Raw genomic sequence first — 56,387 nt, forward strand, 5'->3', positions numbered from 1 at the left:
CGGACGCAGGACGGGCGTCCGGTGGTCAATCTGCGCATCGCCACCAGCGAGTCCTGGCGCGACCGCAACACCAACGAGCGCCGTGAGCGCACCGAATGGCATCGGGTGGTGATCTTCAGCGAGGGCCTGTGCCGGATCGCCGAGCAGTATCTCAAGAAGGGCTCCAAGGTCTATCTGGAAGGCCAGCTTCAGACCCGGGAATGGGAAGACCAGTCGGGCCAGAAGCGCTGGACCACCGAGATCGTGCTGCAGGGCTTCAATTCCACGCTGACGATGCTCGACGGCCGCAGCGGCGGCGGCGGCGACTTCGCCGACAGCGGCTCCGGCGGCTCCGACTTCGGCCGCTCCAGCCCGATGGACCGCGGTGGCGGCAACGCCCCCTCGCGCCCCCAGCGTGACGATTTCGACGACGAAATCCCGTTCTAAAGGCGTTGCCGGCGGACGGGCAGGGGCAGGGGCGCCGTCCGGATAGCTTTCGCACGGTGTGGTCTTGCCACTGCCCCTCCTTTGCTCCCTCAAGAAGACGGCCCGTTTCGCCGCCCTCGGGGCAAGAACACGTTCGCTCGCCAGAAAGAATGCCGTCACCCCGGCCCCGAGCCGGGGCCTATTGCCCGCCTCAACGCGGTATGCCGCCGGCTGGCGGGACTGGCATTGGCGCGGTTCTCGGCCGGATCACGACCCGCGACGGCATACCGTTTCGATGTGGGCAATAGGCCCCGGGTCTCCGCTTCGCTCCGCCCGGGGTGACGCGGAGTGCGTGGGACAAGGGGGGCAAAAGCATCCCGCGTCATGTGTGGGCAAGTGCAGCGAGCGCGGCAAATCGGCCGGATACTCCTTTGGGAGATAGGTCAAGACGCGGATGCGCCGCTGCCCGTCGCGTCGGCATCTTACCCCGCGGCGTTTGATCCGTCTTCTCCGGCCCCGTCATCGCCCTCCGGCGTCCCCAGCGTCATGCCTTCAATGCCGCCCTCGGCCAGTTCCGCGGCGAGCATCTTTTCGTGGTGCTGGCGCGCCTGGACCTCGATGAAGACCCGGCGGATCACCGGGAACGCCTCGCGGATCGCGATCTCCATGGCATAGACCGCTTCCTCCACCTTGCCGACCGTCAGCGTGTTCTCGAAATCGACGGAGAGCGCCAGGAGCACGTCGTTCGGCCCGCGGTGCAGGGTGCGGATCTCGTTGACCTGTTCCACCGTCGGATTGGCCTCCACGATGCGCTCGATGGCGGCGACGGTCTGCGGGTCGGCGGCCTCGCCGATCAGGAGGCCCTTGGTCTCGAAGGCGAGCAGGAAGGCGGTGCCGGCCAGGATGATGCCAATGACGATGGAGGCGGCGCCGTCGAGCCAGAGCCAGCCGGTGTATTGCATGCCGACGAGGCCGAGGAAGGCGACGAGGAGGCCGAGCATCGCCGCGGAATCCTCAAAGAGCACGGTGAAGACCGTCGGGTCCTTGGACTCGTGCACCGCCTCGATATAGCTGCGCTTGCCCTTGGTGGAGCGGAATTCCCTGAGCGCCACCCACCAGGCGACCGCCTCGAAGGCGAAGGCAAGCCCGAGGACGATGAAGTTGACCAGCGGATTGCTGACCGGGTGCGGCTCGAGCACCTTGGAGATGCCCTCGTAGATGGAGACGCCCGAGCCGACCGCGAAGATCAGGATGGCGACGACGAAGGCCCAGAAATAGAGCTCCACGCCATAGCCGAACGGGTGTTCCTCGTCGGCCGGCTGGCTGGCGTTCTTCATGCCGTAGAGCAGAAGCCCCTGGTTGCCGGTGTCGACGAGGGAATGGATGCCCTCCGACAGCATCGCCGAGGAGCCGGTGAAGGCGGCGGCGCCGAACTTGGTGACGGCGATCAGGAAATTGCCGGCAAGGGCCGCATAGATGACTGTCTTCGATCCGTGTGCGGCCATCGGTCCCGTCCTCGCGCGTTCGTGACGATTTGTGCGTTGGCACCGGCGCCTCGCGGCGCCCGTTCCCTGCTACCATTGGTTTGGAGCGTTTCGGCCGGCCGAAACGCACCGTCCTGTTTCTAACGCCCTCCGATTACAAAGGTTCAACGGCGGGCCGCAACGACTTTTCGGAAAAAGCGCCATGACCGAACGGCCAGCCCCGGCATTTTTGAAGCCCAACCGCTGCGCCTCGGCCGTGGCCCTGGCGTTCGGGCTTACAGCGGCAATCCTCCTGTCGCCCAGTGCCGCGGCCGCCGGCGAGGCCGACGTCGTCGCCGCAGAAGCCTCCAGGGATCCGTCCGGCACCTGGACCTTCCGCGTCACCGTCCGCCATGCCGACGAGGGCTGGGACCACTATGCCGACAAATGGCAGGTCCTCGGCCCCAAGGGAACGGTGCTCGCGACACGGACCCTCCACCATCCACACGTGAACGAGCAGCCCTTTACTCGCAGCCTCAGCGGCGTAAAACTGCCGGCCGGCATCGACAGCGTCACGGTCCGGGCCGGCGATTCGGTGCATGGCTTCGGCGGCCGCGAGTTCGTCGTCAAACTCGGCCCTTGAGTTTTCGGGTTCCGGTGCTCTATATAAGAAACAACTAATATGCTGGATTGGCCGCCGCGGCGGCAGCGACAGGTGGATTTCATGAAACGGACAATGCGGTGGGCTCTGGCGGCCGGACTTCTTGCCGTCCCGATGGCGGCCGGCGCGGCCCGGGCCGAAACCGAATTCAACGTCGAGCGGGTCGACGTGGTCGATCTGAAGACGGTTTATGCCGAGGTGCGCCCGATCGACACGGTGCCCGGCCGGGCCCGCATCGGCGGCACGGTGGCGACCCTCAGCGTCGACGAGGGCCAGGCAGTGAAGGCCGGCGAGGTGATCGCCATGGTCGGCGATCCCAAGCTCGCCCTGAGGCTCGATTCGCTCGCCGCCCAGATCAAGGTGGCCGAGGCCGAATACGACAACGCCGAGACCCAGTTGAAGCGCGGCCGGACGCTGATCCAGCGCGGCATCATCTCCCAGGCGAGCCTCGACGAGCTGGAAACGGCGGCCGAGGTCGCGACCCGCAAGCTCGACTCGGCCAAGGCCGAACGCTCCGTCGTGGAACAGCAACTGGCCGAAGGCGCCGTGGAAGCGCCGACCGACGGCCGCGTGCTGACGGTCCCGGTAACCACCGGCGCCGTCATCATGGCTGGCGAGACCGTCGCGACGATTGCCGCCGAAGGCTACATCCTGCGCCTGGAAGTGCCGGAGCGCCACGCCCGCTTCATGGAGGTCGGCGACAAGATCTTCGTCGCACGGCGCCAGCTCGGCGTCGAGGAGGCGGCACCCGCGACCGTCACCGGCACCATCAAGCAGGTCTATCCGGAACTGCAGAACGGCCGCGTCGTCGCCGATGCGACGGTGGAAGATCTCGGCGACTATTTCGTCGGCGAACGGGCCCTGGTGCGCGTCTCCGCCGGCCACCGCTCGACCTATGCTATCCCGGAATCCTTCGTCGAGACGCGCTACGGCATCGATTTCGTCCGGCTGAAGCGGCCGGACGGCGAGGTCGTCGACGTGGTTGTCCAGCTCGGCCGGCGCTTCCGCAAGGACGACGAGACCTTCATTGAGGTCCTGACCGGCGTTTCCGACGGCGACACGCTGGTGATGTCATGAATCTCGGCCTTTCCGGACGCCTGACCCAGGCGTTCATCCAGTCGCCGCTGACGCCGCTGCTGCTGCTCGCGGCGCTGGCCCTCGGCTTCGTTGCGCTGATGTCGGTTCCCCGCGAGGAAGAGCCGCAGATTTCCGTGCCGATGGTCGACATCTTCATCAATGCCGACGGCCTGAAGGCGCCGGACGCGGTCAAGCTCGTCACCGAGCCCCTGGAGACGGTGGTCAAGGCCATCGACGGCGTCGAGCACGTCTATTCCCAGACCTCCGACGACCGGGTGATGGTCACCGCGCGCTTCTATGTCGGCACGGATTCCGACGACGCCATCCTGCGTGTCCACGAAAAGATCCGCGCCAACCGCGACCGCATCCCCCTCGGCATCAACGAGCCGCTGATCGTCGGGCGCGGCATCGACGACGTCGCCATCGTCGTCCTGACGGTGGCGCCGAAGCCGGACTACGCGGAAAACTGGGACGACAACGCGCTCTATAATGTCGCCGAGGAATTGCGCGTCGAGGTCGCCAAGCTGCCCGATGTGGGGCTGACCTATCTCGTCGGCGGCCGCGCCGACCAGATCCGCGTCGAGCCGGATCCGGAAAAGCTGTCGCTGTTCGGCGTCACGCTGGAGCAGCTCGTCGGCAAGGTGAAGCAGGCCAACCGCTCGTTCCTGGCCGGCCGCACGCGCGACCAGAACGCCAGCATCCCGCTCGTCGCCGGCCAGACCCTGCGCGGCATTCCCGATATCGGCCTGTTGCTGATCACCACCCGCGACGGCCGCCCGGTCTATGTCCGCGACGTGGCGAAAGTCGTCGTCGACGCGGTGCCGGAGGAGCACCGGGTCTGGCACATGACCATGGGTGCGGACGGCAAGCTGACCCGCGTTCCGGCCGTCGAGGTCGCCGTCGCCAAGCGCTCCGGCGCCAATGCGGTGGTGATCGCGGAAGAGATCCTGACCCAGGTGGAACAACTGAAGGACCGGCTGGTGCCGGAGGCGCTGACCGTCGACGTCACCCGCGACTATGGCGAGACGGCGAACGAGAAGGCCAACGAACTCCTGTTCCATCTCGGCCTTGCGACCATCTCCATCGTCATCCTCGTCGGCCTCGTCATCGGCTGGCGCGAGGGCATCGTTGTCTTCATCGTCATCCCGACGACGATCCTTCTGACCATGTTCGCGGCCTGGCTGATGAACTACACCATCAACCGGGTGAGCCTCTTCGCGCTGATCTTTTCCATCGGCATCCTCGTCGACGACGCCATCGTCGTCATCGAGAACATCGCCCGCCACTGGGCGATGCGGGACGGGCGAACGCGCGTCAGCGCCGCGATCGAGGCCGTCGCTGAGGTCGGCAACCCGACCATCGTCGCCACACTGACGGTGATCGCGGCGCTGCTGCCGATGCTCTTCGTCTCCGGCCTGATGGGCCCCTATATGAGCCCGATCCCGGCCAACGCCTCGGCCGCGATGATCTTTTCCTTCTTCGTCGCCGTGATCCTGACGCCCTGGCTGATGATGAAGCTCGGCAAGCCGGAACATGCCGGCGCCCATGGCGAGGGCGGCGGCGCGCGGCCCGGCGGGGTGCTCGGCGGCGTCTTCCGCTCGGTCGCAAGGCCGATCATTGCGACCCGGTCCGGCGCCTGGATATTCCTGCTTCTCATCGGCGCGGCGACCATCGCCTCGACCCTGCTGATCTACACCAAGGACGTCACGGTCAAGCTGCTGCCCTTCGACAACAAGTCGGAGATCCAGGTCGTCGTGGACCTGCCGGAAGGGGCGAGCCTTGAGGCCACCGACCGGGTCCTGGAGATGGCCGCCGACCGGGTCGGCGGACTGCCGGAACTGGTCTCCATCCAGTCCCATGTGGGAACGGCGGCGCCCTTCAACTTCAACGGCCTGGTGCGCCACTACTACATCCGCTCCAACCCGGAGATGGGCGACCTGCAGCTCAACCTGACGCCGAAGGACGCGCGCGACCGCACCAGCCACGAGATCGCCCTGGAAGTGCGCGAGCGGCTCGCCGGCCTCGACGTGCCGGACGGCACGTCGGTCAAGGTCGTCGAAGTCCCGCCCGGCCCGCCGGTGCTGTCCACGCTGCTGGCGGAAATCTACGGCCCCGACCCGCAGACGCGGCGCGAGGTCGCCGCCAAGGTGGCGGAGGTCTTCCGCGGCGTGCCGTTCATCGTCGACGTCGACGACTCCTACGGCCGCAAGACGACCCGCCAGCGCATCCGCATCGACCAGGACAATCTGGAATACCATTCGGTCGAGGAGCAGGCCGTCTACGACGCCATCTCCGCGCTGATGGGCGGCGTCACCGTCGGCTACTCCCACCGCGGTTCCGGCCGCCATCCGGCGGAGATCGCCGTCAGGCTGCCGAAGAAGGACCTGCAGATCACCGAGCGGCTGCTGTCGACGCCGGTGCCGGCCAACGCGCTGCCCGGCAACCGATCGATCGTGGAACTCGGCGACGTCGTCGTCGTCGAAGAGGAGGAGACCTCCTACACCGTGTTCCGGCACAACGGCCGGCCGACGGAAATGATCTATGGCGAGCTTGCGGGTGATTTCGAGGCCCCGGTCTACGGCATGATGGCGGTCTCCGACCGGCTCGACGAGGTCGACTGGGGCGATGTCGGCAAGCCCGAGGTGCGGCTGCACGGCCAGCCCGACGACGAGGCGAGCCCTGTGCTCCTGTGGGACGGCGAGTGGGAGGTCACCTGGGTGACGTTCCGCGACATGGGCGCGGCCTTCGCCATCGCCATCCTTGGTATCTACGTGCTGGTCGTCGCCCAGTTCGGCTCGTTCAAGCTGCCGCTGGTCATCCTGACGCCGGTGCCGCTGACCCTGATCGGCATCATGCTCGGCCACTGGCTGTTCCACGCGCCGTTCACGGCAACCTCGATGATCGGCTTCATCGCCCTTGCCGGCATCATCGTCCGCAATTCCATCCTGCTGGTGGATTTCATTATCCATTCCCGCCAGCACGGCGGGAGCCTGCGCGACGTGCTTCTGGAGGCCGGCTCGATCCGCTTCAAGCCGATCCTCCTGACGGCCGTTGCGGCGATGATCGGTGCGGCGGTGATCCTGTTCGACCCGATTTTCCAGGGCCTCGCCATCTCGCTCCTGTTCGGCCTCGTCTCCTCCACGCTGCTGACGGTGCTCGTCATCCCGGCGATCTACATCGCCCTGCGCGACGACCACCGGCCCTTCGGCGATCCGCCGAAGACGGAAGCGGCGGAGGGCGAGGGGGCCTGAGCGATAGCGCAGAGATGCGATTGAGATCGGCCGGTGCTCTTCAGGGTGCCGGCCTTTTTCGTTTTTCGGAGGCCGCGGGAACGCATTGCGTTTCATAATGCTCGGAGCAAGCCGCCCCTGGATTGCCGCGTCGGCCTGTCGGCCTCCTCGCAATGACGTTGAAATGTTTCCGGAATCTCCATTCGCTGTCATTGCGAGCGAAGCGAAGCAATCCAGGGCGGCTTGTTCCTGCGGCCCGGTCTACGCTCGCCCGCCTAAGCAGGCGCGTCCGCCGTCCTACGCACGCGTCCGCACTGCCTAGCCTACGCCGGCATGTTCGCCAGCGACCGCACACCATCGGCGATGAACTGCACGGCCATCGCCGACAGCAGCACGCCGAGGAGCCGGGTCAGCACCATGCGGGCGGTCTCGGAAATGTAGCGGTCGAGCTTTTCGGCGATGCGGAACAGCGCATAGACCATCGCGACGACGAGGAAGATGAGGCCGAGGAGGCCGCCGAGCGCCACGAGGGACTTTGTCTGCGTGGCGAGCAGCACCGAGGCCGAGATCGAGCCCGGACCCGAGATCAGCGGGATCGCCAGCGGGAAGACCGCAAGATTGGCGGATTCGGAATGGTCGAGGACCTTTTCGGCCGTTGCCTCCTTGCGCTGCTGGCGGCGCTCGAACACCATCTCGAACGCCGTCCAGAAGAGCAGCAGCCCGCCCGCGACCCGGAACGCCGGGATCGAGACGCCGAGCAGCCCGAGGATATTGTTGCCGGCAAGCGCAAAGAGCATCAGCACGATGAGGGCAATGAGGCAGGACTGCGCGGCGATGCGGGCGCGGGTCTCTGCCGTCACCCCCGCCGTGACGGCCAGGAAGAGCGGCGCCAGCCCGATCGGATCGACGGTCACGAACAGCGTGGCAAAGGCGTTGAGGAAGAATTCCATGGCGTCCTTTTGAAGCCCGAAGGACCGGGATTGGCCGCCACAATATCAGCCACCTTTTGCGGGACAAGAAGGAGCGGGGCGCCCATGCGCGCCAAATACCCCTCGAAAAGCTTCATTCCCGGTGTCGCAAACTGGTGCGAAGATTTTGAAAATTAAAGCGATTTTACTGAAGACAATCTGCTTGGCGCAATTGCCCCGCGGCCAAGGAATCGGCTATAAACCCGTGTCACCCATCGCATAAGAGACATTTCCTTGCCGGACAGCGAAAACACGCCGCCGAAGGAATCGCTTCCTTCGGCAATCCGCCCCATCTCGATTACCGACGAGATGAAGCGCTCCTATCTCGACTACGCCATGAGCGTGATCGTCTCGCGCGCGCTGCCGGATGTCCGCGACGGCCTGAAGCCGGTGCATCGCCGCATCCTCTATTCGATGCACGAGAACGGCTATGACTGGAACAAGCCCTACCGCAAGTCGTCCCGCGTCATCGGTGACGTCATGGGTAAGTACCACCCGCACGGCGACAGCGCGATCTACGACGCGCTCGTGCGCATGGCGCAGACCTTCTCCCTGCGCCTGCCGCTGATCGACGGCCAGGGCAATTTCGGCTCCATCGACGGCGACCCCGCCGCGGCCATGCGCTACACCGAGTGCCGGCTCGCCAAGGTCTCGCACACGCTGCTCAACGACCTCGACAAGAACACGGTCGACTTCCAGGACAACTACGACAACTCCGAGACCGAGCCGACCGTGCTGCCGGCGCGGTTCCCGAATCTGCTCGTCAACGGCGCCGGCGGCATCGCCGTCGGCATGGCGACCAACATCCCGCCACACAATCTCGGCGAAGTGATCGATGCGACGATCGCAATGATCGAGGATCCGGCGATTACCCTGCCGGAACTCATGGAGATCATGCCGGGACCGGACTTCCCGACCGGTGCGACGATCCTCGGACGGTCCGGAATTCGCTCCGCCTACGAGACCGGCCGCGGCTCGGTCGTGATCCGCTCCAAGGTCGAGGTCGAGACCGTGCGCAAGGAGCGCGAGGCGCTGATCGTCTCGGCGATCCCCTACCAGGTCAACAAGACGACACTCATTGAGAAGATCGCCGAACTGGTGCGCGAGAAGCGCGTCGAGGGCATCTCCGACATCCGCGACGAGTCCGACCGCCAGGGCATGCGCATCGTCATCGAGCTGAAGCGCGACGCCGTCGCCGACGTCGTCCTCAACCAGCTCTACCGCTTCTCCCAGCTTCAAAACTCCTTCGGCGTCAACATGGTGGCGCTGAACGGCGGGCGGCCGGAACAGCTCACCCTGATCGACATCCTTACCTCCTTCATCGCGTTCCGCGAGGAGGTGGTCAGCCGGCGCACCAAATATCTGCTCGCCAAGGCCCGTGACCGCGCCCATGTGCTGGTCGGCCTGGCCATTGCCGTTGCCAATATCGACGAGGTCATCCGCCTGATCCGCAGCGCGCCGGACCCGGCGACCGCGCGGGCGCAGTTGATGGAGCGCCACTGGCCGGCAAGGGACATCGCGCCGCTGATCGAGCTCATCGACGATCCGCGCCACAAGGTCGCCGAGGACGGCACCTACCAGCTCTCCGAGGAGCAGGCCCGGGCGATCCTCGACCTGCGCCTGCAGCGCCTGACAGCGCTCGGCCGCGACGAGATCGGCGACGAGCTGGAAAAGATCGCCGCGGAGATCCGCGACTACCTCGATATCCTGCGCTCGCGGGCGCGCATTCTGGATATTGTGAAGACCGAACTGACCGAAATTCGCGACGAATTCTCCACCCCGCGCAAGACCGAGATCAGCGACGCCGTCGGCGACTTCGAGGACGAGGACCTGATCCAGCGCGAGGATATGGTCGTCACCGTCAGCCATGGCGGCTACATCAAGCGCGTGCCGCTGTCGACCTACCGGGCGCAGAAGCGGGGCGGCAAGGGCCGTTCCGGCATGTCGATGAAGGAGGAGGACTTCGTCTCCCGCCTCTTCGTCGCCAACACCCATACGCCGGTGCTGTTCTTCTCCTCGCGCGGCATCGCCTACCAGATGAAGGTCTGGCGCCTGCCGCTGGCCGCGCCCCAGGCGCGCGGCAAGGCGCTCGTCAACCTGCTGCCGCTGCAGCCGGGCGAGCGGGTGACGACGATCATGCCGCTGCCGGAGGACGAGGAGAGCTGGTCGACCCTCGACGTCGTGTTCGCCACGACCAAGGGAACGGTCCGCCGCAACAAGCTGTCCGACTTCATCGGCGTGCGCCAGAACGGCAAGATTGCCATGAAGCTCGACGAGGGCATGGACATCCTCGGCGTGGAGACCTGCACCGAGCATGACGACGTCATGCTGACGACGGCGAACGGGCGCTGCATCCGCTTCCCCGTGACCGATGTTCGCGTCTTCCAGAGCCGGGATTCCGTCGGCGTGCGCGGCATCAATCTGGGCGACGACGACACCGTCATCTCCATGTCGATCCTGCGCCACTTCGAGGCCTCGCCGGCCGAGCGCAACTCGTACCTCAAGATGCGCCGTGCGGTCGCCGGCGAGATCGGCGAGCCGCCTGAGCTCGACGGCGACGAGCCGGCCGAGGACGTCGAACTCGGTCCGGAACGCTATGCGGAAATGAGCGCCGCGGAAGAGGTCGTCCTGACGATCTCGGAAAACGGCTTCGGCAAGCGATCGTCGTCCTTCGAGTACCGGATCTCCGGGCGCGGTGGCAAGGGCATCATCGCCATGACCGTCAACGACCGCAACGGCCCCCTGGTGGCGTCTTTCGCGGTGGAAGACGGCGACCAGATCATGCTGGTCACCAATGGCGGCCACCTTATCCGCTGCCCGATCGAGGGCATTTCCATGCTCGGCCGCTCGACCCAGGGCGTGCGCGTGTTCCACACCGCCGAAGGCGAACACGTCGTCTCCGTCAGCCGCATCAGCGAGGATGACGAGATGGACGGCGAGGACGAGGACGGTGCCGAAGGCGAGGGCGATCCCGACACAGGTCCTGACGGCGACGATGAGGGCGACACCAATGGTGGCCCGGCGCCCGAAGGCGGGGAGCCGTCGACGGACGACTGAGTCCGGGCATCATTGAACCTGTCAGCGACGGCGCCGGCCCCGAGCCGTTCGACTCGACCGGCGTCGCTGTCACCACGAGCCATTTCTCATCGTCCGGCCTTTGGCGACGATTGACGGGATGTCGGCGCGCCCGAGGCCGATATCCTTGAGCTGGTAGTCGCTCAAGCGCTCCAGCGCACGGATGGCGGCCCGGCGATCGTGCCAGCGGACGACGAGGCCGATGAGGCGCCCTATCCACTTTTCGGGACCGATCTTTGCAGCAACGGCACGGATCCTGGCCTCCTTGCGCCGGATGGGGCCGTTGGCCTGGCGGGAATGGCTGTTTCCAGGGCCCGCCCACTTGGCACCATGCATCCGCGAAACGGTGTCCGCCTCCATATGAAATAGAATTTTTTGATCCAGATACATCTGTTGTTCCTTTCATCGGAGCCTGTAAACTCTGCCTGTTTCCTAAAGCTAGGGACATTTCGGCCTGCCGACAAACGAGAAGAACTGGCGTGATACATTAGATATGCTAAGGTATGAAATATGACCCGTGCCCTTCCGCCCCTGAACGCCCTGCGCGCCTTCGAAGCGGCCGCCCGCCATCTCAGCTTCAAGCTGGCGGCGGATGAGCTGAACGTGACGCCGGCAGCGGTCAGCCACCATGTGAAGGCGCTCGAAGAGGCGCTGGGTGTCGACCTGTTCCATCGGATGACGCGCGCGCTGCGCCTGACCGATGCCGGTCGGGCGGCTCTGCCGGCGCTGACGGAGGGCTTCAACAAATTGGCGGAAGGGGTGGACCAGATGCGTACCTTCCGCGAAAGCGGCCTGTTGACGGTCAGCGTCAGCCCGTCCTTCGGGTCCATGTGGCTGGTGCCGAAGCTCGACCGGTTTCGCAGCCGGCATCCCGACATCGAGATCCGGATCGACGGTACCGACCGCCTGGTCGACGTGGCCGGCGGCGAGGTGGATGTGGCGATCCGCTACGGCCCGGGCGGCTACAAGGGGCTGCAGGTCGACTATCTGTTCAGCCAGCTCAACACGCCCGTCTGCAGTCCGGCCCTCATGGAAGGGGACAACCCGCTATCGCGCCCCGAGGACCTTCGGCATCACACGCTGCTGCATATCGACTGGTCGGATGCGCAGGCGAGCTGGCGCATGTGGCTGCTGGCGGCGGGACTGCACGACATCGATGCGACCCGCGGCTTCCATTTCACGCAGGAGAGCATGGCGATAGAGGCCGCGCTGGACGGCCAGGGCGTCGCCCTCGTCGGAGACAGGCTCGTCGCAGGTCACCTGGCCGCCGGGCGGCTCGTCAGCCCGTTCAAGCCGGACCTCAACACGCCGCTGAATTTTTGCTACTACCTTTTGAGCGGAAGAGACCGCCTCGTGCGGCCGAAGGTGGCCGCATTCCGCGACTGGCTGATGGAAGAGGCCCGCGAGCAGCGCCCGGATGCCGGCGCGGACGCGGGATAGGCGGCATCCGCGGCCCGGCGGACAAGAGCTGCCGTCGCTTCCGGTCTCAGGTGAGGGGCGTCATGACGGCCTTCTGATAGGCCGGACGGTCCGAAAGCCGGACATACCAGCCTTCGAGGCGGGAAAGGCCGGGGCGGTCGATCGGCATGGAGAACCAGGCATAGGCGATGCATCCGAGCGGAATATCGCCGATGCCGAAATCCTCGCCGGAAAACCAGGGGTGCTCCTCCAGCGCCGCATCGGCCATGCCCATGAGCTGCGCGCATTGCTCCCCGCCGCGCTCCATGGCAGCGCTGTCGCGATCTTCCGCGGAGCAGCGCACGAGGTTCCAGAACAGGTCGCGGAACGGCACTGCGAAGGACAGCGATGTCCAGTCCATCCACTTGTCGGCGGCGGCCCATTGGCGCGGGTCGGCAGGCGCGAAGGGCGGCTCGCCATATCGCCGCGCCAGATAGCGGACGATGGCGTTCGATTCCCAAAGCACCAGCCCGTCATCTTCCAGGCACGGCACAAGGCCGTTGGGGTTCAGCGCCCGGTACTCCGGCGAGCCGACGATGCCGAATGCGCCTCCGGCGGGGATGTGTTCGTAGTCGAGGCCGACTTCCTCAGCGCACCACAAGACCTTGCGCACATTGGTCGAGTTCTCGCGTCCCCAGATCTTCATAAGCGATATCCTGCGTAGCGGTTTGTTTCCGACTACCGCCATTTCCGAGCGGTGGCAACGGATCAACGGTCGCCGCGCGAGACACGCTCGCCTGTCACTCGACCGATCTGCGCGTCTCAGAAAAGAAAGGGCCCAGCCAATGAAAATGACTGGGTCCCCTGAAGAAATCGCTTTGGCCGTAGGCCAACACCGCGCCCGCCGATCGCCCGGCAGACGCGGCGCGCATCGTTTTACGCCAGGTGGCTTTCGAAGAAGGACTGCAGCTTGTCGAAGGGGATGATGTCGACCTGGTCGTAGAGGTCGCAGTGGTCGGCCCCGTCGATGATCATCAGTTCCTTCGGCTCGGCCGCGGCGGCATAGGCGTCCTCGCTGAAATAGCGCGAGTGGGCCTCGGAGCCGGCGATGATCAGCGTCGGGCGCGGCGCGATCTCGTCGACATAGGTCAAGAGCGGCATGTTCATGAAGGACAGCGGGTTGGTGACGGTCCAGCCGCCGTTCGAGTTGACCGAGCGCTTGTGGTAGCCGCGCTCCGTCTTGTAGTAGCGGAAATACATCTGGATCATCGGGCTATCGATGCCGTCCAGGCTGTCGGGCAGGCCACCCGCCATCGCCGGCTCGCCGGCTTTCACGTCTTCCCAGCGCTGGCGGCTCATCTTTTCAAGGGCCGCGGCGCGCTCCTCGGCGGTCATCTTGTCGTAATAGCCCTTCGCCATCACGCGGGACATGTCATACATGCTCGCCGTTGCAACGGCCTTCACGCGCTTATCCGCGGCAACGGCGTTGAGCGCCATGCCGCCGAAGCCGCAAATGCCGATGATGCCGATCCGTTCGCGATTGACCGCATCCATGAGGCCGAGACAGTCGACCGCGGCCATGAAATCCTCGGTGTTGATGTCGGGCGAGGCGACGTCGCGCACCTCGCCGCCGCTTTCGCCCACATAGGACGGATCGAAGGCGAGCGTGATGAAGCCGCGCTCCGCCATGGTCTGGGCGTAGAGGCCGGCGGACTGTTCCTTGACCGCGCCGAACGGCCCGGCGACGGCGAGGGCCGGAAGCGGTTCCTCGCCGCGGTCCTTCGGCATGTAGAGATCGCCGACGAGGGGCACGCCATAGCGGTTCGTAAAGGACACCTTCTTGTGGTCGACCGCGTCGCTCTTGGCGAAGGTCTTGTCCCACTCAGTCCCCCAACTGACCGTGGATTGTGCGGCGGCGGGGCCGGCAAAAGAGGCGGTACCCAGCGCAGCGGCGCCGGCGCCCGCCATTTTCAAGAGAGTGCGGCGGTTGCCGTCGGGTGTATCGGTGGCTGTTTCATATCCGGCATGGTCGGTCATTGCATCGTCTCCTGACAGGTGGTGGCAAGTCTCGCACCCAATCTAGGAGCGACGCCGCAACCGGATTAGTCCGCCGCCTCCGCATGCGACCATGAGCGAAATTCATGAATGGCCGATGCGTCGGCCGCGCGGCGGCGGCTCCGCGCACGCTGCGACGGGAGCAGGGGCATGACGGCGCCAGTCGCACCATTGTGCAATTGACGAAAATAATCGCCCGATATTAATTGACCATAGTCATGAAATGCCGTGGTGCCCCGCATGCCGCGCGAAAACATCAACGATCTGAGGGCCTTCATAGCCGTCGCGCGGGAGCGGAACTTCACGCGCGCGGCCGCCAGAATGAACGTGTCGCAATCCGCGCTCAGCCATGCGATCCGCCAGCTTGAAGAGCGGCTGGGCGTGCGCCTGCTGACGCGCACCACCCGCGCCGTCGCCCCGACCGAGGCCGGGCAGCGGCTCCTCGACGGCATTGCCCACCATTTGGAGGAAATCGACGCCCAGGTCGAGGCCCTTGGCGCGCTGCGCGACATGCCGGCAGGCACGGTGCGCCTTGTCTCCTCCGACCTCGGCATCAGCCAGGTGCTGTGGCCGAAGCTGAGCCCGTTCCTGAAGAAAAACCCCGACATCAGGGTCGAGATCACCCTCGACAACGGGTTCAACGACATCGTCTCGGACGGCTTCGATGCCGGCGTGCGGCGCGGCGAGCACCTGGCGCGCGACATGATCTCCACGCGGATCGGGCCGGATCTGCGCTACATCGTCGTCGCCGCGCCCGAGGTCTTCGAGGCTCACCCGCGCCCCGAGCATCCGCGCGACCTTTCCGGGTTGCCCTGCGTCAATTTCCGGCTACCGTCGAGTGGCACGAATTTCGTCTGGGAGTTTCGCGAGGACGGCCGGGACCTGCGCGTCAAGGTCGAGGGGCAACTGGCCTTCAACAATATTTTCTATTGCCTCGATGCCGCGCTCGCAGGCTTCGGCTGTGCCTATATCTCGGTCGACCTCGCCGAGCCGCACCTGAAGGCCGGTCGCCTCGTTCAGGTGCTCGATGACTACTGCCCGTTCTGGGACGGCTTTCACCTCTATTACCCGAACCGGCGCCAGGCATCCCCGGCCTTCCGGGCCGTCCTGGAGGCGCTGCGCCACAGGACGTGAAGCATGTTCCGCCGCCGACACATGCCCGAACCCCTTATTGCCGCGCGAATGCAGAGCGGATGAGGCCGATGCCGGCAACGGCAAACAGTCCGGCGACCAGACCGTCGATCCCCCGCCGGGCCCTGGCGTAGACGCCCATGGCGCCCCGGGTGGAGAAGGCGACCGCATAACCCGCGTAGATCACGCCGCCGAGGACCATGCAGAGACCGGTCGCAAGGACGACCCCGCCGGCGCCACTGCCGTCGCCCAATCCGAGGGAGAGCACGGCCATCCACGCAAAGACCGCCTTCGGGTTGGAGAGGTTCAGAAACAGGCCGCGGAGGAAGGCGCGAGGCCTTTTCGTAATCTCTGGCGTTACTGCCCGTGGCCGCGCGGCAGAGCGCGCCGAGCCGTAGGCCAGCCAGAGGAGATAGGCTCCTCCGAGGAGCTTCATGGCCGTCAGCGCGCCGGTGGACGCCTGCAATATGGCGCCCATGCCGGCCGCGGCGACGAGCCCCCAGAATGCCAGCCCGACGGAAAGCCCCAATCCGAAGACGAGGCCCGCCCGTCGGCCGGCGCTCATCGATTGGGATATGACGGCAATCGTGGCCGGTCCCGGCGATGCCGCGGCAACGAAGAATGCGGCGGCGATGGTTGCCAGGTTTGCGATTTCGGGCATGGGACAGGTTTCTCCGGTGATCTCCGGAGGCTATGCGCAAATGCAGAAAGCGAAAAGGGTCCCATTCGCAGCGGCCGTCCCGCAAAATCGCCACTTACCGATCCACCCCAGGAAATCCGGGCAAAAAAGAACCGGCGTCTTTTTGGGACGCCGGCTGAGTCTGGGAGGTCGATGGAGCCGGACCGGAGGTCCGGCCGGGGTCGTGAGGCCGGGCGCGGGGAGCCCGGTTGGTGTAAACTCTCTAGCGCGAGGCGGTCTGCATGACCGGGACGCGCGTCAGGATCGAGGTGCGGGCGCCTTCGTCGCGCTGTTCCAGGGTGACGGTGCGAACGAACCCGTTGGTCGATTTGCCTTTGCCGGACACCCAGGACAGGCAGGCGGAGGAGACGTTCGGCCAGGTCTGGTTCTCGCAGAAGCCGGCGGTCGCAGTGGCGATCCGGTCGGTCTTCTTGGCGGCAAGCTCCGCCTGCGCGCCGACCGCCCCGGCCGTCAGGCCGCCGGCGATGGCAAACACGAGCGCAAGCACGGAAAGGGCGGCGCCGAGAGAGGCCGGGCTGTGCAGACGCTTGGCAAACATTGTCGTTCTCCCTGTTGATCCGGTAAATCCGTCTCGTCTCAATAACGATGATTGAGATGTACCGGTTCCCGCGTCCTGCCGGTGTGATCCCCGTCACGGTTTTGCCGATCCCGCATTTGGCGGCGGAATTCGGCCGATCAGGGCACCGTCAGAAAGCGCCTATCGAACGGCCACATTGACGTCGGCGATACGCTCCAGCACCGACATCTGCTTGTCCGGGTAGCGGCTCTCAACCGTCAGGAAGACCGGGCGCACGCCCGCCTCGTCGGCGGCGGCAAGGCGCTCCTTGACGACGAGCCGGTCGCCCTTGGAAATGGTCGGGATCGGCCCTGCGGAAAGGTCGCCGGCAAGGGCGACAGTGGCGGTAACGGCAAGGCCGAGAACGGCGGCCGAGCCGGCAGCAATCCGGTGAATAAACATGATGCCTCCTGACGGTCTTTTTGCCGACCGTTACGGGAAGGAGCATAGCGGGGACATCTGAATGGCTTCCTAAACAGGCATTCACCTACCGTTCAAAAACGAATCCTGGCGAAGAGCCGATTAAGCGGATCGATAAAATTCGAGCGATCGGAATGGCCGCCCCAAGCCTTGCAGCGGCGGGCCTGCAAGGGTATTCAGGCGCATGGCACTTACCGCACTTTATCCGGGCTCTTTCGATCCGGTCACCAACGGTCATCTCGACGTCCTCTTCCATGCCGTCCGGCTCGCCGACCGCGTGGTCGTGGCGATCGGCGTGCATCCGGGCAAGAAGCCGCTGTTTTCACCGGAGATCCGCGGCGAGATGATCCTGGAGGCCGCCGCCGAGCTCGGCGTTGCCGGCCGCGTCTCGGTCGTCACCTTCGACGATCTCGTCGTCGATGCGGCAAAGCGCGAGGGCGCCTCGGTCCTGATCCGCGGCCTCAGGGATGGCACCGATCTCGACTACGAAATGCAGATGGCGGGGATGAACGGGACGATGGCGCCGGACGTGCAGACGGTGTTCCTGCCGGCCTCGCCGCCGGTCCGCCACATCACCGCCACGCTTGTGCGCCAGATCGCCGGCATGGGCGGCGACATCTCCGGTTTCGTGCCGGAACAGGTCGCGGTTCGCCTGAGGGCGCGGTTTTCCGGCGCGGCACGCGACTGACGCCGTCCGCACCCTTTCGCAAGGGACGGCAACGAGCGGCCTTCACGCCGCGGGGACAAGGAACGGATTTTTCAATGACGCTTTCAATGAAGATGCTGGCGGCTGCCGCAACGCTCGCCATGGGGCTCACCATCGGCCTTGGCGGTGTGGCGAGCGCCCAGGGTGATCCCGAAAACACCATCTATCTCGACCTCAAGGACGGCCGGGTGACCATCCAGTTGCGGCCGGACCTTGCGCCGCAGCACGCCGAGCGGATCAGGACGCTCGCCCGCCAGGGCTTTTATGACGGCGTCGTCTTCCACCGGGTGATCGACGGTTTCATGGCCCAGACCGGCGATCCGACCGGCACCGGCACCGGCGGCTCCGACCTGCCGGATCTGCGGGCCGAATTCACCGACAAGGCCTCGTTCGAGCGCGGCACGCTCGGCATGGCCCGGGCCCAGGACCCGAACAGCGCCAATTCCCAGTTCTTCATCATGTTCCAGCCGGCCCCGCACCTCGATGGCCAGTACACCATCGTCGGCGAGGTCACCGACGGCATGGACCTCATCGACAACATCAAGAAGGGATCGCGGAGCGCCAACGGCATGGTCTCCGATCCCGACAAGATCGTGAAGATGAGCGTTGCCGCCGACCAGTAGGCGGCACGCCCGATTTCCCCCTATTCAGGACACACGCAAGCACGGAGGGCCGGACTTTTGGCCGATATCAAGGATCCCGAAAACACCCTGCTGATGGAGACCACCAAGGGATCGGTCACCATCGAAATGCGCCCGGATCTGGCGCCGAACCACGTTGCCCGCATCAAGGAGCTGGTCCGCGACGGCTTTTATGACGGCATCGTCTTTCACCGGGTGATCGACGGCTTCATGGCCCAGACCGGCTGCCCGCACGGCACCGGTACCGGCGGCTCGGGCAAGAACCTGAAGGCCGAGTTCAACAAGGAGCCCCATGTGCGCGGCACCTGCTCCATGGCCCGCGCCATGAGCCCGGATTCGGCCGACAGCCAGTTCTTCATCTGCTTTGCCCCGTCCTCCTGGCTCGACGGCGAATACACCGTCTGGGGCCAGGTCGTCGACGGCATGGACAATGTCGACAAGATCAAGCGCGGCGAGCCGGTCTCCAATCCGGACAAGATCGTCAGCGTCAAGGTTGCCGCCGACGCCGCCTGAGGCGCCACCGGGCGAATTTGAGAAAGCATGGTCCGGGGACGCGACGACGCTCCCGGGCCATTTCTGGTGAGCGATCGATGCGGGTCGAGGATTTCGATTTCGAACTGCCGGAAGAGCGGATCGCGCTGCGCCCGGCGCGGCCGCGCGATGCCGCACGCATGCTGGTGGTGCGGCCCGGCGCCAGCCCGGAGCTTGCCGACGCGATCGTGCGCGACTTGGCCGAACTCTTGCGGCCGGGAGATGCGCTCGTCTCCAACGACACGCGGGTCATTCCCGCCCAGCTTGAGGGCAAGCGCATCGGCCGCGGCGACAGCGCCCCGAAGATCGCCGTCACGCTCCACAAGCGCGCCGGCCTTGACGCCTGGTACGGCTTTGCCCGCCCGGCCAAGAAGCTGCAAGCCGGCGACCGCGTCGCCTTCGCTGCCGAATGCACCTTCTGCTATGGCGGCGCGCTGATGGCGAGCGTCGTCGAAAAAGGCGATGGCGGCGAGGTCCTGTTCCGCTTCGACCGCTCCGGCGAGATGCTCGACATCGAGCTTTCCCGCGTCGGCGCCATGCCGCTACCGCCCTATATCGCGTCGAAGCGCAAGATCGACGGGCGCGACGCCCGCGACTACCAGACCCTGTTCGCCAGCCGCGACGGCGCCGTCGCCGCCCCGACCGCCGGCCTCCACTTCACCGACGAGTTGATCGCAGCATTGGACGAGCGGGGCATCTCCCGGCACACCGTGACGCTCCACGTCGGCGCCGGCACCTTCCTGCCGGTCAAGGTCGACAGGCTGGAAGATCACCGCATGCACGCCGAATGGGGCGAGATCGGCAAGGAGACCGCCGACGCGCTCAACGACGTGCGGGCGAGGGGCGGGCGCATCGTCTCGGTCGGCACAACGTCGCTGCGGCTGCTGGAAAGCGCCGCCGATGAGGACGGCACCATAAATCCGTTCTGCGACGACACCTCGATCTTCATTTCCCCCGGCTATCGGTTCAAGGCCGTCGACGTGCTGATGACCAATTTCCACCTGCCGCGCTCGACCCTTTTCATGCTGGTCAGCGCCTTCTGCGGTCTAGACGTCATGCGCCGCGCCTACGCCCACGCCATCGCGGAAAACTACCGCTTCTATTCCTATGGCGATGCCTCGCTGCTGTTCCGGGAAGGCGCCGCATGAGCCGCTACACTTATCGTTTGATGGCGACCGACGGCATGGCCCGGCGCGGCGAACTCACCACCGCCCATGGCGTCGTCAGAACCCCCGCCTTCATGCCGGTCGGCACGCAAGGCACCGTCAAGGCGATGTACACCGACCAGGTGCGCGAGACGGGCGCCGACGTCGTCCTTGGCAACACCTATCACCTGATGCTGCGCCCCGGCGCCGAGCGGGTGGCCCGGCTCGGCGGCCTCCACCACTTCATGAACTGGCCGCACACGATCCTCACCGATTCCGGCGGCTTCCAGGTGATGTCGCTGGCCCAGCTTCGAAAGCTCGACGACATCGGCGTCCGCTTCCGCTCGCACCTCGACGGGGCCGAGCACGTGCTGACGCCGGAGCGCTCCATCGAGATCCAGGGGCTGCTGGGCGCCGACATCCAGATGCAGCTCGACGAGTGCATCCGCCTGCCGGCGAGCGAGGACGAGGTCGCCCGCGCCATGCGCCTGTCGCTGCACTGGGCCGAGCGCTCGAAGGTCGCGTTCGAGGCGATGGGCGGGCCGGACAAGGGGCAGGGGCTGCACGGCATCGTCCAGGGCGGCGACGTGAAGAGTTTGCGCGTGGAATCCGCGCGTGCGCTTTCGGCGATGGATTTCGGCGGCTATTCCATCGGCGGCCTTGCCGTCGGCGAGCCCCAGGACGTCATGCTCGACATGCTGGAAACGACGCTGCCGGAACTGCCCGAGGACAAGCCGCGCTACCTGATGGGCGTCGGCACGCCCGAGGACATTCTGGAATCGGTCGCCCGCGGTATCGACATGTTCGACTGCGTGCTGCCGACCCGGGCCGGGCGCCACGGGCTTGCCTACACCCGCTTCGGCAAGATCAACCTGAAGAACGCCCGCCATGCGGACGACCCGCGACCTCTCGACGCAGACAGCGACTGCCCGGCGGCCCGTGACTATTCCCGCGCGTATCTGCATCACCTGGTGAAGGCCGGCGAGGCGCTTTCCATGATGCTTTTGACGTGGAACAATCTTGCCTATTATCAGTCGCTGATGGCCGGCATGCGCGAGGCGATCTCCACGGGAACGTTCGCCGATTTTCGCGAAGAGACGCTTCAGGGTTGGGCAAAGGGCGATATTGCACCGCACTCCGCGTAACCGGCGTTCGTTTCCCGGCAGGCCCGAGACGAGTGAACTTTCAATATATTGGCGGTACCGGTATTGCGTTCCCGACGCATGCAAACGTCCGCCGGCGGCGCCGGATACCGGTCCGCCAGAGGTGCGCGCAACGGCAATTGCGATCCTTCCTCTGGCCACGTCCCACAATCTCCGCTATAGGCACTAAAAAACATGACCGAATGGTCAAGGAATGGAGACTCGCGGAGGGTTCTGGTGTCCGAAATACTCGCAAGGGTTGAGCATCGCGACGACATTGCTTTGATCGTCGTCGATAATCCGCCGGTCAATGCCCTGTCCCAGGCGGTGCGCGAGGGCCTCAACCGGGCGGTCGTGGAGATTGCCGCTGACGAGAGCGTCAAGGGGGCCGTTCTGGTTTGTGCCGGGCGGACCTTCATTGCCGGTGCCGACATCAAGGAATTCGGCAAGGGGCCGCTGGAGCCGTCGCTGCCGGACACCATCGCGACGATGGAAACGCTGCAAAAGCCGATCGTCGCCGCGCTGCACGGAACGGCGCTCGGCGGCGGGCTGGAGGTGGCGCTCGGCTGCCACTACCGGGTCATCGACCGGGGCGGCCAGGTCGGCCTGCCGGAAGTCACCCTCGGCATCATCCCCGGCGCCGGCGGCACCCAGCGCCTGCCGCGCCTCACCGGCATCGAACAGGCGATCGAGCTCATCACCTCCGGCAAGCGCATCGGGGCGGAGAAGGCACTCGCCTTCGGCATCGCCGACAAGGTCGTCGACGGCGACCTGACGGCGGCGGCCATCGCCTTCCTGAAGGAAAAGCTCAGCGCCGGCGAAGCGGTGGTGCCGGTCTCGGCGCGCCCGGTCGGCAAGGTCGACCAAACCCGCATCGGCGAACAGATCGCCAAGGTGACGAAGAAGGCGCGCGGCCAGCTCTCTCCGGTGAAGGCCGCGGAATCTGTCGCCAACACGGCAACGCTTTCCTTTGCCGACGGCATGGCGCGCGAGCGCGCAATCTTTGAAGAGCTCGTCGCCTCGGACCAGTCGAAGGCGCTGCGCTATGCCTTTTTCGCCGAACGCGCGGTCTCCAAGGTGCCGGGTCTGGAAGACGCCGAAGCCAAGGAGGTCCGGACCGTCGGCATCGTCGGCGCCGGCACGATGGGCTCCGGCATTGCGGTTGCCTTCGCGGATGCCGGGATGCGCGTCATCATGTCGGAGATGTCGGGGGAGGCGGCCGATGCCGGCCGCGACCGCATCGACAGGATCTACGCCGACCAGGTCCAGCGCGGCCGCCTGACCGAGGACATGACGGCCGAGCGACAGATGCGGATCACCATCGCGGTCGGGCTAGAAGCGCTCGCCGGGGCCGATCTGGTCGTGGAGGCCGTGTTCGAAGACCTCGACGTCAAGAAGGACCTCTTTGCCAGGCTCGACGGCATTCTGGCGCCCGGCGCGGTGCTCGCCACCAACACCTCCTATCTCGACATCGACGCCATCGCGGCCGCAACCTCGCGGCCCGATTCCGTCTGCGGCATGCATTTCTTTTCGCCGGCAAACGTCATGAAGCTGCTGGAGGTGGTGCGCGCGGCAAAGACCGACGATAGGACGGTCAAGACGGCGCTGGACCTCGCCCGACGGATCGGCAAGGTCGCGGTCCTCTCCGGCGTCTGCGACGGTTTCATCGGCAACCGGATCTGGGCCGCGTGGCGAAAGCAGGCAGAGTTCCTTGTCGAGGACGGCGCCTACCCGGAGGACATCGATGCGGCGGTGACCGCCTTCGGCTTTCCGATGGGTCCGTTCGCCGTCTACGATCTTTCCGGCCTCGACATTGCCTGGGCCCAGCGCAAGCGCCATGCCGCGACGCGTGACCCGGCCGCGCGCTACGTGGAGATCCCGGACCGCATCTGCGAGCTCGGCCGCTTCGGGCGCAAGACCGGCGCCGGCTGGTACGACTATTCGGGCGGCGGCGCGCCGGCGCCGGACCCGTCGATCCGCCAGATGATCGAGGCGCACCGGGACGAGAAAGGCATCGTCCCGCAGCATTTTACGGCCGAGGACATCCAGCGGCGCATGCGCGCCACCATGGTCAACGAAGGCGCCAACATCCTCGCGGAAAAGATCGCCCACCGGCCGCTCGACGTCGATATGGTCATGCTCTTCGGCTACGGCTATCCGCGCTGGCGCGGCGGGCCGATGTTCGAGGCCGACCTCGTCGGATTGCCGCAGATCCTGGAAGACGTCCGCGAAATGTGCGCCGCCGGCGGCCACGGTTTTGCGCCGTCGCCGCTGCTTGTGGAGCTCGCCGAGTCGGGAAAGAGCTTTGCGGACTGGGCGGAGGATAAATAGTCCGCACTTCGGACCATTCACTCTCCGTCATCGCGAGGAGCCGTAGGCGACGCGGCGATCCAGAACTACTCGCTCGGAGCAAGCGGCCCCTGGATTGCCGCGCTCACTTCGCTCGCTCGCAATGAAAGTAAGTCGTTGGATTCAGATGCAATCTAGAGCCGCCAAAGCGTAACGCCCTCGGGCGTCGTCGCCCGGTCCAGCCGGCCGGACAGGTCGGCGACGAGGCCGCGACCGTCCTTCAGGAGCGGCGCGACGACGTCCCATCCGCCGCCGGAAACGAACGCCCGATGGCCGACCGCCAGCACGACGGCATCGGCCGGCGCCATGTCGTGAAGTTCCTGAAGGTTCAAGCCGTATTCGGCCTGCATGTCCCCCGGATCGGCATTGGGATCGGCGACCGCGACCTCGGCGCCGAACTCGGTGAGCTTTGCGACGAGATCGACAACCTTCGAATTTCGGATATCGCGAATATCGGGCTTGAAGGTCGCGCCGAGGATGATGATCCGCGGCGGCCGTTCGCAGCCGAGGCGCACGCATTCGCGCACGACGGACGTCGCCACGAACTCCGCCATGCCTTCGTTTGTGCCGCGCCCGGCAAGCACGACCTGCGGCTGGTGGCCCACCTCCAGCGCCTTGTGGGTGAGGTAATAGGGATCGATGCCGATGCAGTGGCCGCCGACGAGGCCGGGCTTGAACGGAAGGAAATTCCATTTGGTGCCGGCGGCGGCGAGCACGTCGCCCGTGTCGATGTCGAGCCGGTGGAACAGCACGGCGAGCTCGTTCATGAGCGCGATGTTGAGGTCGCGCTGGGTATTCTCGATGACCTTGGCGGCCTCCGCGACGCGGATCGAAGGCGCCCGGTGGATCGGCGCGGTGATCACCGAGCCGTAGAGCGCGGCGAGGCGGTCGAGGGCGTCGGGCGAGCTGGCGGCGACCACCTTGGAGATCGTCTCGAAGGTGTGTTCCGCATCGCCCGGATTGATCCGCTCCGGCGAATAGCCGACGGCGAAATCGCGGCCGAAGGAAAGCCCGGAGACGGCTTCCAGGATCGGCACGGCGACCTCTTCGGTCGCGCCCGGATAGACGGTGGACTCGTAGACGACGATGGCACCCGGCAGCAGCGCCCCGGCAACGGTCTCCGTCGCGCCCTTCAGCGCCGCAAGGTCCGGCTGGCGGGCAGCGTCGATCGGCGTCGGCACGGCGACGATGTGGATGTCGGCGCGGGAGAGGGCGGCCGGATCGTCGGTGAAATTGAGGCCCGAGGCGGCGAGCCGCGCATCCTCGATGGTCGCGGTGCGGTCATGGCCTGTTGCGAGTTCACCGATGCGATCCTTCTTTATGTCGAAGGCGACGACGTCGTGCCCGCCCTCGGCAAGCGCCACCGCTACCGGCAGGCCCACATAGCCGAGGCCCACGACAGAGACCGTCTCGCGCACGGACGGCCGGGAAGGGTCAGACATTGTAGTAGTCCCGGTACCAGGCGACGAAGGCGGCAACGCCCTCGGTCACCGGCGTCCTCGGCGCAAAGCCGGTGGCGGCCGCAAGGTCGGAGGTGTCGGCATAGGTGGCGGCGACGTCGCCCGGCTGCATCGGCAGGAAGTTCTTCTTGGCCGTGGTGCCGAGCGCCGCTTCCAGCGCCTCGATATAGTCCATCAGTTCCACGGGCCTGGAATTGCCGATGTTGAAGACCCGGTGCGGCGCGCGCCCGCTCGTTGCCGGATCGGGGGCGTCGCCGTTCCAGTCGGGATCGGGTTTCGGCACCACGTCGGCGACCCGGACGATGCCCTCCACAATGTCGTCGACGAAGGTGAAGTCGCGCTGCATCTTGCCGTGGTTGTAGATGTCGATCGGCTCGCCCGCGAGCATCGCCTTGGCGAACTTGAAGAGCGCCATGTCCGGCCGGCCCCAGGGCCCGTAGACGGTGAAGAAGCGCAGCCCCGTTGCGGGGATGGCGAAGAGGTCGCCATAGGCGTGGGCCATCAGCTCGTTGGCGCGCTTGGTGGCGGCATAGAGCGAGATCGGATGGTCGGCAACGTGGTGCTCGGAAAACGGCATCGCCGTGTTGAGGCCGTAGACGGAGGAGCTGGACGCATAGACGAGGTGATCGACGGCGTGGTGCCGGCAGGCCTCCAGCACCGACAGGAAGCCGGTGAGGTTGGATGTCACATAGTCGAACGGCGCGTCAAGGCTGTGGCGGACGCCCGCCTGGGCGGCAAGGTTGATGACGATCTGGGGTCGATGGGTCTCGAAAAGGCCCATCAGCGCCGTGCGGTCTTCGAGTGCGGTGCGCGAGAAGGTGAAATTCGGCTGGTCGGCGAGGCGGGCCAGCCGCGCTTCCTTCAGCGCCGGGTCGTAATAGGCATCGACCCGGTCGACGCCGACGACCTCGTGGCCGTCCCCGAGGAGCCGCAGCGCGACGTGGTTGCCGATGAAGCCGGCAACGCCGGTGACGAGATAGCGGGTCATGGGGCCGGTCCTGACCTGAAACGGAGCCGCCGCGAAAAAGGGTCGAAACGAGAGCGGCGCAGCGCCTTCTTAGGACGCCGCGCCGCCGATCACAACAAAGCTTCGGTCCCGAAGGGCAATGAGGACGGTCGTTTCAATGCCCGTTCGGATGTGCCTTCTCAGCCCGTGCGCTCCAGGATCGCTTCCAGCTCGGGGCGGAACTCCGGCGCGATGTCGCCGCGGGCGAGCGCATAGGCGACGTTTGCGGCCAGGAACCCGACCTTGGAGCCGCAGTCGAAGGTGCGCCCCTCGAACTTCACGCCGGTAAAGGGCTGGGTCTTCATCAGCGCCAGCATGGAGTCGGTGAGCTGGATCTCGCCGCCGGCGCCGGTGTCCTGGCCCTCGATGAACTGGAAGATCTCCGGCTGCAGGATGTAGCGGCCGGTGATGATGAGGTTGGAGGGTGCCGTGCCCGGCTTCGGCTTTTCCACCATGCCGGTGACCGGGAAGACGCTGTCCGTGCCGCCTTCGCCGACTTCCACAACGCCATACTGGAAGGTCTGGTCCTCCGGCACCTCTTCGACCGCGATGATGTTGTCGCCACCGGTCGCATTGAAGGCGTCAATCATCTGGGCAAGGCAGCCCTTCTTGGCCTGCACCAGCACGTCCGGCAGCAGCACGGCAAACGGCTCGTCGCCGATCATGTCCTTGGCGCACCAGATGGCGTGGCCGAGGCCGAGCGGCTCCTGCTGGCGGGTGAAACTGGTGCGTCCGGCGCGCGGGCGGCAGGCCTCGACGATCTCCAGCGCCTCCGTCTTGCCACGCTCGCGCAGCGTGTGCTCCAGCTCGAAAGAGATGTCGAAATGGTCGGCGATGACGCTCTTGTTGCGGCCAGTGACGAAGATCAGGTGCTCGATGCCGGCATCGAGCGCCTCGTCGACGACGTACTGGATGATCGGTCGGTCGACGACCGTCAGCATTTCCTTGGGCATGGCCTTGGTCGCGGGCAGGAATCGCGTTCCGAGACCGGCGACCGGAAACACCGCTTTGCGCAGCTTGTTGGTTGACATGTTCTTTACCGTGGTTGGTGAGTGTTCGGATTATCTTCGAGGAAGGAGCTGTGTGCCCCGCTATTGCGCACGAACTATGACACTTTCTTAGACAATTTGCCGGAAGATGCTCCACGAGTTCGGGAACTTGCCACAGCCGACCGCGGTCAAAACGCGGCAGTCGGCCGGAGGTTCCCGCATACCCGGGTCGGATACTGCCGATTGTCCATTGCAAGAGGCAGCACATCGACCGCGGAAAGGCAACAGGGTGTTTTTCGGGAGGTTCGGGCAATGACGGTTCTGGTCACGGGCGGCGCCGGCTATATCGGCAGCCACATGGTTCTGGCGCTCGTCGACGCGGGCGAGGACGTGGTCGTCCTCGACAATCTGTCCACCGGCTTTCGCGAGGCGATCGCCCCGGAGGCGGTGTTCTACCGCGGCGACGTCGCCGACGAGGCGCTGGTGATGCGCATCGTCGCCCGGCACGATGTCTCGGCCATCATCCACTTCGCCGGCTCGATCGTGGTGCCGGAGTCCGTCGCCGATCCGCTCGGCTACTATCTCAACAACACGGTGAAGTCGCGCAGCCTGATGGCGAGCGCCGTCACCGCGGGCGTCAGGAACTTCCTGTTTTCGTCGACCGCGGCCGTCTACGGCGATCCGGCGGAGGTTCCGGTGAGCGAACAGGCCCCGTTCGCGCCGATGTCGCCCTACGGCACCTCCAAGATGATGACGGAGCTGATGCTCGCCGACGTCGCCGCCGCCCACGACTTCACCTACACGGCGCTGCGCTATTTCAACGTCGCCGGCGCCGATCCGGAAGGCCGCACCGGCCAGTCGACGGCCCGCGCCACCCATCTCATCAAGGTCGCCTGCGAGACCGCGCTCGGCAAGCGCAGCCACCTCGACGTCTACGGCACGGATTACCCGACGCCGGACGGCACCTGCGTGCGCGACTACATCCATGTCTCCGACCTCGCCAAGGCCCATCTCCTTGCCCTCAATGCCATGCGCGACGGCAACGGCAGCGCCGTTTTCAACTGCGGCTACGGCAAGGGATTTTCGGTTCTGGACGTGGTCGACGCGGTCAAGCGCGTCTCCGGTCAGGACTTCCCGGTGAGGCTGGCGCCGCGCCGTCCGGGGGACTCGCCGCAAATCGTCGCATGCGCCGATCGCATCCGCGAAACCCTCGGCTGGACCCCGGATTACGACGATCTCGACACCATCGTCGAACACGCGTTCCGGTGGGAGCGGCACCTCGGACTCGCCAAGGCGAGCTGAAACGCTTTTCCCGAAATCGGCGCATTGGCAAAAAGCGGCTGACTTGCGCCCTCTTTCAGCATGCGCTACACGCCCCGTGACCATAGACATAGGGGCCTTCTTTTGACTGAGGACGCGCTGATCGAGGCGCTCGCCGGCATCGCTTTGGATGCTGGCGCGCTGATCATGGACATCTACCGCACGGACTTCGACGCCAGGGTCAAATCCGACAACTCACCGGTGACCGAGGCCGACGAAAAGGCCGAAGCGCTGATCCTGGAGCGGCTGGCAAGCCTTACGCCGGACATTCCGGTCGTCGCCGAGGAGTCCGTTGCCGCCGGCCGGATCCCGGAACTCAAGGACCGTTTCTTCCTCGTCGACCCGCTCGACGGCACCAAGGAGTTCCTGAACCGCAACGGCGACTTCACCGTCAACATCGCCCTTGTGGAGAACGGGGTGCCGGTTCTCGGCGTCGTCTACGCCCCGGCGCGCAATGTGATCTTCACCGGCGGGCGCGCCTCCGGAGCCCGTGTCGGCAAGGTCGGGGGCGACGGCTCCGTCGCCTATGCCCCGACCGCCGTGCGCGCGGCGCCTGAAGAGGGCATCGTCGCGGTTGCCAGCCGCTCGCACATGACCGACGAGACCAAGCAGTTCGTCGATCGCTTCACGGTCACCGACCTCGTATCGGCCGGTTCGTCGCTGAAATTCTGCCGGGTGGCGAGCGGCGAGGCCGACCTTTATCCCCGGCTCGGCCGCACCATGGAGTGGGACACCGCCGCGGGCGATGCGGTGCTGAGGGCCGCCGGCGGCAAGGTGACGACGGTCGACGGCATGCTTCTCACCTACGGCAAGCGCAACCAGGCCGACGACAGCGATTTCGCCAATCCGTGGTTCGTCGCGGCGGGCGGCTTCGATCCCTTTGCGAAAGGGGAAGGCGCCTGACGATCTGCGGCCGCACGAACCGGCGCCATTGCGCCGGGCGCAACGATGCGGCGGAAAGATGTCCGAAACGGCGGTCTTGCCGAACAAAGACCACAAAGTGCTTCGACAGAAGGCGCCGCAACGAGGCGTCTCGTCACTGAGGAAGGAATTTTTAGCGGTGTCCGTATCACGCACCTCCCACCTGAAGCGGCTGGAAGCGGAGAGCATCCACATCATCCGCGAAGTCGCGGCCGAGTTCCGCAATCCGGTCATGCTCTATTCGATCGGCAAGGACTCCTCGGTGATGCTGCATCTGGCGATGAAGGCGTTCTATCCGTCGAGGCCGCCGTTCCCCCTGATGCACGTGGACACGACCTGGAAGTTCCGCGAGATGATCAAGTTTCGCGACGACACCGTGAAGCGGCTCGGCCTCGACCTGATCGTCCACACCAACCAGGAAGGCAAGGCCCAGAACATCAACCCGTTCGACCACGGCTCGGCCTACTACACCCATGTGATGAAGACCGAGGCGCTGAAGGAGGCGCTGACGCTGCACGGCTTCGATGCGGCCTTCGGCGGCGCCCGGCGCGACGAGGAAAAGTCGCGGGCCAAGGAGCGCGTGTTCTCGTTCCGCAACGCCAATCACGTCTGGGACCCGAAGAACCAGCGCCCGGAACTCTGGAACCTCTACAACGCGCGTATCGCCAAGGGCGAATCCATCCGGGTGTTTCCGCTCTCCAACTGGACCGAGCTCGACATCTGGCAGTACATCATGTCGGAAGAGATCCCGATCGTGCCGCTCTACTATGCCGCCCAGCGCCCGGTCGTGGAGCGCGATGGCATGCTGATCATGGTCGACGACGACCGCATGGAGCTGCGCCCGGACGAAAAGCCCGAGATGAAGCTGGTGCGGTTCCGCACCCTCGGCTGCTATCCGCTGACCGGCGCCATCGAGTCGCCGGCCGACGACCTTGCCGGCATCGTCCGGGAAATGCTGATCGCCCGCACCTCGGAGCGCCAGGGCCGGCTGATCGACCACGACGATTCCGCGTCGATGGAAAAGAAAAAGCGTGAAGGGTACTTTTGATGATGGACACGCCGAACACGTCGTCCGACGACGAAGCGCTGGAACTCACCGGCGAGGCGTTCGAGGAGTATCTCCAGCGCCAGGAGAACAAGTCGCTGCTCAGGATCCTGACCTGCGGCAGCGTCGATGACGGCAAGTCGACCCTGATCGGCCGACTGCTCTACGACACCAAGCTGATCTTCGAGGACCAGCTCGCCGCCCTGGAGCGCGACAGCAAGCGCCACGGCACCGTCGGCGAGGACATCGATTTCGCGCTCCTGGTCGACGGCCTTGAGGCCGAACGCGAGCAGGGCATCACCATCGACGTCGCCTACCGGTTCTTCACGACGGACCGGCGCAAGTTCATCGTCGCCGACACGCCCGGCCACGAGCAGTACACCCGTAACATGGCGACGGGCGCCTCGAACTCCGACGTCGCGGTGCTCCTCGTCGATGCCCGCAATGGCATCGCCACCCAGACCCGCCGACACGCCTTCATCGTCTCGCTGCTCGGCATCCGCCACGTGGTGCTCGCCGTCAACAAGATCGACCTCGTCAATTTCGACGAGGAGGTGTTCAAGCGGATCTGCAAGGATTTCCGGGCCTTCGCCGACTCCTTCGATTTCGACAGCATCGCCGAGATCCCGATTTCCGCGCGCTTCGGCGACAACGTGCTGACCCGCAGCGAGCGGACGCCCTGGTACACGGGCTCCGCGTTGCTCGACCATCTGGAGTCCATCGAGGTCGAGAACGATCTCGCCTCCGCGCCGTTCCGCATGTTCGTCCAGTGGGTCAACCGGCCGAACCTCGACTTCCGCGGCTTTTCCGGCACCATTGCCTCCGGCCGCATCCGTCCCGGGGACGAGGTCGTCGCCGCGCTCTCCGGCCGCAAGTCGCGGGTCAAGCGCGTCGTCACCATGGACGGCGACCTGATCGAGGCCGGCCCCGGCGATGCGGTCACCATCGAGCTTGAGGACGAGATCGACATCTCCCGCGGCGAGATGCTGGCCGGTGCCGACGCGCGGCCGGACGTTTCCGACCAGTTCGCCGCCCACCTGATCTGGATGTCGGACGCGCCGCTCTATCCCGGCCGGCCCTATCTGATCAAGCAGGGGACCCGCACCGTCACGGCGACGGTGACGGAGATCAAGCACAAGATCGACGTCAACAATTTCGATCACCTGGCGGCCAAGACGCTCGACCTCAACGAGATCGCCTTCGCCAACCTGTCGCTCTCCGAGCCGATCTCCTTCGACCCCTATGAGGTCAACCGGGACACCGGCTCCTTCGTGCTGATCGACCGACTGACCAATGCGACGGTCGCCGCCGGCCTCGTCTGGTTTGGCCTTCGCCGTGCGACCAACATCCACTGGCAGGCCCTTGACCTCGACAAGAGCGCGCGCGGCATCCAGAAGGGCCAGAAGCCGGCCATCCTCTGGTTCACCGGCCTTTCCGGCTCCGGCAAGTCGACGATCGCCAACATGGTGGAGAAGCGGCTGCACGCCATGGGCCGGCACACCTATGTGCTCGACGGCGACAATGTCCGCCACGGCCTCAACCGCGACCTCGGCTTCACCGACGCCGACCGGGTGGAGAACATCCGCCGCGTCGCCGAGGTGGCCAAGCTGTTCGTCGATGCCGGCGAGATCGTGCTCGTCTCCTTCATCTCGCCGTTCCGCTCGGAGCGCCGGATGGCGCGCGACATCGTCGAGGAGGACGAGTTCATCGAGGTCTTCGTCGACACGCCGATCGAGATCTGCCGCCAGCGCGACCCCAAGGGCCTCTACAAGAAGGCGGACGAGGGCAAGATCAAGAACTTCACCGGCATCGACTCGCCTTACGAGCCGCCGGAGACGGCCGAACTGCGCCTCGACACCACCAAGGCCGATCCGGCCGAACTGGCCGAGGTCATCATCGCCGAACTGAAGGCGCGCGGCGTGCTGCTGTAGCATCCGGCGCCACGCACAGAACCGGTCAATAGGCGGCGCGGAGAGATCCGCGCCGCTTTTTTGTTCGTGATCCGAAACGCAGCAAAGCGCCGGAAGGTGACAGGCGTCACAACGGCCGGCCCTGGGGCCCGGTATCCCTGAACCATCGAAACCGCCGACAAACGGCGACACAAGGGGATCAGGGACCATGAGCACTTTCAAAAAGATCGTCACCGCGTTCGTTTTCGCCGCCGCCGCCTTCGGCGCGGCCGCTCCGGCAAGCGCCGCCATGGGCAATCTGGCCGGCGCGGTGAAGACCGCCGCCGCCGCCGGCGAAGCCGAAACGCTGACGACGAAGGTCGGCTACTGGCGCAAGCACCGGCGTTTGCGCCGCGATCGCAGGGCGCGTCGTTACACCTATTCCCGGCGCTACAGGAGCGCCCGGCGCCACCGGCATTTCGGTCGCCACCGCGAAGGCCGCCGCTTCCGCCAGGCCCGCCGCTACCGCGACCATCGGCGCCACAACGGGCCGGGCTTTGCGCGTGGCCACACGGGCACGCAGGGCGGCAACACGCCCCCGGGCACGACCTACTACACCTACGTGGATCGCTACGCCAATTGAGCGGAAATCGGAGACGCCTGACGACGACGCGCCCGCCGGGAAACCGGGCGCGTCGTTTCCCGTTGGCCGGGGACGACGGGCGGCAGTTCGAATCTTCCGCAGGACGGCCCCCGGCCGGTGCGCCGGCGGCGCCCGCCTGGCCCTACATCCGCGTCAGCACCTGGCGGCGCATCGTCCGCTCCAGCGCCAGGGCGATGAAGATCGCGCAGATGGTGAAGCCGTTCAGATAGTAAAGGTCCAGGAAGTCGCTGTGGAATTCTGCGAAATATCCCTGCCGCGCCCATTCGGTGATGTGCAGGATCGGATTGTAATAGAGGATGTTCTGGATCGCCTTCGGCAGGGATTCGGCGATGAAGAAGATGCCGGAGATGAAGAACATCGGTCGGCTCATCATCTTGAAGATCTTGATCCACGCCTTGAAGACGGAGCCGACGCAGACATTGAAGACGCCGACCGCGAAGCCGATGAGGGCGGCATAGGTGAACGGCAGGATCGTCATGATGAAGCTGTCCGGAAGCCCGCCGCCGAAGGCGATATGGTAGGCGATGAAGATCACGCACATGACGACCACCATGACGGTGGTTTCCAGCACCATGGACGCGACATAGGCATCGATCGGCTTGACGATCGGGAAGAACAGCAGGCTGCGGTTGCCCTTCGAGGAACGGTTGATCGCCCCGGTCACGGACTTGTAGGCCGAATAGGGCAGCATGCCGCTGGCAAAGAACAGGATGTAGCTTTCGCCGAGCGCCGGCTCGCGGCCGCGCAGGCCGGTGGAAAACAGGACCGCGAGCACCGCGATCATGCCGACCGGTTCCATGATCGCCCACAGGAAGCCGAGGGACTGGTCGCTGAACCGGGTGCGCATGTCGCGCAGCATCAGCGACCAGACGTTCCTGAGAAAGATATGGAACGGTGAACCGAGCGTCTGCATGGTCGAACCGCGAGCCTTGAATGGAAAACGGGGGTGCCGAGTTCCCTATGTACGGTTTTCGGCATCTTGATGGCAAGGCGGTCGGCGCCTGCCGGAAAAAAGACGTCAGGTGCCGCGGGCCCCGGCATCGAACCACCGCGCCGCGGCAAAGAGTGCCAGGTCGTCGCGGTTGTTGGCGATGAGGGCCTTCAGCGTTGAGGCCGACAAATCGAGCGCGGCGTCCGGCCGGTTCTGGGAGACGTTGCGGCGGCGGGCCGGGCGGGAGAACGGCCCCCGCCTGATCTCGCATCCGTGCCGTTCCGCAAGCCCCCTGAAGAGGTCCGCGAAATCCGCATCGATCCGCTCTGTGGTGGTGACGAAGGCAAGGCGCTCCAGATTGGCGAGCGCCGCTTCCAGCATCGTGCCGCCGGCCTGCCGGCTCTGCCGGCCAGTCAGCCCCGCGATCCGGCGCGTCATGTAGTTGCGGGTATAGGCCGTGAGCCGCCGGTCGCTCGCGGCGACGAACGCGCCGAAGGAGTTTTCCCGGCAGAACCGGCAGCGGAAGAGGTGGGCGGGCTTGGGGACCTTGCCGTCGGCGGTGGCGCCGTGGTCCGCCAGCCTCTGGCCCTCGCGGCGGAAGTGGAAATATTGCGAGATCATCCGGTCGACGGGATCGCGCAGCACGGTGAAGACCGGCGCGCCGGGAAACCATTCCGCGATCTGGTCGGATCGCATGTGGCCGGCGACAACGGCGGCGTTGGCGGCCGGCGTTGCGGGATCGGCAAGCTCGGCCTGCAGCCGCTCAAGGTTCTTGGCGTGATAGAGCCGCTCCGTGCCGACGATACGCCCCATTGCATCGATGATGCTGGTGCCGCCGCATTTGAAGAGGTGGAGGAAGACGATCGGCGGCGGTGTCCGCATGGGGTCCATGTGCCTTCGAGAGCTGCAAGGCGATTGGTCGTGGCGCCTTTTCGGGGCGCGGCGGCAGGGTGTCGGCGCGCGCCGGCCCGGAAAACACCCGCTTGCGGCGCCGGCGCGTTGTAGCCGATGGGCTTTGTCCTCGGCAAGCCCGGGCGTCGCGGCGAGGATGGGCCGGCGGGGATGGACAGGCCGGGCGGAAACCTTATGATCGCGCGCGCTTTCGCCGCCGGCGCAGTGTCTCGGCGATCCTTTCAGGCAACCAACGAAGCGACGGATCCCGCGTGACGATGACGACAGAGGCTGCCGGCAAAGACGCAACGACCGGCTGGGCGGTCGGCGGCCGGCTGATAGTGCTCGATGGAACCGAACGGCATGGTGCGCGCTTTCGCGCGGCCGGACCGGAGGCGGCGCTCCGCATCGATTTCGAGCCGCCGAGGCGCGGCGGCTGGTGCACCATCGAGATCGACATGTGGTGCGATTCCTTCGCCAAGCCCCGGGCGCTGCCGGATTTCGGCGACGGCATCGACGACGCCAAGGCGATCCCCTTCAAGCGGCTACCGACCGGCGTCTACCGCGCCTTCGTGCGGCTTCCGGGCAAGTTGCACGGGCTCGTCCTCAGGCCCGCCCAGGTGCCGATGACGTTCGAGATCGCCGACATCCGAATCGAGAAGGTCGGCATTTTCGGCCTTCTGGGCGTTGCCTGGCGCCACGCGAAATTCAACTGGAACAAGGGGCCGAGGGCATTCGTCAAATTCCTCGGCGAAGTGGTGGGCATCGTCGCCCTGCCGAAGCGCTTCAGCGCCTTCCGCGATGCCGAGGCGGGAAGCGGGGGCAAGGACGACCGGCAACTGCGCTACGAGGCCTGGTGCGAGAAACGGGATTTCGACACCGCTCGCGATGGCGCGACCTTGCAGGCGCGGGTCGACGCTCTGGCGGAAAAACCCGTCATCTCCGTCATCATGCCGGTCTGCGACCCCGAGGTCGCCTGGCTCGATGCCGCGGTGCAGTCCGTCGTCGACCAGGCCTATTCGGGGTGGGAGCTTTGCGTCGCCGACGATGCGTCGACAAAGCCCGACGTCATCGCCGCGCTGAAGCGCTGGCGGGACGCCGATCCGCGCATTAAGGTCGCGTTTCGCAAGGAGAGGGGGCACATCTCGAACGCCTCCAACAGCGCCCTGGAGCTCAGCTCCGGCACCTATCTCACCTGCCTCGACCACGACGACACGCTGGCGCCGCACGCGCTCGCCGAAGCCGTGCTCGCCTTTGCCGAGGACGAGACGCGCCGCATCGTCTATTCCGACGAGGACAAGATCGACGAAGCAGGAACGCGTTTCGAGCCGCACTTCAAGCCGGATTGGTCGCCGGATCTCTTCCACAGCGTCAACTACCTCAACCACCTGACGGTCTACCGCCGCGACGACGTCGTTGCCGCCGGCGGCTGGCGCGTCGGCGTCGAAGGCAGCCAGGACTACGATCTGCTCTGCCGCGTGATTGAGACGCTTCCCGAGGGCAGCGTCCAGCACCTGCCGCTGGTGCTCTATCACTGGCGGGCTATCGAGGGCTCCACGGCGCTGGCGACAGGCGAGAAGAATTATGCCGTCATCGCCGGCCTCAAGGTCCTCAAGGAACATGCGGAACGCGCCGGCATCGACGCCGATGTCGAGCCGCTGCCGGACTATCCGTTCTACCGCTTCCGCTACCGGCTGCCGGAAAACCCGCCGCTCGTCTCCATCATCATCCCGACCCGCAACGGGCTGGAGCATGTCCGCCGCTGCATCGGCTCGATCCGCGAGCGCACGGACTATCCGAACTACGAGATCATCCTCATCGACAACCAGTCGGACGATCCCGAGGCGCTCTCCTATTTCGCCGAGCTCGACCGCTCGGCCGATGTCCGCGTGCTGCCGCATCCGCACCCGTTCAATTTCTCCGCGATCAACAATCGCGGTGTTGCGGAGGCGAGGGGCGAGGTCATCGCGCTCCTCAACAACGACATTGAGATCCTCAACGAGGACTGGCTGTCGGAGATGGTCGGCCATGCGCTCCGGCCCGAAATCGGCTGCGTCGGCGCCAAGCTCCACTATCCGGACGGGCGCATCCAGCACGGCGGCGTCATCATCGGCATCGGCGGCATGGCCGGCCACGCCCACCTCTACCAGCCCGGCGAGCGCGCCGGCTATTACGGCCGGCTCGTGGTGGCCCAGAACCTTTCCGCCGTCACCGGCGCGGCAATGGTGATGCGCAAGGAAATCTTTCAGGGGGTCGGCGGCTTTGAGGAAGAGCACCTGGGGGTGGCCCTCAACGACATCGACCTGTGCCTGAAAATCCGCAAGGCCGGCTACCGCATCGTCTGGACGCCCTTCGCGCGCATGATCCACTACGAGTCGGTAAGCCGCGGCCTCGACAAGGACGACCCGGAAAAGCGCGCCCGCCACGAGCGCGAAAAGGCCTATATGCGCTCCGCCTGGGGCGAGACGCTGAACCGCGATCCCTACTACTCGCCACACCTGGAACTGCAGAGCGCCGACTTCCTGCCGCTCGCTTGAGGATCAGGCGAAGGCGTCGTCCAGCAGCCCCGCGAGGTAGTCGCCATAGGAGTTGTTGTAGGAGCGGGCAAGTGCCCGGACCTGGTCGTCGTTGATGTGGCCGAGGCGCCAGGAGATTTCTTCCGGGCAGGCGATCTTGAAGCCTTGACGCTCCTCGATGGTCTGGACGAAGTGGGCGGCCTGCAGGAGGCTGTCGACGGTGCCGGTGTCGAGCCATGCGGTACCGCGCTGCAGCTTGAAGACGCGAAGGTCGCCGCCTGTCAGATAGGCCTCGATGATGGACGTGATCTCAAGCTCGCCGCGGGGGGAGGGCTTCACCGTTTTGGCGATCTCCGTCACCCGGCTGTCGAAGAAGTAGAGGCCGGTGACGGCAAGGTTGCTCTTCGGCTTGTCGGGCTTTTCCTCGATGGAAAGCGCCCGCCCGTCCTCGGCCATTTCAACAATGCCGAAGGATTTCGGGTTGCGGACCGGATAGGCGAAGACCGCCGCGCCGTCCTCGATCCCGGCCGCCCGTTGCAGCAGTTCGGTGAAGCCGGCGCTGTAGAAGATGTTGTCGCCCAGCGCCAGCGCGCAGGCGGAGCCGGCGATGAAGTCGGCGCCGATGAGGAAGGCCTCGGCAAGGCCGCGCGGCTCGTCCTGTTCGGCATAGGAAAGGGAGATGCCCCAGTCCGAGCCGTCGCCTAGGAGGTCCTTGTAGAGCGGCAGGGCCTCGGGCGTGGAGATGATCAGGATTTCTTTGATCCCGGCGAGCATCAGCGTCGACAGCGGATAGTAGATCATCGGCTTGTCGTAGATCGGTAGCAGCTGTTTGCTGACCGCCTTGGTGACCGGATGGAGGCGCGTGCCGCGGCCGCCGGCGAGGATGATGCCCTTCATGGTGTTTCCTGTTTTTCGTGTGTCGTGACGAGCCGTCCGACGCAGTCGCGCACGCCGACCCACCAGTCCGGCAGCGCGATGCCGAAGGTCGCTTTCAGCCTGCCGCAGTCGAGCCGCGAGTTGAGCGGCCGCTCCGCCGCCGTCGGGTAGTCGGATGTGGGGATCGGATCGGCCGCCGCCGTCGGCCCGCCGAGCGCGGCGGAGGCGGCGAAGGCTTTGTGCGCAAGTCCGCGCCAGGTCGTCTCGCCGGCATTGGCGGCATGGAAGACGCCCTGATAACGCTGCTGCCAGCCGGTCTCCGCGATTCTTTCCGCGATGGTGAGGATGGCATCGGCGAGATCGAGCGCGTAGGTCGGCGAGCCCCGTTGGTCGTCGACGATCTTCAGGCGATCGCGGGTCTCGGCAAGCGCCAGCATGGTTTTTACAAAATTCCGGCCGAACGGGCTGAAGACCCACGCCGTGCGCAGGATGACGTGACGGTCGGCGGCTTGGGCAACGGCTTCTTCGCCAGCAAGCTTGGAGCGGCCATAGACGCCGAGCGGGCAGGGCGGATCGGTCTCGACATAGGGCTCAGGCTTGGCGCCGTCATAGACATAGTCGGTGGAGATGTGGATCACGGGAACGCCGAGCTTGGCCGCCGCTGCCGCGACACGTCCGGCGCCGGCGTCATTGACGGCAAAGGCCGCGTCTTCCTCGTCTTCCGCCTTGTCGACGGCGGTGTAGGCCGCGGCATTGACGACGATGGTCGGCGCGAAGGCGATGGCCTCGTCGGGCAGGGCGTCCATCGTCGCGATGTCGACCTCAGGCCGGCCGATGCACATCGCCGGGATGTCCCGCGCCTCGGCACGCTCCGTTAGCGCGGTCGCGACCTGGCCGGACTTGCCGATGACGAGGACACGGGGGCCCATCAATCCCCGTCCTTCAACAGGCCCTTGCGGCTTGCCGCGTGGTGGCGCAGCGGCTCCCACCAGGCGGGGTGCTCCAGATACCACAGCACGGTCTTCTCAATCCCGCTCTCAAAATCCTCCATCGCCCGCCAGGCGAGCTCGGTCTCGATCTTGGTCGCATCGATCGCATAGCGCCGGTCGTGGCCCGGCCGGTCCTTGACGAACTGGATCAGCTCGCGCCGCGAGGCGCCGGTCGGCTTGTGCTTGTCGAGGAGGTCGCAGATGGTCTCCACGACCTCAAGATTGGTGCGCTCGTTGCGGCCGCCCACATTGTACTTCTCGCCCGGTTTCCCCGTCTCCGCGATCAGCTTCAGCGCGCCCGCGTGATCGTCGACGAACAGCCAGTCGCGCACGTTGGTGCCGTCGCCATAGACGGGGAGGGGAACGCCTTCGATCCCGTTGAGGATCATCAGCGGGATCAGCTTTTCCGGGAGCTGGTAGGGCCCGTAATTGTTCGAGCAGTTGGAGATGATCACCGGCAGGCCGTAGGTCCGGTGCCAGGCGATCGCCAGATGGTCGCTCGCGGCCTTCGACGCCGAATAGGGCGAACTCGGATCGTAGGCCGTCTTCTCGGTGAAGAAGCCCGTCGAGCCCAGCGAGCCATAGACCTCGTCGGTCGAGACATGGACGAAGCGGAAGCTGTCGCGCGTGCTCGCCGGCGCGGTCTCATAGTAAGCCCGCGCGGCCTCCAGCAGCGTCATGGTGCCGACCACATTGGTGTCGATGAAGACGCCGGACCCGGTGATCGAGCGGTCCACATGGCTTTCCGCGGCAAGGTGGAGGACGATGTCGGGCTGCGCCTCCGCGAACACCGCGTCCATCGCCTCGCGGTCGCAGATGTCGGCCTTGACGAAGCTGTAATTGGCCCGGTCGGCGACCTTGGCCAGCGACGCGATGTTCGCCGCGTAGGTCAGCTTGTCGACGTTGACGACAGTGTGGTGCCGCTCCGCAACGAGGAGCCGGCAGACCGCCGATCCGATGAAGCCGGCACCGCCGGTAACGAGGTAACGCATGGATCGTCCTCAGGTGCCGTAGCTGAAAAAATCGGGAAGGTCGGCAAGCAGCGGATGGGCGCGGTCCTTGGCCGAAAGGATCGCCGCATCAACGTCCACCGGCCAGTTGATGCCGAGCGCCGGATCGTCGAACGCCAGCCCCTTGTCGCACTCCGGCGAATAGTAGTCGTCGACTTTGTAGAGGACCTCGGTGTTCTCAGCGAGCGTGCAGAAGCCGTGCGCGAACCCCGGCGGCACCCAGAGCTGGCGCCAGTTCTCTGCAGAGAGCTCGATGGCGTCGTGCCGGCCATAGGTCGGCGAGCCCTTGCGGATGTCGACGATGACGTCGAGGATCGCCCCGGCGACCACCCGCACCAGCTTGCCTTGCGCATGCGGCGGCACCTGGAAGTGCATCCCGCGGATGACGCCCTTCTCGCCCGACAGCGAATGGTTGTCCTGCACGAACGGCCCGGCAATGCCGATCTCGGCAAAGGCCCGCACGTTGAACACCTCGGAAAAGAACCCGCGCTGATCGCCATACTTCTTCGGCTCGATCAGGAGAGCACCGTCAAGGCTAAGCGGGGTCGCGGCGGGCATAAGAACTCCGGGAGTGAGGGTCGGCGCGGTCGTTGCCCTCATGGGCGCGCGCCGCAAATGTCGCCGCAATCCCTACTGCGAAGGGTGCGCCGCGATCAAGTGCGCTGTTCCGGCTGCGTCTCGCCGCCCGCTGCCGGGTGTGGCCACGAACGCCGCGGTGCGGGTCGCAGAAAAGGTCGATCTTTCTGCAATGCGGCAAATGGCTTGTTAATCCCGTTTCGCATCTCCGGTTCAATTCGCCCGGCGAGAACTGTAAAAGCGGGGACTGTAAAACTCGCGTCAAATAAATCGGAAATTTTACCGAGTCTTTCGGCGCCCCCTCAGGGCGCATTCAAACAGACGGCGGCTGTCATGAAAATCACGATGATCGGAACCGGCTATGTCGGTCTCGTCTCCGGAGCCTGTTTCTCCGAATTCGGCTTCGACGTCACCTGTGTCGACGTCGACGAGGCCAAGATCGCGCGGCTGGAAAAGGGCGAGATTCCCATCTACGAGCCCGGCCTCGACGACCTCGTCGCCCGCGGCGTTGCCGCCGGCCGGCTCGATTTCACCACCAATCTGGAAGATTCGGTCCAGAAGGCCGACGTCGTCTTCATCGCCGTCGGCACGCCGTCGCGGCGCGGCGACGGCGAGGCGGATTTGCGCTATGTGCACGCCGCCGCCCGGCAGATCGCCAACGCCATGCGGCCGGGCACCGTCATCGCCATCAAGTCGACCGTCGTCGTCGGCACCTGCCGCGAGGTCCAGCGGATCGTCGCCGAGGAGCGCCCGGGCGTCGACTTTTCCATCGCCTCCAATCCGGAGTTCCTGCGCGAGGGCTCGGCCGTCGAGGACTTCATGCGGCCCGACCGGGTGATCTGCGGCGTTGCCGACGAGCGCGGCGAGGAGACGATGCGCCGGCTCTACCGGCCGCTGAACCTGCGCGAGACGCCGATGGTCATCACCACGCTGGAAAACGCGGAACTGGCCAAATACGCGGCCAATGCGTTCCTTGCCATGAAGGTCACCTTCATCAACGAGGTCGCCAATCTCTGCGAGGCCGTCGGCGGCGACGTCCAGGTGATCGCCTCGGCCATCGGCCTCGACAAGCGCATCGGCAACAAGTTCCTCCATGCCGGCCCCGGCTTCGGCGGTTCGTGCTTCCCCAAGGACACCCGCGCCTATGCCGCAACGGGCCGCAAATACGGCCGGCCGCAAAAGCTGATCGAGACCACGATCGACGTCAATGAGAGCCGCAAGGTCGACATGGCCGAGCGCATCCTCGCCGCCCTCGGGCCCGACCCGGCCGGCAAGACGGTCGCCGTCCTCGGCATCGCCTTCAAGCCGAACACCGACGACGTGCGCGAAGCGCCGAGCCTCGTCATCGTCCAGACCCTGGAAGGGGCGGGGGTGACCGTGCGCGCCCACGATCCGGAGGCGATGGGCCCGGCCAAGGAGCTGTTGCCGAACGTCACCTGGTGCGATGCGCCCTACGAGACGGCGGAAGGCGCCGACGCCCTCGTCATGCTGACGGAATGGAACGCGTTCCGCGCCCTCGACCTGAAGCGCATGCGCGGCCTGATGCGCGGCGATGCCCTGGTCGACCTGCGCAACGTCTATCCGCCCGAGGATGCCAGGGACGCGGGCCTGCGCTACTTCCCGCTCGGCAAGGCCGCGCCCGCGGCCTGACGGGCGCCGGCTGGCGGGTCCTGGCCTCACCGGTCCGGGCCCCAGCGCCGCCCCTCGACGCCCGCGCTTCGGTTGCGCCGCGGCCGGCGCCGTGCCATATGCATGCCTTGACTTCGCCTGCCGTTGCCGGTAGGCGGACGTCTCTTTCCGAAAGGCCCTTCGGCCGGCCGGATGGGAGCCCGTAGCTCAGCTGGTAGAGCAACTGACTTTTAATCAGTAGGTCCACGGTTCGAACCCGTGCGGGCTCACCAATTTTTCCCGAAAAAGCAATCCCAGCGTGAACCTCCTATGACGGGTAGTTTTCCCGAGGGATGTTGTGTCGCGCCCTTGCGTCCTGGTCCGCGGAGGTCTCCGGCTGCGTGATCCGCCGCGCAAATGCTCTCGTCCGGAGAGCCGATCGAAAGCCTTGAATAACAATACCCTAAAAGGGGTGACCGCCCTCGCGGTGACCGTCCGCTAGCGACTTTTTGCAATGCCTTGGTCGACGCCGCGTTCTTTGGCTGGTCAACCGTAGATTTTAAGGGGTTGGCGGTCCATTCCATCCGTCGGAGTGTATACAGAGAATCCCGACATCTGTTCTTACAACCCGGCGGAGACGGCACGATGGCAATCACAGGCACCAATGGCGCTGATACCCTCAACGGCACGGACAGCTCCGAAGTAATCTCAGGCCTCGGCGGCGGCGACAGGATCAATGCGAGAGGGGGCGCCGATACGGTTTCGGGCGGTGACGGACACGACACCATATTCGGAGGTGACGGTGCCGACAGCCTGAACGGTGGCAACGGCAGGGATTCCATCTATGGCGGCGATGGACACGATTTCATCAATGGTGGCACCGGGTCGGATTCCCTTTACGGAGGCGAAGGAAGGGACACGATCTGGGGCGGTGACCAAGGCGACTATATCGACGGCGGCGGTTGGGCCGACTCTCTCGTCGGTGGCCAAGGGAACGACACCATATATGGCGGTGATGGAGCCGACACACTCGCCGGTGGCGATCAGGATGACGAGCTGCACGGCGGCAACGGCAATGACCACGTGATCGGAGGGAACGGCAACGATTTCGTGGCCGGCGGAGAAGGCCACGACACGGTGACTGGAAGCACCGGCAATGACTCCGTCTACGGCAACAACGGCAACGACAACCTTCAGGGCGGCGATGGCAACGACGTCGTGCTCGGCGGCGATGGCGACGATGTCGTCATCGGCAACGGGGACGATGACTACGTCCAAGGCAACGCCGGCAATGACACGGTGCGTGGCGACGAGGGCAATGACACGGTTCGGGGCGGCGACGGCGACGACGTCCTGGACGGCGGCACCGGCAACGATACGCTCTACGGCGACGGCGGCAACGACAGCATTTCGGGTGGCGACGGCGCCGATACGGTGGTCTTCACCGGCACCTGGGCCGATTACGACATAACGGTTAATCCGGACGGATCCTATACCATTTCGGATACCCGCGCCGGCTCGCCGGATGGGGTGGACACCGTTTACGGCGACGTTGAGACTTTTGCTTTCTCCGATGGCCAGGGCGGTGTGGTCAGGATCGCCTATGCCGATGTCCCGAACGATGCTCCGGCCGATATCGCGTGGGAGACCGGGGGCGGCACCATCGCCGAAGACGCCGCTGTCGGGGACATCGTCGGGACCGTTGCCGCGAGCGATGCCGATTCCGGTATTCCATCCGAGACCATCTCCTATGCGATCACGGCCGGCAATGAGGACGGGCTTTTCGAGATCGACGCCGCAACGGGGATCGTGACGGTCGCAGCGGGGGCCTCCTTCGACTTCGAAACGACCCCGTCCTACGCCTTGACGGTCGCCGTCTCCGACGCGCACGGGGCGACATCGTCGCAAACGCTGACGATCGCCATCGGCGACGTCAACGAGGCCCCGGATTCGCTGGGAGTTTCGCCGACTTCCGTCGACGAGAACTCCGCGGCCGGCACGGTCGTCGGGACGGCGTCGGCGACAGACCCGGACGCTGGCGACAGCCTCACCTACAGCCTCGTCGACGATGCCGGAGGCGCCTTGGCGATCGATGCGACAACGGGCGAGATCACCGTCGCCGATCCGTCGCTGCTCGACTACGAGGCCGAGAGCGCGCTCGACATCACCGTGCGCGCAACCGACAGCGCCGGGCTCTATCTGGACGCCGACCAGGTCATCACTCTCAACGACGTCAACGAAGCGCCGGAATCGCTGGAAGTCTCGCCGAATTCTGTCGACGAGAATTCCGCGGCCGGCACGGTTGTCGGGACGGCGTCGGCGACGGATCCGGACGCTGGCGACAGCCTGACCTACAGCCTCGTCGACGACGCCGGCGGCGCCTTTGCGATCGATGCGGCGACCGGCGAGATCACCGTCGCCGATCGGTCCCTGCTCGACTACGAGACCAGGACGTCCCTCGACATCTTGGTGCGGGCGACCGACAGCGGCGGGCTCTACCAGGAGTCCACCGAGACAATCGCGATCAACGACGTCAACGAGGCGCCGGATTCCCTGACGGTGTCGCTTTCGACGATCGACGAGAACTCGGCCGCCGGCACCATCGTCGGAACCGTGTCGGCGACGGACCCGGATGCCGGCGACAGCCTGACCTACAGCCTCGTTGACGATGCCGGGGGCGCCTTCGCGATCGATGCCGCCACCGGCCTCATCACCGTCGCCAACGCGCTGCTCCTCGACTACGAAACCGCGAGCGCGCTGAACATCACGGTGAGGGCGACCGACAGCGGCGGGCTCCATCTGCAGTCGCCCGCGGCGGTGACGTTGAGGGATGTCGTCGGCGAGTCGGTCACCGGTTCCGTCGGCGACGATTCCATTGCCGGCGGCGACGGCAACGACACGCTGGACGGCGCTGCCGGCAACGACACGCTCGTCGGCGGCAACGACGACGACGATCTCACCGGCGGAGCGGGCGACGACAATCTTGCCGGCTCACTCGGCTCGGACACCTTCGTCTATTCCGCCGCCGGCTTCGGGCACGACACCGTCACGGATTTCGTGGCGGGTGCCGGGACGGACGACGCCATCGAGTTCAGCACGGGTCTGTTCGCCGATTTCAACGCCGTGCTCGCAGCCGCGAGCGACGACGGCACCGACACGACCATCACGCTGGACGTCGACAACACGATCGTCCTTCAGGATGTCGTGGTGAACGATCTGAACCAGGACGACTTCCTGTTCGTGTAGGGCAGGGAGTGCATCGCCCGAACGTCCGATGATCGATTGCCTGCCGGCGCCGAAGGTGCCGGCAGGCGCGGTTCCATTCGGCCGGCCGGCATCGCCGGTTCCACGGCGCCGAACGGGTGCGTTCCGTCCCGGCAGAAGGCGCATTGCCGTCAGTCGCGATCCGCCGCCTCAAGACCGCTCAAGAGTCGCCCGAGAAATGCATTGCCGGCCGACAGCTCGGCCTTGGTGAAGCCGGCCTGCGCCAGGCGCCTGTGATAGGCATCAAGCAGCACGGCAATGGCTTTTTCGACGAGCGCTTGTCCGGCGGCCGTCAGCCGGATCGGACGGCGCCGGCGGTCGTCATTAGCCGCGCAGGTCGGCCGCTCGATCAGCCCGCGCGCCTCAAGCCCCTTCATCACCTTGGTCAGCCCCCCGGACGAGATCAGGACGGCCTCGTAGAGCTCCGACGGGATCATGTCGTGGGGCGCCGGGGCCGAGCGGAGCGCGGCCAGTACCTCGAATTCGGTGAAGCCGAGGCCATGTGGCGCGAGGGCCCTGCGCGCGCTTTCGTCGAGCAGGCGCGCCACGCGCTGGCACAGGACCACGCTGGCATGCTCGGCCGTCGCGGTCTCCGGCCAATGCGCTTCAAGCCGCCCGAACAGCAGGGCGGCGCTGCTCTTTTCCATCCCGGTCTCCTTTCGCCGCACGGTATCGAACGGCAAAATATCTTGCAAGAAAGATATTTCGTCTATATGTCTTTCTGGAAAGATAGCGGGTCGGCGTTTCGCCCGAGCGTCTTTGGTCGCACGATCTTGATCGGCGGCCCGAAAAGAGGGTGCCGCCCCGACACCTGATATCGCACAAGGGATGGCCGCGTCAGGTCGACGACCGGCGGCGGCCGGGAAAGGAGTTCACCATGGCACAGGAATTCAAGGTAGCGGTCCTCGTCGGCAGCCTCCGCAAGGACTCGTTCAATCGCAAGCTCGCCGAGGCCCTTGCCGGGCTGGCGCCGGGCAATCTGACGTTCGATTTCGTCGAGATCGGCGATCTGCCGCTCTACAATCCGGACCTCGACGATGGTGAGGTGCCCGCCGCCTGGCAGCGTTTCCGCAACGATATCAAGGCGGTCGACGCGATCCTGTTCGTCACGCCGGAATACAACCGGACGATCCCCGCATCGATCAAGAACGCCCTCGATGTCGGCTCGCGGCCGATGGGCGAGAGCGTCTGGAACGGCAAGCCGGCGGCCGTCGTCACGGGCTCCCCGGGCGGCATCGGCGGTTTCGGCGCCAACCACGTGCTGCGGCAGTCGCTGGTGTTCCTCAATGTGCCGGCCATGCAACAGCCGGAAGCCTATATCGGCGGCCTCGCCAACCTCTTCGACGACGACGGCAAGGTCGCCAAGCCCGACACGGCAAAGTTCCTGGAAACGATCATGGCCTCGTTCGCCACCTGGATCGCCCGGCACGTCGATCGGTAGGACGCTTTTCGGGCGGTGCCGCAGGCGGATGTGTTGCCCGCATCCGGACCGGCACCGAACCGGCGCCTACACATCTTCGTGAGTCGTCGCGTTCCTGTTGCCGTTGACGTCGACATTTCGCCATTCAGCATCAGGTGTATGCATGGGGCGGCTTTGCAGTGCCCGCAGGGTGCCGGCGTCGGCCGGCGCCGATATCATTGCCCACTTGGAAAAAAGTCACCAACGACAGGGAGAACGACGCGACATGACCCGGACAAAGACCCTTTTCGCTGCCGCGTTCACGACGATCCTCGCGGCCGGACCGGCCCTTGCCGACGATGTCGGCTACCAGGTCGACGGCAAGGACTTCACCGGCTATTTCGCCGCCGCCGACGAGCCGAAGGGCCTCGTTCTGATCGTCCATGACTGGGACGGCCTCGACGACTATGAGCGCGGGCGCGCCGACATGCTGGCCGAGATGGGCTATGACGCCTTCGCCCTCGACATGTACGGGGCCGGTACGCCGACCGCGACTGTCGACGACCGCAAGGCCGCGACCGGCGCGCTCTACAAGGACCGCGAGCGCATGCGCAAACTGATTGCCGCCGGCCTGGAGCAGGCGCGCGGCCAGTCCTCGGCGGAGGGTCTGGTGGTCATGGGCTACTGCTTCGGCGGCGCCGTCACCCTGGAGATGGCGCGCTCCGACATGACCGGCGAGGCGGTCGGCTACGCCACCTTCCATGGCGGCCTTTCGACCCCGGACGGTCAGAGCTGGCCGTCCGAAGCGCCGCCGGTTCTAGTCATGCACGGCGGTGCCGACACGTCGGTGCCGATGTCCGCCGTCGCCAAGCTCTCCGAGGAGCTGGAAGCGGCCAAGGTGACCTACACCATCGAGGTCTATTCCGGCGCACCGCACGCCTTCACGGTCAAGGGCAGCGAGCGCTACCAGGAGCGCGCGGACGAGGAGAGCTGGCAGGCCTTTTCCGACTTCCTCGACGAACGGCTCGGCGACTGACCGGTTCGATCATCCTTGAAACCAAAGACGGCTCCCGCACATCCGATGCGGGAGCCGTTTTGCTGTCGTGCCGGCGAAACCGAAGCGCGTATACCAAGGCGAGGCAGGGTGTTATGCCTGGTTTCTCGCCTGAAGCCTTTGCGCTGTATGCACGTTTAGCCGGCAAATAAACGATGGTTCAGAGCGTGATTTTCACCCATCGCCCGCCGGCCTTCGACGAGCGCACGCAGGACGCAATGAAGGCCATGCCCTCAAGGCCGTCCGAGATGCCGGGCAGCAGCGTTTCCGGCGTCTTACCGGTGCGCCTCGTCAGGATGGCGTCGGCCGCTTCCGCATAGAGATTGGCGAAAGCCTCCAGATACCCTTCCGGGTGGCCGGACGGGATGCGCGAGACGCTGTTTGCCGCCGCGCTGGCGCCGGCGCCCATGCGGGTCAGGATCCGCGTCGGCTCGCCGAGCGGGGTAAAGCGCAGCACGTTCGGATTCTCCTGCGCCCACTCCATGCCGCCCTTTTCGCCGTAGATGCGGAGCTTCAGCGCGTTCTCGTTGCCGGGCGAGACCTGGCTCGACCACAGCATGCCCTTGGCGCCGCTGGCGTAGCGCAGCAGCACATGGGCATTGTCGTCGACGCGCCGGCCGGGCACGAAGCTGTCGAGATCGGCAAGGAGCTCGGCCGGCACCATGCCGGTGACGAAGCGGGCGAGGTTATAGGCGTGGGTGCCGATGTCGCCGATCGAGCCGCCGGCGCCGGAGCGCTCCGGGTCGGTGCGCCAGGACGCCTGCTTCTGGCCGGTCTCTTCCACATTGGTCGCCAGCCAGTCCTGGGGATACTCCACCTGGACGACGCGCAGCGCCCCGAGATCGCCATTCGCCACCATCTCGCGCGCCTGCCGGATCAGCGGATAGCCGGTGTAGTTGTGGGTCAGCACGAAGAGGGCGCTCGACTTCTCCACGAGCTTTGCCAGCTTTTTGGCGTCGGCTGGCGTCGAGGTCAGCGGCTTGTCGCAGATGACGGTGATGCCGCGTTTCAGGAACTCGGCCGCGGCCGGATAGTGCATATGGTTCGGCGTGACGATGGCGACGGCCTCGATGCCGTTCTTCAGCCGCGCCTCGCGGATCGCCATCGTCTTGAAATCGTCATAGACCCGGTCGTCGGCAAGGCCGAGCTCCGCGCCCGACGCGCGCGCCCGCTCCGGGTCGGAGGAGAGGGCGCCAGCCACCAGCTCGAACCGATTGTCGAGGCGCGCGGCAATGCGGTGAACCCCGCCGATAAAGGCGCCCTGGCCGCCGCCGACCATGCCCAGTCTGATCTTTTCCATATCTTCGCTCCGTCTGTCCGGGGAAGGGGCGTCAAATGCCGAGCATGCGCCGGTTGGCGGCCTCGTCGGTGCCGCCGTCCGCGAAATCGTCGAACGCCTTGTCGGTGACGCGGATGATGTGGTCCTTGACGAAGGCTGCGCCCTCGCGCGCGCCGTCCTCCGGGTGCTTCAGGCAGCATTCCCATTCCACCACGGCCCAGCCGTCGAAGTCGTTCGCCGCCATCTTGGAAAAGATCGCGCCGAAATCGACCTGGCCGTCACCGAGCGAGCGAAACCGGCCGGCGCGGTCGAGCCAGGGCTGAAAGCCGCCATAGACGCCGGAGCGCCCCGTCGGATTGAACTCCGCATCCTTGACGTGGAACATGCCGATGCGGTCGCGGTAGATGTCCAGATTGTCGAGATAGTCTAGGCACTGCAGCACATAGTGCGACGGGTCGTAGAGCATCTTGGCGCGGGCGTGGTCGCCGACCCGCTCCAGGAACATCTCGAAGGTGACGCCGTCATGGAGGTCCTCGCCGGGATGGATCTCGTAGCAAACATCGATGCCGCAGTCCTCGGCATGGTCGAGGAGCGGCTTCCAGCGCCTGGCCAGTTCGTCGAAGGCGGTCTCCACGAGGCCGGCGGGACGCTGCGGCCAGGGATAGAGGAACGGCCAGGCGAGGGCGCCCGAAAAGGTCGCGTGCGCGGTGAGGCCCATGTGCCTGGAGGCCGTGAGGGCCTTTGTCACCTGATCGACTGCCCAGGCCTGGCGCGCGGCCGGAATGCCGCGGACTTCCGGTGCGGCGAAGCCGTCGAAGGCATCGTCATAGGCCGGATGGACGGCGACGAGCTGGCCCTGCAGATGGGTCGAAAGCTCCGTGACGGCGACGCCGTTTTCGGCCGCAATGCCGAGAAACTCGTCGCAATAGTCCTTGGAGGCCGCCGCCTTGTCGAGGTCGATGAAGCGGCCGTCCCAGCTCGGCACCTGGACGCCCTCATAACCGCAGTCGGCGGCCCAGGCGGTGATTCCCGGCCAGGAGTCGAACGGTGCCTCGTCGCCGGCGAACTGGGCCAGAAACAGCCCCGGTCCCTTGATCGTTTTCATGGAAGTGCCTCCTGGTTTGCCGGCGCGGTGCCGACGTCGGGTCAAGCTAGCATGGTGGTCGGGCGGGGCGCGAGCAGGGCGCCTCCGGCTTTTTTATCGCCGCATTTCTGCGCGGTAAAATCGCTACGAGAACTAAACAATTGAATTTAGTGCAGTGCAGCATCGGGAGCGGAAATATCTGAAAGGACACGCATTATCGGCGACGAAAACGATTACCTATCGGCCACGGGAAGTCAATCCAATCCTTGATTTTAGCTCGGGACTAAAGTTTAGTTACTAAAATATCTGGTCGGGCCGAGCGCCGCCGGGAACTGGAAGAGGAACGCGTTTCAATGGACGAGGCAACGCTCATCAGGGCCCTCGTTGCGGCCTGTTGCGCCACGATCGAGGAGCATTCGGGCGAGCTGACCAAGCTCGACCAGGCGATCGGCGACGGCGACCACGGCCTCAACATGAGCCGCGGTTTCAAGGCGATCACCGCCGAGGCCGACGCGCTCGCCGCCATGAGCCTCGGCGATGCCCTGAAGAAGGCCGGCATGACGCTGGTCATGAAGGTCGGCGGTGCCTCCGGCCCGCTCTACGGCTCGCTCCTGATGGATATGGGCAAGGCCGCGAGCACCGCTCCCGCCAACGAGGCCGACGTCGCGCAACTGCTCCGCGCCGGCATCGACGCCGTCAAGAAACGCGGCAAGTCCGACGTCGGCGCTAAGACCATGCTCGACGTCCTGGTGCCGGTCGCCGAGACGGTCGCGGAAGGTGGCAACGTCGATGCCATCCGCGCCCGCGCCGACGAAGCGCTGGAAGCGACCCGCGACATGCTGGCGACCAAGGGACGGGCGGCGTTCCTCGGCGAACGTTCCATCGGCCATATCGATCCCGGCGCGCGCTCCTCCGCGCTCCTCATCCACGCCGTCTGCAACGTCCTGGAGGCGTCATGACCGACACCGTTTCCATCGTCATCGTTTCCCACTCGCCGGAGGTCGCCAGCGGCGCTGCCGACATGGTGCGCCAGATGGTCGGCGAGGAGGTCCGCGTCGCGGCCTGCGGCGGCAATCCGGAAGGCGGGCTCGGCACCGATGTCGGCAAGATCATGGAAGCGATCGAAAGCGTCTGGTCGGAGAAGGGCGTCGCCATCCTCGTCGATCTCGGCGGCGCGGAGACCAATTCGGAAATGGCCATCGAGATGATCGGCGGCGCGCGCGCCGAAAAGATCGCGCTCTGCAACGCGCCGATCGTCGAAGGCGCCGTGATGGCGGCGACGGAGGCCGCGGGCGGCTCGGACCTTCAAACGGTGAAGGCGACCGCGGAGGATTTCCAGTCATGAGCGAGGCCTGGCAAACGGGCTCTGCCGTCATCCGGGACGCCACCGGCCTGCACGCCCGCCCGGCGGTCAAGCTGACCAAGCTCGCCAAGCGGTTCGAGGCGCGGGTCGAAATCCGGCGGGAGGCGGGCGAGACCTGGATCAATGCTAAATCCCCGAGCGCCGTGATGAAACTGAAGGCGCCGCACCTGGCGCGGCTGGAAATCCGTGCCTCCGGCGACGACGCTCCGGCGGCCGTCGCCGCGCTCCGCGATTTGATCGACAGGGATTTCGATGACAGCACCGAAGGCTGAACGGAGATTTGCGGGCCGCCCGGCGGCGCCCGGCTTTGGCCTCGGGCCGGCCGTCCGCCTTGAAAGCGGGCCGGTGGACGCTGTCGGTGAGGCCGCAAGCCCTGAGGAGGAGCGAGGCAGGTTCGACGCGGCGCTGGCCGCATCCGCCGAACAGCTCAGCCTGCTTTCCGACGACGCCGACGTGCTCGGCGCCGAGATCCTGGAATTCCAGCTCGCCCTCATCGAGGACGACGAGTTGATCGACCCGGTCTGCGAGGCAATCGCGGACGGTGCGACGGCTGCCGCCGCCTGGCGCGCACGCCTCGACGAAGAGATCGCCGACTACCGCGCCGCGGAAGACGACTACATGGCCGCGCGGGCCTCGGACCTCTCCGACCTTCGCGACAGGGTGCTCGCCAACATGAACGGCGGTATCGAGGCGGCCGACCTGCCCGATGGGGCCGTCATCGTCGCCGAGGACCTCACCCCGTCGACCTTCTTGAGCCTCGACTGGAAGCGGCTTTCCGGCGCCGTGCTCCTTGCCGGCTCGTCGACCAGCCATGCGGCGATCCTGGCCCGCTCGCGCGGCGTGCCGATGGTCGTCGACCTCGGCGACGCCGATATCGATGAGGGCGATCTCCTTGCCGTCGACGCGGCAACGGGCGCTGTGATCGCGGCGCCGACGCCGGGCACCCTTGCCGACTTCAACGCCCGCCGCACGGCCGACGAGGAGCTCAATGCAAGGGCCGCCGAACGGATGGCCCGGCCCGCACGGACCGGCGATGGCGTGCCGATACGGGTGCTCGTCAACGTCAACGAGATCACCGAGATCGATCGCCTGTCGCCGCAGATCTGCGACGGCGTCGGGCTGACCCGCACCGAGTTCCTGTTCTCCGAAGGGGCGCCGTCGGAACAGCGGCAATACGAGGTCTACCGGCGCCTCGTCGCCTGGGCCGAGGGGCGCCCCGTCGCCATCCGCACCTTGGATGCCGGCGGCGACAAGCCGCTGCCGGGCATCACGGTCGACGGCGAAAGCAATCCCTTCCTCGGCGTGCGCGGCGTCCGCCTGTCCCTCAAGCATCGCGAGGTGTTCGTGAGCCAGCTAAGGGCGCTCGCGCGGGCCGCCTCCCTCGGGCCGCTGAAGGTGATGGTGCCGATGGTGAGCGTTCCTGAGGAACTGACGACCGTGCGCCAGCTCCTGCGCGAGGCCGTTGCCGCGCTCCATGCCGAAGGCGTCACGGCCCGCGAGCCGGCGCTCGGCATGATGGTCGAGGTGCCGGCGGCGGCGCTGACGGCGGAGGACTTCGCTGCCGATTTCTACTCCATCGGCTCCAACGACCTCATCCAGTACACCATGGCCGTCGCCCGCGACGCCGCCGGCCTTGGCCATCTGACCGCGGGAGACAATCCGGCCGTGATGGAGCTGATCCGGCGCACCGTTGCCGCCGGCCGTGCCCGCGGTGTCGAGGTCAGCCTGTGCGGCGACATGGCCTCGAAGCCGGAACACGTCGCGCCGCTCCTTGCCGCCGGGCTGACGACGTTCTCCGTCGCGCCGACCGCCGTCGGACGGATCAAGCTGGCGATCTCCGAGGCGCGGGCGCCGGGACGGGAGGCAAGGGCCGGATGACGACGGATCCGCTGATCGCCTACAAGACCTTCCTGCGCGATGCCATCGAGACCCGGCCGTCGGGGACGCGGCGCAAGCTCGCCATGGCCTTCGGCACCCATCCGAGCTTCATTTCCCAGATCACCAATCCGGCCCTGAAGGTGCCGCTGCCGGCCCAGCACATCCCGACCCTGTTCCAGGTCTGCCACCTGACGCCGGAAGAGCAGGACGCCTTCCTGGATCTCTACAAGCGCGCCCATCCGGCCCAGGCGACCTCGATCGAGGAACTCGCCGAGAACGAGAAGAACGTCGTGAAGATCCTGCTGCCGCAATTCGACGACCCGGCCGTCAGGGCCGATGTCATCCAGGCCATCAGGGACTTTGCCGACAACGTGATCCGTCTCGCCGACGGCATCGCGAAACGCAAATAGGGAGATCCGAAATGAAGAAGCTGATCAACAATGTCGACGACGTCCTGACGGAAAGCCTTGCCGGCTTCGGCCGTGCCCATGCCGATCTCGTCGACATTTCCACCGACCCCAAGCTCGTGACCCGCAAGGGCGGCGGAAAAAAGGGCAAGGTGGCGCTGATCTCCGGCGGCGGCTCCGGCCACGAGCCGATGCATGCCGGCTTCGTCGGCATGGGCATGTTGGACGCGGCCTGTCCGGGCGAGGTCTTCACCTCGCCGACGCCGGACCAGATGCTGGCCGCGGCGGAGGCCGTCGACGGCGGCGCCGGGATCCTTTGGATCGTCAAGAACTACGCCGGCGATGTCATGAATTTCGAGATGGCCGGCGAGATGTATGACGGGCCGACGGAAACGGTGCTGACCAATGACGACGTCGCCGTCGAAAGCTCGCTCCATTCGCAGGGCCGGCGCGGGGTCGCCGCCACCGTCATTGTCGAAAAGATCGTCGGCGCGGCGGCCGAACGGGGCGACGATCTGGCGGCCTGCAAGGCCCTCGGCGACCGGGTCAACGCGGCGTCCGGCACCATGGGCATCGCGCTCACTTCCTGCACGGTGCCCGCCGCGGGATCGCCGACCTTCGAGATCGGTGAAAGCGAGATGGAACTCGGCGTCGGCATCCATGGCGAGCCGGGCCGCAAGCGCGTCGACTTGATGAAAGCGGACGAGATCGCCGAGGCGTTGATCCAGGCCATCTGCGAGTCCATCGCGCCGTCCGGCGACGACGACCTGCTGCTCCTCGTCAACGGCATGGGCGGCACGCCGCTCATGGAGCTTTACCTCCTCTACAATTCGGCGATGAACGTCGCCGGGGAGAGGGGGCTGAAGATCGCCCGCTCGCTCGTCGGCAACTACTGCACCTCGCTGGAGATGGCCGGCGCCTCGATCACGCTGACCAAGCTCGACACGGAGATGGCGGAGCTCTGGGACGCACCGGTGCACACGGCGGCGCTGCGCTGGAAGGCGTGAGCGCGCTGTCCGCGTTCGCGCGGCGAAGGCCATAGCGGCAGGCGGCCCCCGGATTGTCGGGGGTGCGCGGTTCCGGCACGGGTCTGGTCAAGGGGATGTCACCGGAGCATGGTGTCGTCTCCGCGGCGGCAGCGCGCCGTCGTCACCCTTTTCGAGGAGGAATAGTCATGAAATCCGTCATTCTCGCCGTCTGCCTTGGCCTTGCCGCCGGCAGCGCCCAGGCCTTCGAGCTGACCAGCCCCGATTTCGACGACGGCGGCACGCTCGCCGACGAATTCGTCTTCGACGGTTTCGGCTGCACCGGGTCCAACATGTCGCCTGCGCTCTCCTGGAGCGATGCGCCCGAGGGCACCAAGAGCTTTGCCCTGATGGTCCACGACCCGGACGCGCCGACCGGCGGCGCCGGCTTCTGGCACTGGGTCGTGCTCGACATCCCGGCCGGGACCACCGAACTGGCGAAGGACGCCGGCGAAAAGGGCGGTGCCAAGCTGCCGGAGGGTGCGCGCGCTATCGCCAACGACTACGGCTTTGCCGGCTGGGGCGGCCCGTGCCCGCCTGAGGGCGACGACGCCCATCGCTACAACATCACCCTTTATGCCCTGCCGGTGGAAAAGCTCGAGGTGCCGGAGGGCGCGTCGACGGCTGTCACCGGTTTCATGATCAACGGCCAGACGATCGGCAAGGCAACGCTGCAGGGCAAGTACGGGCGCTGAGACGCCAAGGGGGCAGGTGATGCATCCGCCCCGGTGCTCTGCTGGCTTTGACCGCTAGGTCGCGAAGGCCGCGGGCCGCCCGAACGGGGCGCCCGCGGCCTTTTCGTTTCCGGAGCGCTCAGAAAAAACTCCGAAGCCTTTGTCGAGGCGCCGTTTTTCCGGCAGGATCGGCCGTCGCCAGGGCCCGGGAGAGGGCAGGGGCGCGCCGCCGCAAGTCTGTCCGCGTCCCTCACGGGCGAATAAAAAACGGCATAAACTAAAAAAAACGGTTTTTTTGAATGTCAGCTTATGGCACAACTGTCGGTAACGCTTGCAACGAAACAGCGGGCCGACAATGACGAAGAACGTGGTCACCATCCTCGACACCGGGGAGACATATGGCTGCGCCGGGGAGGAAAACCTGTTGGATGCCATGGTCCGGCTCGGCCGGAAGGGCATTCCGTCGGGCTGCCACGGCGGCGGCTGCGGTGTATGCAAGATACATATCGTTGACGGCGCCTGGCGCGGCAAGGCGATGAGCCGCGAGCATGTCAGCAGGGAGGAGGAGGCGCACGGTATCGTGCTCGCCTGCCGGGCCTATCCGGCCTCCGACGTC

Annotated in this window: 51 protein-coding genes and 1 tRNA gene (2 of these 52 cut by a window edge); 32 read left to right on the forward strand and 20 right to left on the reverse strand. The window is 66.0% G+C overall.

The genetic code is table 11. The annotated features are described in order from the left end of the window. Positions 1-426, forward strand: partial view of a single-stranded DNA-binding protein gene (locus M2319_RS17800; protein ID WP_319801797.1) — the 3' portion only. 63 nt of this gene lie to the left of the window's left edge; only the last 426 of its 489 coding nucleotides appear in the window; the start codon falls outside the window, past its left edge; it ends in the stop codon at positions 424-426. A gap of 461 nt (positions 427-887) precedes the next feature. On the opposite strand, the gene M2319_RS17805 is transcribed toward M2319_RS17800, so the two are convergent. Then, positions 888-1,910: a cation diffusion facilitator family transporter gene (locus tag M2319_RS17805; protein WP_264602813.1), complete on the reverse strand. Its 1,023-nt coding sequence runs from the start codon at positions 1,908-1,910 to the stop codon at positions 888-890. A gap of 181 nt (positions 1,911-2,091) precedes the next feature. Between M2319_RS17805 and M2319_RS17810 the strand changes: the two genes are divergently transcribed. The 3 genes from M2319_RS17810 to M2319_RS17820 all read left to right on the forward strand — a co-directional run bounded on the left by M2319_RS17810 (position 2,092) and on the right by M2319_RS17820 (position 6,857). Then, positions 2,092-2,511: a hypothetical protein gene (locus M2319_RS17810; RefSeq protein WP_264602814.1), complete on the forward strand. Its 420-nt coding sequence runs from the start codon at positions 2,092-2,094 to the stop codon at positions 2,509-2,511. Between the two features lie 81 nt (positions 2,512-2,592). After that, entirely contained in the window at positions 2,593-3,606 is a 1,014-nt protein-coding gene (locus M2319_RS17815; RefSeq protein ID WP_264602815.1) for an efflux RND transporter periplasmic adaptor subunit, read from the forward strand. Beyond that, positions 3,603-6,857 carry an efflux RND transporter permease subunit gene (locus M2319_RS17820; RefSeq protein WP_264602816.1) on the forward strand — a complete coding sequence of 1,085 codons (3,255 nt, stop codon included), beginning with the start codon at positions 3,603-3,605 and terminating at the stop codon, positions 6,855-6,857. The genes M2319_RS17815 and M2319_RS17820 overlap by 4 nt, the downstream gene beginning before the upstream one ends. A 302-nt stretch (positions 6,858-7,159) precedes the next feature. Here the strand turns inward: M2319_RS17820 and M2319_RS17825 are convergent, their stop codons facing one another. Continuing rightward, positions 7,160-7,786: a MarC family protein gene (locus M2319_RS17825; protein ID WP_264602817.1), complete on the reverse strand. Its 627-nt coding sequence runs from the start codon at positions 7,784-7,786 to the stop codon at positions 7,160-7,162. 327 nt (positions 7,787-8,113) lie between these two features. Between M2319_RS17825 and gyrA the strand changes: the two genes are divergently transcribed. Then, positions 8,114-10,861 carry a DNA gyrase subunit A gene (gene gyrA / locus M2319_RS17830; RefSeq protein WP_406682212.1) on the forward strand — a complete coding sequence of 916 codons (2,748 nt, stop codon included), beginning with the start codon at positions 8,114-8,116 and terminating at the stop codon, positions 10,859-10,861. Positions 10,862-10,930: 69 nt separating this feature from the next. On the opposite strand, the gene M2319_RS17835 is transcribed toward gyrA, so the two are convergent. Beyond that, on the reverse strand, positions 10,931-11,269 hold the full coding sequence (locus tag M2319_RS17835) for a DUF1127 domain-containing protein (RefSeq protein WP_264602819.1): 339 nt from the start codon (positions 11,267-11,269) through the stop codon (positions 10,931-10,933). A gap of 120 nt (positions 11,270-11,389) precedes the next feature. Between M2319_RS17835 and gcvA the strand changes: the two genes are divergently transcribed. After that, positions 11,390-12,319 (forward strand): transcriptional regulator GcvA, encoded by a 930-nt coding sequence (gene gcvA, locus M2319_RS17840; protein ID WP_264602820.1) that lies wholly within the window; start codon positions 11,390-11,392, stop codon positions 12,317-12,319. Positions 12,320-12,365: 46 nt separating this feature from the next. Here the strand turns inward: gcvA and M2319_RS17845 are convergent, their stop codons facing one another. Next, a complete protein-coding gene (locus M2319_RS17845; RefSeq protein ID WP_264602821.1) occupies positions 12,366-12,983 on the reverse strand; it encodes a glutathione S-transferase family protein in 618 nt (205 codons plus the stop codon). 230 nt (positions 12,984-13,213) lie between these two features. Then, positions 13,214-14,314 (reverse strand): alpha/beta hydrolase, encoded by a 1,101-nt coding sequence (locus tag M2319_RS17850; protein ID WP_264602822.1) that lies wholly within the window; start codon positions 14,312-14,314, stop codon positions 13,214-13,216. Between the two features lie 258 nt (positions 14,315-14,572). On the opposite strand from M2319_RS17850, the gene M2319_RS17855 reads away from it, so the two are divergent. After that, complete coding sequence (locus M2319_RS17855) at positions 14,573-15,466, forward strand: LysR family transcriptional regulator (RefSeq protein ID WP_264602823.1); 894 nt, start codon at positions 14,573-14,575, stop codon at positions 15,464-15,466. A 34-nt stretch (positions 15,467-15,500) separates the two neighbouring features. Here the strand turns inward: M2319_RS17855 and M2319_RS17860 are convergent, their stop codons facing one another. The 3 genes from M2319_RS17860 to M2319_RS17870 form a co-directional block, all read right to left on the reverse strand. Continuing rightward, complete coding sequence (locus tag M2319_RS17860) at positions 15,501-16,124, reverse strand: LysE family translocator (RefSeq protein ID WP_264602824.1); 624 nt, start codon at positions 16,122-16,124, stop codon at positions 15,501-15,503. A 241-nt stretch (positions 16,125-16,365) separates the two neighbouring features. Next, a complete protein-coding gene (locus tag M2319_RS17865) occupies positions 16,366-16,701 on the reverse strand; it encodes a hypothetical protein (RefSeq protein ID WP_264602825.1) in 336 nt (111 codons plus the stop codon). Positions 16,702-16,860: 159 nt separating this feature from the next. Next, positions 16,861-17,121, reverse strand: coding sequence for a hypothetical protein (locus tag M2319_RS17870; RefSeq protein ID WP_264602826.1), 261 nt, complete (start codon positions 17,119-17,121; stop codon positions 16,861-16,863). A gap of 202 nt (positions 17,122-17,323) precedes the next feature. Here M2319_RS17870 and coaD point away from each other — a divergent pair, with 202 nt between their 5' ends. From coaD to M2319_RS17900, 6 genes are all read left to right on the forward strand, one after another. After that, positions 17,324-17,827, forward strand: a complete 504-nt coding sequence (gene coaD / locus M2319_RS17875) for a pantetheine-phosphate adenylyltransferase (protein WP_264602827.1) — start codon at positions 17,324-17,326, stop codon at positions 17,825-17,827. A gap of 74 nt (positions 17,828-17,901) precedes the next feature. Then, on the forward strand, positions 17,902-18,468 hold the full coding sequence (locus M2319_RS17880; protein ID WP_406682208.1) for a peptidylprolyl isomerase: 567 nt from the start codon (positions 17,902-17,904) through the stop codon (positions 18,466-18,468). Positions 18,469-18,534: 66 nt separating this feature from the next. Beyond that, the gene (locus M2319_RS17885; RefSeq protein WP_454557348.1) at positions 18,535-18,999 is read left to right on the forward strand and encodes a peptidylprolyl isomerase; all 465 of its coding nucleotides are present in this window, start codon (positions 18,535-18,537) and stop codon (positions 18,997-18,999) included. A gap of 77 nt (positions 19,000-19,076) precedes the next feature. Continuing rightward, positions 19,077-20,165 (forward strand): tRNA preQ1(34) S-adenosylmethionine ribosyltransferase-isomerase QueA, encoded by a 1,089-nt coding sequence (queA, locus tag M2319_RS17890; protein WP_264602829.1) that lies wholly within the window; start codon positions 19,077-19,079, stop codon positions 20,163-20,165. Further along, positions 20,162-21,307, forward strand: coding sequence for a tRNA guanosine(34) transglycosylase Tgt (gene tgt / locus M2319_RS17895; RefSeq protein WP_264602830.1), 1,146 nt, complete (start codon positions 20,162-20,164; stop codon positions 21,305-21,307). The genes queA and tgt overlap by 4 nt, the downstream gene beginning before the upstream one ends. A gap of 234 nt (positions 21,308-21,541) precedes the next feature. Then, the gene (locus M2319_RS17900; RefSeq protein WP_264602831.1) at positions 21,542-23,635 is read left to right on the forward strand and encodes a 3-hydroxyacyl-CoA dehydrogenase NAD-binding domain-containing protein; all 2,094 of its coding nucleotides are present in this window, start codon (positions 21,542-21,544) and stop codon (positions 23,633-23,635) included. 152 nt (positions 23,636-23,787) lie between these two features. On the opposite strand, the gene M2319_RS17905 is transcribed toward M2319_RS17900, so the two are convergent. From M2319_RS17905 to galU, 3 genes are all read right to left on the reverse strand, one after another. Further along, the gene (locus M2319_RS17905) at positions 23,788-25,095 is read right to left on the reverse strand and encodes a nucleotide sugar dehydrogenase (protein WP_264602832.1); all 1,308 of its coding nucleotides are present in this window, start codon (positions 25,093-25,095) and stop codon (positions 23,788-23,790) included. Beyond that, the gene (locus M2319_RS17910; RefSeq protein ID WP_264602833.1) at positions 25,088-26,101 is read right to left on the reverse strand and encodes an NAD-dependent epimerase; all 1,014 of its coding nucleotides are present in this window, start codon (positions 26,099-26,101) and stop codon (positions 25,088-25,090) included. The genes M2319_RS17905 and M2319_RS17910 overlap by 8 nt, the downstream gene beginning before the upstream one ends. 158 nt (positions 26,102-26,259) lie before the next feature. Next, positions 26,260-27,150, reverse strand: coding sequence for a UTP--glucose-1-phosphate uridylyltransferase GalU (gene galU, locus M2319_RS17915; protein ID WP_264602834.1), 891 nt, complete (start codon positions 27,148-27,150; stop codon positions 26,260-26,262). Between the two features lie 270 nt (positions 27,151-27,420). On the opposite strand from galU, the gene galE reads away from it, so the two are divergent. From galE to M2319_RS17940, 5 genes are all read left to right on the forward strand, one after another. Then, positions 27,421-28,410: a UDP-glucose 4-epimerase GalE gene (gene galE / locus M2319_RS17920; RefSeq protein WP_264602835.1), complete on the forward strand. Its 990-nt coding sequence runs from the start codon at positions 27,421-27,423 to the stop codon at positions 28,408-28,410. A 102-nt stretch (positions 28,411-28,512) separates the two neighbouring features. After that, positions 28,513-29,331 (forward strand): 3'(2'),5'-bisphosphate nucleotidase CysQ, encoded by an 819-nt coding sequence (cysQ, locus tag M2319_RS17925; protein WP_264602836.1) that lies wholly within the window; start codon positions 28,513-28,515, stop codon positions 29,329-29,331. Positions 29,332-29,488: 157 nt separating this feature from the next. Then, positions 29,489-30,397, forward strand: coding sequence for a sulfate adenylyltransferase subunit CysD (gene cysD, locus M2319_RS17930; RefSeq protein WP_264602837.1), 909 nt, complete (start codon positions 29,489-29,491; stop codon positions 30,395-30,397). Beyond that, on the forward strand, positions 30,397-32,325 hold the full coding sequence (gene cysN / locus M2319_RS17935) for a sulfate adenylyltransferase subunit CysN (protein WP_264602838.1): 1,929 nt from the start codon (positions 30,397-30,399) through the stop codon (positions 32,323-32,325). Before cysD ends, cysN begins: the two co-directional genes overlap by 1 nt. Before the next feature lie 187 nt (positions 32,326-32,512). Continuing rightward, on the forward strand, positions 32,513-32,926 hold the full coding sequence (locus M2319_RS17940; protein WP_264602839.1) for a hypothetical protein: 414 nt from the start codon (positions 32,513-32,515) through the stop codon (positions 32,924-32,926). A gap of 142 nt (positions 32,927-33,068) precedes the next feature. On the opposite strand, the gene M2319_RS17945 is transcribed toward M2319_RS17940, so the two are convergent. Beyond that, on the reverse strand, positions 33,069-33,860 hold the full coding sequence (locus tag M2319_RS17945) for an ABC transporter permease (RefSeq protein WP_264602840.1): 792 nt from the start codon (positions 33,858-33,860) through the stop codon (positions 33,069-33,071). A 105-nt stretch (positions 33,861-33,965) separates the two neighbouring features. After that, a complete protein-coding gene (locus M2319_RS17950; protein WP_264602841.1) occupies positions 33,966-34,760 on the reverse strand; it encodes a sulfotransferase family 2 domain-containing protein in 795 nt (264 codons plus the stop codon). Between the two features lie 287 nt (positions 34,761-35,047). Between M2319_RS17950 and M2319_RS17955 the strand changes: the two genes are divergently transcribed. Next, positions 35,048-37,306, forward strand: a complete 2,259-nt coding sequence (locus M2319_RS17955) for a glycosyltransferase family 2 protein (RefSeq protein WP_264602899.1) — start codon at positions 35,048-35,050, stop codon at positions 37,304-37,306. Positions 37,307-37,309: 3 nt separating this feature from the next. On the opposite strand, the gene rfbA is transcribed toward M2319_RS17955, so the two are convergent. Genes rfbA through rfbC form a run of 4 tightly spaced genes read right to left on the reverse strand, consistent with a single transcriptional unit; the run spans position 37,310 to position 40,718 of the window. Beyond that, positions 37,310-38,182, reverse strand: a complete 873-nt coding sequence (rfbA, locus tag M2319_RS17960) for a glucose-1-phosphate thymidylyltransferase RfbA (RefSeq protein ID WP_264602842.1) — start codon at positions 38,180-38,182, stop codon at positions 37,310-37,312. After that, positions 38,179-39,090: a dTDP-4-dehydrorhamnose reductase gene (gene rfbD, locus M2319_RS17965; RefSeq protein ID WP_264602843.1), complete on the reverse strand. Its 912-nt coding sequence runs from the start codon at positions 39,088-39,090 to the stop codon at positions 38,179-38,181. Before rfbD ends, rfbA begins: the two co-directional genes overlap by 4 nt. Then, on the reverse strand, positions 39,090-40,142 hold the full coding sequence (gene rfbB, locus M2319_RS17970) for a dTDP-glucose 4,6-dehydratase (protein ID WP_264602844.1): 1,053 nt from the start codon (positions 40,140-40,142) through the stop codon (positions 39,090-39,092). The genes rfbD and rfbB overlap by 1 nt, the downstream gene beginning before the upstream one ends. 9 nt (positions 40,143-40,151) lie before the next feature. Further along, positions 40,152-40,718 (reverse strand): dTDP-4-dehydrorhamnose 3,5-epimerase, encoded by a 567-nt coding sequence (rfbC, locus tag M2319_RS17975; protein WP_264602845.1) that lies wholly within the window; start codon positions 40,716-40,718, stop codon positions 40,152-40,154. 351 nt (positions 40,719-41,069) lie between these two features. Between rfbC and M2319_RS17980 the strand changes: the two genes are divergently transcribed. From M2319_RS17980 to M2319_RS17990, 3 genes are all read left to right on the forward strand, one after another. After that, the gene (locus tag M2319_RS17980; RefSeq protein ID WP_264602846.1) at positions 41,070-42,386 is read left to right on the forward strand and encodes a UDP-glucose dehydrogenase family protein; all 1,317 of its coding nucleotides are present in this window, start codon (positions 41,070-41,072) and stop codon (positions 42,384-42,386) included. A 175-nt stretch (positions 42,387-42,561) separates the two neighbouring features. After that, positions 42,562-42,637, forward strand: a tRNA-Lys gene (locus M2319_RS17985). A 226-nt stretch (positions 42,638-42,863) separates the two neighbouring features. After that, a complete protein-coding gene (locus M2319_RS17990) occupies positions 42,864-45,590 on the forward strand; it encodes a cadherin domain-containing protein (RefSeq protein ID WP_264602847.1) in 2,727 nt (908 codons plus the stop codon). A gap of 149 nt (positions 45,591-45,739) precedes the next feature. Here M2319_RS17990 and M2319_RS17995 read toward each other — a convergent pair whose 3' ends face one another. Further along, positions 45,740-46,255: a MarR family winged helix-turn-helix transcriptional regulator gene (locus M2319_RS17995; protein ID WP_264602848.1), complete on the reverse strand. Its 516-nt coding sequence runs from the start codon at positions 46,253-46,255 to the stop codon at positions 45,740-45,742. A 230-nt stretch (positions 46,256-46,485) separates the two neighbouring features. On the opposite strand from M2319_RS17995, the gene M2319_RS18000 reads away from it, so the two are divergent. Together M2319_RS18000 and M2319_RS18005 are read left to right on the forward strand one after the other, a co-directional pair. Beyond that, positions 46,486-47,049 carry an NADPH-dependent FMN reductase gene (locus tag M2319_RS18000; protein ID WP_264602849.1) on the forward strand — a complete coding sequence of 188 codons (564 nt, stop codon included), beginning with the start codon at positions 46,486-46,488 and terminating at the stop codon, positions 47,047-47,049. A 244-nt stretch (positions 47,050-47,293) separates the two neighbouring features. Then, a complete protein-coding gene (locus M2319_RS18005; RefSeq protein WP_264602850.1) occupies positions 47,294-48,043 on the forward strand; it encodes a dienelactone hydrolase family protein in 750 nt (249 codons plus the stop codon). Between the two features lie 178 nt (positions 48,044-48,221). Here M2319_RS18005 and M2319_RS18010 read toward each other — a convergent pair whose 3' ends face one another. Together M2319_RS18010 and M2319_RS18015 are read right to left on the reverse strand one after the other, a co-directional pair. Next, complete coding sequence (locus M2319_RS18010) at positions 48,222-49,361, reverse strand: Gfo/Idh/MocA family protein (RefSeq protein WP_264602851.1); 1,140 nt, start codon at positions 49,359-49,361, stop codon at positions 48,222-48,224. A gap of 31 nt (positions 49,362-49,392) precedes the next feature. Continuing rightward, entirely contained in the window at positions 49,393-50,445 is a 1,053-nt protein-coding gene (locus M2319_RS18015; RefSeq protein WP_264602852.1) for a sugar phosphate isomerase/epimerase family protein, read from the reverse strand. A gap of 332 nt (positions 50,446-50,777) precedes the next feature. Between M2319_RS18015 and dhaL the strand changes: the two genes are divergently transcribed. From dhaL to M2319_RS18055, 8 genes are all read left to right on the forward strand, one after another. Further along, positions 50,778-51,383: a dihydroxyacetone kinase subunit DhaL gene (dhaL, locus tag M2319_RS18020; protein ID WP_264602853.1), complete on the forward strand. Its 606-nt coding sequence runs from the start codon at positions 50,778-50,780 to the stop codon at positions 51,381-51,383. Beyond that, entirely contained in the window at positions 51,380-51,769 is a 390-nt protein-coding gene (gene dhaM, locus M2319_RS18025; protein ID WP_264602854.1) for a dihydroxyacetone kinase phosphoryl donor subunit DhaM, read from the forward strand. The genes dhaL and dhaM overlap by 4 nt, the downstream gene beginning before the upstream one ends. Next, positions 51,766-52,059, forward strand: a complete 294-nt coding sequence (locus M2319_RS18030; RefSeq protein WP_264602855.1) for an HPr family phosphocarrier protein — start codon at positions 51,766-51,768, stop codon at positions 52,057-52,059. Before dhaM ends, M2319_RS18030 begins: the two co-directional genes overlap by 4 nt. Further along, positions 52,040-53,665, forward strand: a complete 1,626-nt coding sequence (ptsP, locus tag M2319_RS18035; protein ID WP_264602856.1) for a phosphoenolpyruvate--protein phosphotransferase — start codon at positions 52,040-52,042, stop codon at positions 53,663-53,665. The genes M2319_RS18030 and ptsP overlap by 20 nt, the downstream gene beginning before the upstream one ends. Beyond that, positions 53,662-54,075, forward strand: a complete 414-nt coding sequence (locus M2319_RS18040) for a hypothetical protein (protein WP_264602857.1) — start codon at positions 53,662-53,664, stop codon at positions 54,073-54,075. The genes ptsP and M2319_RS18040 overlap by 4 nt, the downstream gene beginning before the upstream one ends. A gap of 11 nt (positions 54,076-54,086) precedes the next feature. Continuing rightward, positions 54,087-55,079 carry a dihydroxyacetone kinase subunit DhaK gene (dhaK, locus tag M2319_RS18045; protein ID WP_264602858.1) on the forward strand — a complete coding sequence of 331 codons (993 nt, stop codon included), beginning with the start codon at positions 54,087-54,089 and terminating at the stop codon, positions 55,077-55,079. Positions 55,080-55,246: 167 nt separating this feature from the next. Then, positions 55,247-55,792, forward strand: coding sequence for a YbhB/YbcL family Raf kinase inhibitor-like protein (locus M2319_RS18050; protein ID WP_264602859.1), 546 nt, complete (start codon positions 55,247-55,249; stop codon positions 55,790-55,792). Between the two features lie 334 nt (positions 55,793-56,126). Next, positions 56,127-56,387, forward strand: partial view of a 2Fe-2S iron-sulfur cluster-binding protein gene (locus tag M2319_RS18055; RefSeq protein ID WP_264602860.1) — the 5' portion only. The gene runs 66 nt beyond the window's last position; only the first 261 of its 327 coding nucleotides appear in the window; it begins with the start codon at positions 56,127-56,129; its stop codon lies off the right edge, out of view.

This window comes from Rhodobium gokarnense, assembly GCF_025961475.1.
Lineage (GTDB): Bacteria > Pseudomonadota > Alphaproteobacteria > Rhizobiales > Rhodobiaceae > Rhodobium > Rhodobium gokarnense.

Coding starts and splice junctions, on each gene's coding strand:
- M2319_RS17905 (WP_264602832.1), bottom strand. CDS start 25,095: ATGTCTGACCCTTCCCGGCCGTCCGTGCGCGAGACGGTCTCTGTCGTG.
- M2319_RS17880 (WP_406682208.1), top strand. CDS start 17,902: ATGACGCTTTCAATGAAGATGCTGGCGGCTGCCGCAACGCTCGCCATG.
- M2319_RS18030 (WP_264602855.1), top strand. CDS start 51,766: ATGAGCGAGGCCTGGCAAACGGGCTCTGCCGTCATCCGGGACGCCACC.
- M2319_RS17940 (WP_264602839.1), top strand. CDS start 32,513: ATGAGCACTTTCAAAAAGATCGTCACCGCGTTCGTTTTCGCCGCCGCC.
- gyrA (WP_406682212.1), top strand. CDS start 8,114: ATGAAGCGCTCCTATCTCGACTACGCCATGAGCGTGATCGTCTCGCGC.
- M2319_RS17945 (WP_264602840.1), bottom strand. CDS start 33,860: ATGCAGACGCTCGGTTCACCGTTCCATATCTTTCTCAGGAACGTCTGG.
- M2319_RS17870 (WP_264602826.1), bottom strand. CDS start 17,121: ATGTTTATTCACCGGATTGCTGCCGGCTCGGCCGCCGTTCTCGGCCTT.
- dhaK (WP_264602858.1), top strand. CDS start 54,087: ATGAAGAAGCTGATCAACAATGTCGACGACGTCCTGACGGAAAGCCTT.
- M2319_RS17825 (WP_264602817.1), bottom strand. CDS start 7,786: ATGGAATTCTTCCTCAACGCCTTTGCCACGCTGTTCGTGACCGTCGAT.
- M2319_RS17950 (WP_264602841.1), bottom strand. CDS start 34,760: ATGCGGACACCGCCGCCGATCGTCTTCCTCCACCTCTTCAAATGCGGC.
- cysN (WP_264602838.1), top strand. CDS start 30,397: ATGATGGACACGCCGAACACGTCGTCCGACGACGAAGCGCTGGAACTC.
- dhaL (WP_264602853.1), top strand. CDS start 50,778: ATGGACGAGGCAACGCTCATCAGGGCCCTCGTTGCGGCCTGTTGCGCC.
- M2319_RS17955 (WP_264602899.1), top strand. CDS start 35,048: ATGACGACAGAGGCTGCCGGCAAAGACGCAACGACCGGCTGGGCGGTC.
- M2319_RS17815 (WP_264602815.1), top strand. CDS start 2,593: ATGAAACGGACAATGCGGTGGGCTCTGGCGGCCGGACTTCTTGCCGTC.
- M2319_RS18015 (WP_264602852.1), bottom strand. CDS start 50,445: ATGAAAACGATCAAGGGACCGGGGCTGTTTCTGGCCCAGTTCGCCGGC.
- M2319_RS18040 (WP_264602857.1), top strand. CDS start 53,662: ATGACGACGGATCCGCTGATCGCCTACAAGACCTTCCTGCGCGATGCC.
- M2319_RS17995 (WP_264602848.1), bottom strand. CDS start 46,255: ATGGAAAAGAGCAGCGCCGCCCTGCTGTTCGGGCGGCTTGAAGCGCAT.
- M2319_RS17860 (WP_264602824.1), bottom strand. CDS start 16,124: ATGCCCGAAATCGCAAACCTGGCAACCATCGCCGCCGCATTCTTCGTT.
- M2319_RS17980 (WP_264602846.1), top strand. CDS start 41,070: ATGAAAATCACGATGATCGGAACCGGCTATGTCGGTCTCGTCTCCGGA.
- M2319_RS17805 (WP_264602813.1), bottom strand. CDS start 1,910: ATGGCCGCACACGGATCGAAGACAGTCATCTATGCGGCCCTTGCCGGC.
- M2319_RS17865 (WP_264602825.1), bottom strand. CDS start 16,701: ATGTTTGCCAAGCGTCTGCACAGCCCGGCCTCTCTCGGCGCCGCCCTT.
- gcvA (WP_264602820.1), top strand. CDS start 11,390: ATGACCCGTGCCCTTCCGCCCCTGAACGCCCTGCGCGCCTTCGAAGCG.
- rfbC (WP_264602845.1), bottom strand. CDS start 40,718: ATGCCCGCCGCGACCCCGCTTAGCCTTGACGGTGCTCTCCTGATCGAG.
- queA (WP_264602829.1), top strand. CDS start 19,077: ATGCGGGTCGAGGATTTCGATTTCGAACTGCCGGAAGAGCGGATCGCG.
- M2319_RS17845 (WP_264602821.1), bottom strand. CDS start 12,983: ATGAAGATCTGGGGACGCGAGAACTCGACCAATGTGCGCAAGGTCTTG.
- rfbA (WP_264602842.1), bottom strand. CDS start 38,182: ATGAAGGGCATCATCCTCGCCGGCGGCCGCGGCACGCGCCTCCATCCG.
- ptsP (WP_264602856.1), top strand. CDS start 52,040: ATGACAGCACCGAAGGCTGAACGGAGATTTGCGGGCCGCCCGGCGGCG.
- galE (WP_264602835.1), top strand. CDS start 27,421: ATGACGGTTCTGGTCACGGGCGGCGCCGGCTATATCGGCAGCCACATG.
- rfbB (WP_264602844.1), bottom strand. CDS start 40,142: ATGCGTTACCTCGTTACCGGCGGTGCCGGCTTCATCGGATCGGCGGTC.
- dhaM (WP_264602854.1), top strand. CDS start 51,380: ATGACCGACACCGTTTCCATCGTCATCGTTTCCCACTCGCCGGAGGTC.
- M2319_RS18010 (WP_264602851.1), bottom strand. CDS start 49,361: ATGGAAAAGATCAGACTGGGCATGGTCGGCGGCGGCCAGGGCGCCTTT.
- M2319_RS18005 (WP_264602850.1), top strand. CDS start 47,294: ATGACCCGGACAAAGACCCTTTTCGCTGCCGCGTTCACGACGATCCTC.
- M2319_RS17910 (WP_264602833.1), bottom strand. CDS start 26,101: ATGACCCGCTATCTCGTCACCGGCGTTGCCGGCTTCATCGGCAACCAC.
- galU (WP_264602834.1), bottom strand. CDS start 27,150: ATGTCAACCAACAAGCTGCGCAAAGCGGTGTTTCCGGTCGCCGGTCTC.
- M2319_RS18050 (WP_264602859.1), top strand. CDS start 55,247: ATGAAATCCGTCATTCTCGCCGTCTGCCTTGGCCTTGCCGCCGGCAGC.
- M2319_RS17820 (WP_264602816.1), top strand. CDS start 3,603: ATGAATCTCGGCCTTTCCGGACGCCTGACCCAGGCGTTCATCCAGTCG.
- M2319_RS17835 (WP_264602819.1), bottom strand. CDS start 11,269: ATGTATCTGGATCAAAAAATTCTATTTCATATGGAGGCGGACACCGTT.
- M2319_RS18000 (WP_264602849.1), top strand. CDS start 46,486: ATGGCACAGGAATTCAAGGTAGCGGTCCTCGTCGGCAGCCTCCGCAAG.
- rfbD (WP_264602843.1), bottom strand. CDS start 39,090: ATGGGCCCCCGTGTCCTCGTCATCGGCAAGTCCGGCCAGGTCGCGACC.
- M2319_RS17850 (WP_264602822.1), bottom strand. CDS start 14,314: ATGACCGACCATGCCGGATATGAAACAGCCACCGATACACCCGACGGC.
- coaD (WP_264602827.1), top strand. CDS start 17,324: ATGGCACTTACCGCACTTTATCCGGGCTCTTTCGATCCGGTCACCAAC.
- tgt (WP_264602830.1), top strand. CDS start 20,162: ATGAGCCGCTACACTTATCGTTTGATGGCGACCGACGGCATGGCCCGG.
- M2319_RS17810 (WP_264602814.1), top strand. CDS start 2,092: ATGACCGAACGGCCAGCCCCGGCATTTTTGAAGCCCAACCGCTGCGCC.
- M2319_RS17855 (WP_264602823.1), top strand. CDS start 14,573: ATGCCGCGCGAAAACATCAACGATCTGAGGGCCTTCATAGCCGTCGCG.